Source organism: Dactylosporangium sp. NPDC051484, assembly GCF_040689395.1.
Classification (GTDB): domain Bacteria; phylum Actinomycetota; class Actinomycetes; order Mycobacteriales; family Micromonosporaceae; genus Dactylosporangium.
This window is the reverse complement of the sequence record NZ_JBFAZX010000011.1, coordinates 170,895-212,443: the sequence shown is the minus strand read 5'-3', so window position 1 is coordinate 212,443 and position 41,549 is coordinate 170,895. Positions and strand designations below refer to the sequence as shown.

General features: G+C 64.1%; 40 protein-coding genes, 4 pseudogenes and 1 riboswitch (1 of these 45 only partly in view). Of the genes and pseudogenes, 33 read left to right on the top strand and 11 right to left on the bottom strand.

Features of this window, described 5'->3' with window-relative positions; genetic code table 11:
• Positions 1 to 96: 96 nt before the first annotated feature.
• Together AB0367_RS20665 and AB0367_RS20660 are read right to left on the bottom strand one after the other, a co-directional pair.
• A complete protein-coding gene (locus AB0367_RS20665; RefSeq protein WP_366227979.1) occupies positions 97 to 723 on the bottom strand; it encodes an IclR family transcriptional regulator in 627 nt (208 codons plus the stop codon).
• Positions 724 to 846: pseudogene (locus AB0367_RS20660) on the bottom strand (helix-turn-helix domain-containing protein); the annotation flags it as partial.
• Between the two features lie 1,016 nt (positions 847 to 1,862).
• Here AB0367_RS20660 and AB0367_RS20655 point away from each other — a divergent pair.
• From AB0367_RS20655 to AB0367_RS20560, 20 genes are all read left to right on the top strand, one after another.
• Positions 1,863 to 2,849: a thiamine pyrophosphate-dependent dehydrogenase E1 component subunit alpha gene (locus tag AB0367_RS20655; protein WP_366227970.1), complete on the top strand. Its 987-nt coding sequence runs from the start codon at positions 1,863 to 1,865 to the stop codon at positions 2,847 to 2,849.
• Positions 2,828 to 3,847, top strand: a complete 1,020-nt coding sequence (locus AB0367_RS20650; protein ID WP_366227969.1) for an alpha-ketoacid dehydrogenase subunit beta — start codon at positions 2,828 to 2,830, stop codon at positions 3,845 to 3,847. Before AB0367_RS20655 ends, AB0367_RS20650 begins: the two co-directional genes overlap by 22 nt.
• Positions 3,848 to 4,166: 319 nt before the next feature.
• A complete protein-coding gene (locus tag AB0367_RS20645; RefSeq protein WP_366227968.1) occupies positions 4,167 to 5,267 on the top strand; it encodes an acyclic terpene utilization AtuA family protein in 1,101 nt (366 codons plus the stop codon).
• On the top strand, positions 5,264 to 5,581 hold the full coding sequence (locus AB0367_RS20640) for a DUF4387 family protein (RefSeq protein WP_366227967.1): 318 nt from the start codon (positions 5,264 to 5,266) through the stop codon (positions 5,579 to 5,581). The genes AB0367_RS20645 and AB0367_RS20640 overlap by 4 nt, the downstream gene beginning before the upstream one ends.
• A 105-nt stretch (positions 5,582 to 5,686) precedes the next feature.
• Positions 5,687 to 6,898, top strand: a complete 1,212-nt coding sequence (locus AB0367_RS20635) for an amidohydrolase family protein (RefSeq protein ID WP_366227966.1) — start codon at positions 5,687 to 5,689, stop codon at positions 6,896 to 6,898.
• Between the two features lie 130 nt (positions 6,899 to 7,028).
• On the top strand, positions 7,029 to 7,787 hold the full coding sequence (locus AB0367_RS20630) for an ABC transporter ATP-binding protein (protein WP_366227965.1): 759 nt from the start codon (positions 7,029 to 7,031) through the stop codon (positions 7,785 to 7,787).
• A 46-nt stretch (positions 7,788 to 7,833) separates the two neighbouring features.
• The gene (locus AB0367_RS20625) at positions 7,834 to 9,750 is read left to right on the top strand and encodes an ABC transporter permease (protein ID WP_366227964.1); all 1,917 of its coding nucleotides are present in this window, start codon (positions 7,834 to 7,836) and stop codon (positions 9,748 to 9,750) included.
• On the top strand, positions 9,747 to 10,457 hold the full coding sequence (locus tag AB0367_RS20620; protein WP_366227963.1) for an ABC transporter ATP-binding protein: 711 nt from the start codon (positions 9,747 to 9,749) through the stop codon (positions 10,455 to 10,457). The genes AB0367_RS20625 and AB0367_RS20620 overlap by 4 nt, the downstream gene beginning before the upstream one ends.
• Positions 10,458 to 10,573: 116 nt before the next feature.
• The gene (locus AB0367_RS20615) at positions 10,574 to 11,809 is read left to right on the top strand and encodes an ABC transporter substrate-binding protein (RefSeq protein ID WP_366227962.1); all 1,236 of its coding nucleotides are present in this window, start codon (positions 10,574 to 10,576) and stop codon (positions 11,807 to 11,809) included.
• A 339-nt stretch (positions 11,810 to 12,148) separates the two neighbouring features.
• Positions 12,149 to 12,673, top strand: coding sequence for a flavin reductase family protein (locus AB0367_RS20610; RefSeq protein WP_366227961.1), 525 nt, complete (start codon positions 12,149 to 12,151; stop codon positions 12,671 to 12,673).
• Positions 12,674 to 12,847: 174 nt separating this feature from the next.
• Positions 12,848 to 13,342, top strand: coding sequence for a nuclear transport factor 2 family protein (locus AB0367_RS20605; RefSeq protein WP_366227960.1), 495 nt, complete (start codon positions 12,848 to 12,850; stop codon positions 13,340 to 13,342).
• The gene (locus AB0367_RS20600; RefSeq protein ID WP_366227959.1) at positions 13,335 to 14,105 is read left to right on the top strand and encodes an aldolase/citrate lyase family protein; all 771 of its coding nucleotides are present in this window, start codon (positions 13,335 to 13,337) and stop codon (positions 14,103 to 14,105) included. Before AB0367_RS20605 ends, AB0367_RS20600 begins: the two co-directional genes overlap by 8 nt.
• A gap of 75 nt (positions 14,106 to 14,180) precedes the next feature.
• Positions 14,181 to 15,155: a peptidyl-alpha-hydroxyglycine alpha-amidating lyase family protein gene (locus tag AB0367_RS20595; RefSeq protein WP_366227958.1), complete on the top strand. Its 975-nt coding sequence runs from the start codon at positions 14,181 to 14,183 to the stop codon at positions 15,153 to 15,155.
• A 144-nt stretch (positions 15,156 to 15,299) separates the two neighbouring features.
• Entirely contained in the window at positions 15,300 to 15,758 is a 459-nt protein-coding gene (locus AB0367_RS20590; protein ID WP_366227957.1) for a 2,4'-dihydroxyacetophenone dioxygenase family protein, read from the top strand.
• Positions 15,759 to 16,023: 265 nt separating this feature from the next.
• Positions 16,024 to 17,193 carry a CoA transferase gene (locus AB0367_RS20585; protein WP_366227956.1) on the top strand — a complete coding sequence of 390 codons (1,170 nt, stop codon included), beginning with the start codon at positions 16,024 to 16,026 and terminating at the stop codon, positions 17,191 to 17,193.
• Positions 17,194 to 17,481: 288 nt separating this feature from the next.
• Complete coding sequence (locus AB0367_RS20580; protein WP_366227955.1) at positions 17,482 to 17,595, top strand: acyl-CoA dehydrogenase family protein; 114 nt, start codon at positions 17,482 to 17,484, stop codon at positions 17,593 to 17,595.
• Between the two features lie 37 nt (positions 17,596 to 17,632).
• A complete protein-coding gene (locus AB0367_RS20575; RefSeq protein ID WP_366227954.1) occupies positions 17,633 to 18,139 on the top strand; it encodes a MaoC family dehydratase in 507 nt (168 codons plus the stop codon).
• Positions 18,136 to 18,990, top strand: coding sequence for a CoA ester lyase (locus AB0367_RS20570; protein WP_366227953.1), 855 nt, complete (start codon positions 18,136 to 18,138; stop codon positions 18,988 to 18,990). The genes AB0367_RS20575 and AB0367_RS20570 overlap by 4 nt, the downstream gene beginning before the upstream one ends.
• A gap of 4 nt (positions 18,991 to 18,994) precedes the next feature.
• The gene (locus AB0367_RS20565) at positions 18,995 to 20,551 is read left to right on the top strand and encodes a carboxyl transferase domain-containing protein (RefSeq protein ID WP_366227952.1); all 1,557 of its coding nucleotides are present in this window, start codon (positions 18,995 to 18,997) and stop codon (positions 20,549 to 20,551) included.
• 5 nt (positions 20,552 to 20,556) lie between these two features.
• Positions 20,557 to 22,527, top strand: a complete 1,971-nt coding sequence (locus AB0367_RS20560) for a biotin carboxylase N-terminal domain-containing protein (protein ID WP_366227951.1) — start codon at positions 20,557 to 20,559, stop codon at positions 22,525 to 22,527.
• Between the two features lie 98 nt (positions 22,528 to 22,625).
• Here the strand turns inward: AB0367_RS20560 and AB0367_RS20555 are convergent.
• Positions 22,626 to 23,009: pseudogene (locus tag AB0367_RS20555) on the bottom strand (acyl-CoA dehydrogenase family protein); the annotation flags it as partial.
• 62 nt (positions 23,010 to 23,071) lie between these two features.
• On the opposite strand from AB0367_RS20555, the gene AB0367_RS20550 reads away from it, so the two are divergent.
• Positions 23,072 to 24,217 carry a histidine kinase gene (locus tag AB0367_RS20550; protein WP_366227950.1) on the top strand — a complete coding sequence of 382 codons (1,146 nt, stop codon included), beginning with the start codon at positions 23,072 to 23,074 and terminating at the stop codon, positions 24,215 to 24,217.
• 248 nt (positions 24,218 to 24,465) lie between these two features.
• Here AB0367_RS20550 and AB0367_RS20545 read toward each other — a convergent pair whose 3' ends face one another.
• Positions 24,466 to 24,699, bottom strand: a complete 234-nt coding sequence (locus tag AB0367_RS20545; protein ID WP_366227949.1) for an integrase core domain-containing protein — start codon at positions 24,697 to 24,699, stop codon at positions 24,466 to 24,468.
• 423 nt (positions 24,700 to 25,122) lie between these two features.
• Positions 25,123 to 25,232: riboswitch (SAM riboswitch) on the top strand.
• A gap of 198 nt (positions 25,233 to 25,430) precedes the next feature.
• On the opposite strand from AB0367_RS20545, the gene AB0367_RS20540 reads away from it, so the two are divergent.
• The 5 genes from AB0367_RS20540 to AB0367_RS20520 all read left to right on the top strand — a co-directional run bounded on the left by AB0367_RS20540 (position 25,431) and on the right by AB0367_RS20520 (position 31,937).
• Positions 25,431 to 26,669: an LLM class flavin-dependent oxidoreductase gene (locus tag AB0367_RS20540; protein WP_366227948.1), complete on the top strand. Its 1,239-nt coding sequence runs from the start codon at positions 25,431 to 25,433 to the stop codon at positions 26,667 to 26,669.
• An 18-nt stretch (positions 26,670 to 26,687) separates the two neighbouring features.
• Positions 26,688 to 28,079, top strand: a complete 1,392-nt coding sequence (locus AB0367_RS20535) for an NtaA/DmoA family FMN-dependent monooxygenase (RefSeq protein ID WP_366227947.1) — start codon at positions 26,688 to 26,690, stop codon at positions 28,077 to 28,079.
• 61 nt (positions 28,080 to 28,140) lie between these two features.
• A complete protein-coding gene (locus AB0367_RS20530) occupies positions 28,141 to 29,532 on the top strand; it encodes an NtaA/DmoA family FMN-dependent monooxygenase (protein ID WP_366227946.1) in 1,392 nt (463 codons plus the stop codon).
• 76 nt (positions 29,533 to 29,608) lie between these two features.
• Entirely contained in the window at positions 29,609 to 30,745 is a 1,137-nt protein-coding gene (locus tag AB0367_RS20525) for an LLM class flavin-dependent oxidoreductase (RefSeq protein ID WP_366227945.1), read from the top strand.
• Positions 30,746 to 30,770: 25 nt separating this feature from the next.
• Positions 30,771 to 31,937: an LLM class flavin-dependent oxidoreductase gene (locus tag AB0367_RS20520; protein WP_366227944.1), complete on the top strand. Its 1,167-nt coding sequence runs from the start codon at positions 30,771 to 30,773 to the stop codon at positions 31,935 to 31,937.
• Positions 31,938 to 32,319: 382 nt separating this feature from the next.
• Here AB0367_RS20520 and AB0367_RS20515 read toward each other — a convergent pair whose 3' ends face one another.
• The gene (locus AB0367_RS20515; protein ID WP_366227943.1) at positions 32,320 to 32,580 is read right to left on the bottom strand and encodes a hypothetical protein; all 261 of its coding nucleotides are present in this window, start codon (positions 32,578 to 32,580) and stop codon (positions 32,320 to 32,322) included.
• A gap of 82 nt (positions 32,581 to 32,662) precedes the next feature.
• Between AB0367_RS20515 and AB0367_RS20510 the strand changes: the two are divergent.
• Positions 32,663 to 32,953: pseudogene (locus AB0367_RS20510) on the top strand (helix-turn-helix domain-containing protein); the annotation flags it as partial.
• 72 nt (positions 32,954 to 33,025) lie between these two features.
• Here AB0367_RS20510 and AB0367_RS20505 read toward each other — a convergent pair.
• Entirely contained in the window at positions 33,026 to 33,526 is a 501-nt protein-coding gene (locus AB0367_RS20505; RefSeq protein WP_366227942.1) for an RICIN domain-containing protein, read from the bottom strand.
• 61 nt (positions 33,527 to 33,587) lie between these two features.
• Here AB0367_RS20505 and AB0367_RS20500 point away from each other — a divergent pair, with 61 nt between their 5' ends.
• Positions 33,588 to 33,848 carry a hypothetical protein gene (locus tag AB0367_RS20500; protein WP_366227941.1) on the top strand — a complete coding sequence of 87 codons (261 nt, stop codon included), beginning with the start codon at positions 33,588 to 33,590 and terminating at the stop codon, positions 33,846 to 33,848.
• 155 nt (positions 33,849 to 34,003) lie between these two features.
• On the opposite strand, the gene AB0367_RS20495 is transcribed toward AB0367_RS20500, so the two are convergent.
• The 3 genes and pseudogenes from AB0367_RS20495 to AB0367_RS20485 all read right to left on the bottom strand — a co-directional run bounded on the left by AB0367_RS20495 (position 34,004) and on the right by AB0367_RS20485 (position 35,281).
• Entirely contained in the window at positions 34,004 to 34,429 is a 426-nt protein-coding gene (locus AB0367_RS20495; protein ID WP_366227940.1) for a transposase, read from the bottom strand.
• Between the two features lie 326 nt (positions 34,430 to 34,755).
• A pseudogene (locus AB0367_RS20490) lies at positions 34,756 to 34,849 on the bottom strand (transposase); the annotation flags it as partial.
• Positions 34,850 to 34,963: 114 nt separating this feature from the next.
• Positions 34,964 to 35,281: a Tn3 family transposase gene (locus AB0367_RS20485; protein ID WP_366227939.1), complete on the bottom strand. Its 318-nt coding sequence runs from the start codon at positions 35,279 to 35,281 to the stop codon at positions 34,964 to 34,966.
• A gap of 109 nt (positions 35,282 to 35,390) precedes the next feature.
• On the opposite strand from AB0367_RS20485, the gene AB0367_RS20480 reads away from it, so the two are divergent.
• The 4 genes from AB0367_RS20480 (at position 35,391) to AB0367_RS20465 (ending at position 39,293) form a co-directional block, all read left to right on the top strand.
• Positions 35,391 to 36,806, top strand: a complete 1,416-nt coding sequence (locus AB0367_RS20480) for a nitrilase-related carbon-nitrogen hydrolase (RefSeq protein WP_366227938.1) — start codon at positions 35,391 to 35,393, stop codon at positions 36,804 to 36,806.
• A 182-nt stretch (positions 36,807 to 36,988) separates the two neighbouring features.
• Complete coding sequence (locus AB0367_RS20475) at positions 36,989 to 37,456, top strand: MerR family transcriptional regulator (RefSeq protein WP_366227937.1); 468 nt, start codon at positions 36,989 to 36,991, stop codon at positions 37,454 to 37,456.
• A 451-nt stretch (positions 37,457 to 37,907) separates the two neighbouring features.
• Entirely contained in the window at positions 37,908 to 38,408 is a 501-nt protein-coding gene (locus tag AB0367_RS20470) for a carbonic anhydrase (RefSeq protein ID WP_366227936.1), read from the top strand.
• A 468-nt stretch (positions 38,409 to 38,876) separates the two neighbouring features.
• The gene (locus AB0367_RS20465) at positions 38,877 to 39,293 is read left to right on the top strand and encodes a hypothetical protein (RefSeq protein WP_366227935.1); all 417 of its coding nucleotides are present in this window, start codon (positions 38,877 to 38,879) and stop codon (positions 39,291 to 39,293) included.
• A 346-nt stretch (positions 39,294 to 39,639) separates the two neighbouring features.
• Here AB0367_RS20465 and AB0367_RS20460 read toward each other — a convergent pair whose 3' ends face one another.
• Together AB0367_RS20460 and AB0367_RS20455 are read right to left on the bottom strand one after the other, a co-directional pair.
• Positions 39,640 to 40,056 (bottom strand): SRPBCC family protein, encoded by a 417-nt coding sequence (locus AB0367_RS20460; protein WP_366227934.1) that lies wholly within the window; start codon positions 40,054 to 40,056, stop codon positions 39,640 to 39,642.
• Between the two features lie 229 nt (positions 40,057 to 40,285).
• Positions 40,286 to 40,480, bottom strand: a complete 195-nt coding sequence (locus AB0367_RS20455; protein WP_366227933.1) for a hypothetical protein — start codon at positions 40,478 to 40,480, stop codon at positions 40,286 to 40,288.
• 504 nt (positions 40,481 to 40,984) lie between these two features.
• On the opposite strand from AB0367_RS20455, the gene AB0367_RS20450 reads away from it, so the two are divergent.
• A protein-coding gene (locus tag AB0367_RS20450) for an extracellular solute-binding protein (protein ID WP_366227932.1) crosses the window boundary here: on the top strand, positions 40,985 to 41,549 show its beginning. Its footprint extends 803 nt past the window's final position; only the first 565 of its 1,368 coding nucleotides appear in the window; its start codon is at positions 40,985 to 40,987; the stop codon falls past the right edge of the window.

The following is a 41,549-nucleotide window of genomic DNA, read 5'->3' as shown; positions in this document are numbered from 1 at the left end:
TCTATCGATGGCTCCACGCCCATCTCCAGCATCGCCCGATTCGGGCGTTATATCCGTGTCGTCCGTGGAGACGACTCATTCCTTGCTGAGATCACGTCAATGCACGAGGCCGCTCGTCCGGCCCGCCGGAAAAATCGAAGCTTCTATATCGTCCGCAAGAGTCCGCATTAGTAGGCCGTAATGACCAATATCGGATTCCTTCAAGTCGCTCGTAGTAGCGAGAGAGCCCACCGCGGCGAGAACACTGCCCTGCGGCCCGAAGATGGGGGCAACTACAGAATTGGTGCTACTGTAGTACTCTCCCTGAGAACTCGACCACCCGCGCTCTCGAACTATGTCCAGCTCAGCGAGCCAGGTCTCTTGTGAACTTATAGACTTCGCCGTATGTGACGGAAGCGGGTTGATCCGCAACACCTCCTGCCGTTCGGACTCGTCCATGAACGCCATAAAGGCCTTCCCGAGCGCGGCAGCCGACCAGGGAAACCGTTGGCCGATTTGAACAGTCATCTTTATATCTAGCGGACTGTCGACCTTGTCTAGGATCACTATAGTTCGGTCGGGCAGCCATTGCGCAAGAAAGGCGGTGAATTGAGTCTCGCTCGCCCAGCGCGCGAGGTGATTACGTGCGCTTGCGACGATGCTGTCAGCCGAGTATTTCAGGGAGCCGACAGCGGTCAGGACCGGACCGAGAGAGTACTCCTTTGATACGCCATCGAAGGACAAGTACCCACCATAAACGAGAGTCTTCAAGATGTCGTGGCACGTACTGGCATTTAGCCCCGATCCAGCTTGAACTCGTGAGCCCCGCACGCGTCCGCGAGACGCTACAAAGTCAATGATGCGCATCGTCGCGACTGCTGCTGGTACAAGCCGAACTGGCGCCTGCCCCTTCGGCTTGGAAGTATGAGAGGACGATGCCATCATGAAGAACCTCACCTTATGAGACTGTCTAGGACTGTCCAGATACGCCTTTAGCGCACGCATACATGCAACGAGGGCAACTCGGCATAGGTGATGCACAGATCTCGACGCGACCCAAGCCTTAGTAGGTCACTGCATTGTGGTCCCTCGCCGTCGTACCGGAGAGCAAGCGGCAGGTATGCCCCGTGCACATCAGGCAGAAATGGGACCTGGCCCGCGCCTTGAAGACGTAGAGGTTGATCGCGAGCGTGTGAACCTTGGCGCGACGCACCGAGAGGCCGAATGCTCTCGCGCTGATCTGGCCGGCCGACGCGCCGCTCGCGCGCACGCACATGTTCCTGGCATGAACGGATGCCAGAGCACCGAACTTGCCTAAAAACGGGAATGTCCGGCGTCGTGCTCGCTTTGAGGTCAGCTCACTTCTACCTCCGTACGAAGGTTGGCCACCGTGATCGGCTCGGACAAGGCTAAATCGCCCAGCGGCGGTACACAAGACTTGAAGGTTCGGTTGGACGAATCTTCGGTCCAGGATGTGCTCTGCTCTGAGCAGCTCGAGCGTGCAGTACGAACTACACGCCTCGCCGCGGCGTGGCGTCTCGGTCTCGCGAACAGAGCTGACACGCCGTGCCACCGCCGTCGACAAACCGCAGCCAGCGAACGTCAGGAGCCTCGCGACCGGGCCACCAAGCCACATACCCGAATCTGTGTGTTCAGAGTTCGGTCGAGCGAGAGGTGCATCGATGGCCAACAGACCGCGACTGACAGTGTCCCAGCTAGATGCCGATTCGGTGCTCGGCCGGCATTCGGCGTACCGAATTTCTTGATCTTGTCAGACGAGCCGCGCTCTTGTAGCGTCAGCCGACACGAGGCACGGAATGACCAGCTCAGGGCCTGGTGACCTCGTAGCGGAGCGTCAGAAAATCTATCGAGAGGACGCCGTCTTGACCTTGGGTACTGCCGAGGATACTGAAGGCCGACTAGGACTGCTGCGCATGATGCACCGTATTCGGTCCTTCGAATCGCACTGTGAGCGGCTCTTTCGGGACGCGAAAATCGACGGAGCGATGCATCTCTGTGCCGGCCAAGAGGCCGTGGCGGTCGGGGTGTGTTCGGTCATGACAGATGCCGACGCGCTAAGTTTTACCTACCGTAGCCATGGCTGGGCACTTGCGCGAGGGATCAGTCCGGTATCCCTCTTCGCGGAGTGTATGGGTCGCCGAAGTGGGGTCAGCAAGGGTCGGGGCGGTTCGAAGCACATCGGTGACTGGTCACGCCGCATCCTGCCAAGCAACGCGATCGTAGCCGCAGGTGTACCGCTTGCGGCCGGAGTCGCGCTGGCCACAAAGTCCCTGGGCGAGCCTGGCATCTCCGTTGTTGCGTTCGGTGACGGCGCGGTAAATCAGGGTGTTCTGCACGAGACAATGACGATGGCCGCGCTCTGGCAGTTGCCTGTCCTGTTCGTGTGTGAAAACAATCAATATGCAGAGCTCACGCCGACGATGGTGATGCAGCCGGTAGCGCGCATCGCCGACCGGGCGGCCGCCAGTGGAATTCCAGCTGTGCGATGCGATGGTATGGATGTTGAAGCAGTGAGATCGGCGGCACGCGAAGCCTGCGCCCGGATCCGAGCGGATGGGGGCCCTGTCTTCCTGGAGGCCGAAACCTACCGTTACAGCGGTCATATGACGGGAGACCCGCAAAAATATCGAACTACTGAGGAGGTTGATCGCTGGCGCACGAGGGATGCAATCGCTCGGTTAGAGGACAGGCTTGTTGAAGCAGGTGTTCCGCACGGAGCGCTTTCCGAAGTTCGCGAGAGTGAAACCACGGCTGTCGAGGCCGCCGCCATACAGGCCGCGCTGGAAGAGACGCCCGAGCCGGCTGAGATATGGGAGAGTGCGCCATCATGGTCGCGAGCCACACGATAGTCAACGAGCAGCTCGAAACCGTCACTTCTACCTATGCGCAGGCATTGAATGCGGCGCTTAGCCAGGAAATGCGACGGGACGCGCGTGTGACACTGATAGGCGAAGACATCGGTATCGGCGGCGTATACACGGTGACTCAGGGACTGCACGACGAGTTCGGTGAACATCGAGTCATTGACACGCCAATCTCCGAAGCTGGCTTTGTCGGCATAGCCGCGGGCGCCGCTGTGGCGGGATTGCGCCCAGTCGTTGAGCTCATGTTTGCAGACTTCGCTCTTGTCGCCGCTGATCAGCTATTGAATCAGATTCCAAAGCTTCAGCTACTGTCCGCTGGGCGTTACGACCTGCCTATTACTATTCGGACCCAGCAGGGGATATCGGGTGGTGGTGGGCCCCAGCACTCTCAGTCGCTCGAAAGTCTTTTCGCGCATGTACCGGGCTTCGCGGTCGCTCTGCCTTATAGCGCAGCCGATGCAAAGGGTCTCTTGACCTCCGCCATTCGAATGAACGAGCCGACCATTGTAATTGAGCACAAGGCTCTCTATTTCAGGCGGGGTGAAGTTCCGGTCGGTGATTACGCGGTTCCATTCGGTCAAGCTGCGGTTCTCCGACACGGCACAGACGTTACCCTTGTTGCCTACTCGCAGGCAGTGGGATGGTGTCTGCAGGCAGCCGAGTTTCTCGCTGAGCGCTACGGAATTTCTGCGGAAGTAATTGATTTGCGGACGATTGTACCACTTGACATAGAGTCTGTGGTCACGTCGGTAAGATCAACGAACGCCGTCGTGGTCGTTCAAGAAGCCGGCGGAATGGCAAGCATAGCAAGCGAGATTATCGCTCAACTCCATGAAAAGTGCTGGTCGGACTTGCTGACGCCGGCACGGCGGGTCTGTGGACTGGACATCCCAGTCCCATACTCACGCCCTCTAGAGCGATACTGGCTGCCCTCCGTGCAGGACGTGGTCGACGCCGCGCGAGAAGCTGTTGAATCGAAGTAGACCACACGGCGAGCGGCGAGCTCAGGGAATAAAAGCGTAGGTATGTTGGAGCTTGAAGATGCTATCGTATCTTGCGCACGGATGCCTCGGAGCGGGCTTTTCTGAAGAGTCGCTGCGGAAAGCATTGGCAGCGCCAATCGACTTCATCGGCGCGGATGCTGGGAGTACCGACTCTGGCCCGAATTGCCTGGGAAGGAACGAAACAACATTCTCAGACGCATCGTATAGGCGAGATCTCAAGTTGCTGATGGAAGCCCGGCATATGGCCGGCGTTCCATTGATAATTGGATCATGCGCAAGCAGTGGTAGCGACTGGGGCGTGAACTATTTCGCAGGCCTCGTGCGCGAGATAGCCAAGAGCCAGAATCAAGCAGTGAAGCTGGCCCTAATCTATTCCGAAGTCACGCCAGAGGCAATCCTGGATAAGTTGAAGGCAGGTCGGCTCGAACCGCTTGCGCCGGCTCCCACATACGACGAGGCCGAGATCCTGCGGAGCTCCCGCATCGTGGCTGTAATGGGAGTTGAACCTATTCAGAGGGCAATCGAGAGCGGGGCCGACATCATCCTTGCCGGACGCGCGACTGACCCTGCGATCTTCGCGGCGCTGCCCATGATGCGAGGCGTCGATCCGGGCCTGGCTTGGCACGCGGGAAAGGTGGCGGAGTACGGGGCATCAGCCGCTGAGCCACGCGGACCAGTCGACCTACTGAGAGTTGAGCTTGAGTCCACCTCTTTCGTAGTGCGCGCACTAGCCGATAACAGACGGTGCACCCCGGCAAGTGTGTCCGCAGTCCAACTATATGAAGTCGGCAATCCGCATCTCATGATCGAGCCTGGTTGGACGATCGATCTGAGAGAAATAACGTACCAGCAAGTGACGGATGACTTGGTTCGTGTGACGAGCGGTAAGGGCGTACCACAGCCCTACACGAACAAGCTCGAAGGCGTTACAGCGGCCGGGTTTCAGAAGATGTTCACATGTGCCATCCGAGACTCAACTATATTAGAGTGCCTTGATAGCTGGCTTGCGGATCTCGAAGAGTCTGCTCGGGATCGGTGCCGGACGCTTGTAGGAGCGGACGCATTCGCGCAGTGCAAGGTTACCACACGTGTTTACGGACGGGACGGCGTACTTGGTGAACGGGAGCGTCGCCGGCCGCAGACTATTTCCGAGGTCGCGTTAATCATCGACGTGATCTCGCCGAATGCTGACGATGCTGCGGATGTCATCGAGGCAATGCATTACGTATACATGCATTCAAAAAGCCCGGCATGGTCAATAAATGGTACTCTTGCATTCCCATTTGCGCAGAGGATCTTCGACCTGGGCGAGGTCTACGAGTTCAACGTGCATCACGTCGTCCATGTCGATAGTCCGGATGAACTATTCAGGCTGCACGTTGAGGATGTCACGGTATGACGCAACTGCGAGATATCGCCTCGTGTGTAAGAAGTAAGAACGCGGGTCCATTTCGGCTGACCATCGACATCTTCTTTCGAGATGTAGCGTCGTTCGATATGGCTATGAGCTCACCGCTGTTCGCCGAGCGAGAAATCAGTCAGGCCCTCGAGGTGAGTAAAGATAGCGCCGAAATATTCGGACTGCGAAACCTACGCGCTATTAAGGTTACGATCCCACGTGATGTGCCCGCCGGCTCACCCGGAGATCGGGACTTCTTTGGAGGCCAGCAGTTCGCCTCAATTCTCGACCTGACCATCGACGTCGAAAGCTGATTTTTTTCTAGATTCGGCGCCCGATCATTTTGGGGATGCATCACAGCGGAAAGCTAAAGCCCTTCGCCCGCAATCCCCAGCACACGGCACCTTAAAGGAGAAGAGATGAGCCCTGCACCAAGGCTCGAGAGCAATTACCTTGATCGAGCCCTCGATCTCGACAGCCACGAGATGGTTCCTATCGAGTTCTGGGGTGAAATCTTCGATCAGGACATCGCATCGGAGATCCTCGCTGCGAACATGAAATGGTTCACAAGCCAGGGCGATAATAGCCTGTCATGTCCCGACTTGACTGCGGACGACAGCATCATCACGCCAGAGTCGGTTTGGTCAATGAAGGGCCCGAGAGCGCCCGGAGCAATTGATTTCAGTCGTCGGCTCGAGGTTCTCGATGCGATGAGGGTCGACCGTCAGCTGGTGTTTCCTACCTTTGGGCTGTTTGGGTACATTCTCCTGTCGGACCCGGGGGTATACAAGAAATACGGCTTTGATCCGGCCACCATCGATCAGGCGAGCGTCGGAAGCCGAATGATCGCCGCGCACAACCGCTGGGCGGCCAATGTCACGAAGTCCTTGAACGGACGCGTACGGCCCGTCGCGATCGTGCAGACAGATACCTTGGAGCTAATGCTCTCAGAGCTGGATACGGCTCTGAGCAATGGCTGCCGCGCTATTCTGGTTCCAGAGGGCACGCCCCCGGCACAGACCTCTCCCGGCGCAGAGATCTTGGATCCGTTTTGGGCACGGTTGGCTGAGGCGAACGTCCCGGTGACGACGCACATTGGGTGCGAGCACGCATTCACATCCTCACAGCGGTGGTCTGCTAATGTGCCGGCGTTCATTCCCTCGATGAAGTCCTCGATCGAACTTCCGATCGAGCCGCGTCGGCTGGCCACGATGCACTATGCCGTCGAGAACTTCCTGACAGCCATGATCCTCGGAGGTGTCTTCGAACGGCACCCGACGCTGCGATTTGGTGCCATCGAGCTCACTGCGGCCTGGGTAGGGCCCCTGGGGGAGCGGCTTGATGAGCTCTTCGAAAAGATCTTCCGGACGCGCCTGGCAAATCTTTCGATGAAGCCTTCCGAGTACATCGAGCGGAACGTACGGGTGACGCCCTTCGTGTATGAGCCAATTGACACGATGTTGGACAGGTATCCCTATCTGGAGAACGTCCTGGTTTACTCGTCAGACTATCCGCATGTTGAAGGCGGCGTGAACTCGAAGAACACGTTCAACGCTACGCTTGAACGCTTTTCGGACCGCGTCAAGGAAAAGTTCTTCGTCACTAACGGCGAGTGGATTCTTCCGGAGTAGCTTGGCTGAGGCGCGCCGGGGGCCTCACAGTTTGATGGTCAGGTCGGATGAAGCTCAGGGTTTCCTACTTGGACATCTTGACGCTGAGGGTGCCCGGCGCACCCAGTCAATGGTAGAAGGGATGCTCCGGATGGTTCTGGAAGCAATTGACGTGACTGTACGCTTCGGCGGTCACGTGGCGCTCGACGACGCATCAATCAGTGTCGTGCCAGGAGCCATTCGTGGCCTGATCGGACCGAATGGCGCAGGCAAGACGACGCTGTTCAATGTCTGTAGCGGATTCCAAGCGGTCAAATCAGGCAAAGTACTTTACGACGGAAGAGACATAACCTCCATGTCGTCTATCAAGCGCGCCCGGCTAGGTGTCAGTCGGACATTTCAGCGAATGCAGCTCTTCGCGTCTCTAACGTGTCTTGATAATGTCCTCATTGCTGCAGAGACATCACGAACTCGGGGTGCCGGCGACGAGCAGGGGCGTCGAGTACGGAAGTCCTCTGATCGGGAACGTGCCGAACGGACGCTGTTGGAGGTCGGCCTAGGGGGCTTCGCGGACAAGCCCGCGCGCGATCTCACAACAGGTCAGGGGCGCCTGCTGGAGCTCGCACGTGCGCTGGTTCGCAATCCGAGCTATCTCCTGTTGGACGAGCCCTCGTCTGGCCTGGATGTGAAGGAGACACGTCAGTTCGGCGATCTCCTGGCTGAAGTCACGGAGCGAAACGGATTCGGCGTGCTCCTTGTGGAGCACGATATGGATTTGGTCCTTCGCGTTACCGAGCATATTACCGTTCTGACCGAGGGCCGGGTGCTGGCTGTAGGTTCGCCGCGTGACATCCGATCGAGTCAGGCTGTGCGAGCCGCTTATCTCGGTGACGAAGTTGGTGCTGCGTGAGGACCATTGCCCCCCTGCCTACCCGGCGTAGATTGCTACTGAAGGCGTGCGCATCGTGAACGAATACTTGCCGTTCATCGTCGTGGGACTTGGCGCGGGCTCCGCATACGCCATTGCAGCGATGGGCCTGGTGCTGACCTACAAGACAACGGGCGTTTTCAATTTGGCCCAGGGCGCCATGGGAATGGTCGGGGCTTTTGCATACTATAGCCTCCATATTGTCCATAATGTCCCCACGGTCCTCGCGGTCGCGATTTGCTTGCTGGTAGTAGCGCCGCTGCAGGGCTACTTGCTAGACAAACTCGTCTTCTCGCAAATACGTCACCTAGGCTCGGCCGTTCAGATCGTCGCGACACTTGGGCTTGGTACGGCCCTGGGTGGGCTAGCAGTACTAATTTACGGCGGCGACACCATCATGGTGCCGGCGTTCTTGCCGACCTCGACATTCACTGTCGCAGGCGTCAATATCGCCTGGTTCGAGGCGATCACCGTGCTCTTTGCCATCGCTGCGGCGATAGGCCTTCGCGTGTTCTACAGCTCGACACGTTTCGGCCTTCGGGCCCGAGCCTTGGTCGATAACGAGGAGCTCACCCGACTGGAAGGCGTGCGGACTGCCCGCATTCGGAGTGTCACATGGATGATCGGGAGTTGCTTCGCGACGAGTTCTGGTTTACTTCTTGTCCCGCTGGTTGGTCTTGACAGCACTATTTTGAGCCTACTCGTCGTACAGGCGTTCGGTGCCGCTGCAGTCGGCCGCCTGACGAGTCTTCCACTCACTTATGTCGGGGCTATTGCGATCGGGATCGCGGCTTCGATCACCACAAAGTTTTCGGCCACCAATCCAGCAATCAGCGGCTTGGCCGTCAGCCTTCCGTTCATCGTGCTCTTCCTGGTCGCCGTGCTATCACCGCGGAGCTCGACAATTGGATCTTCGCGCTCCGCCAACGAGCGGGTGAATGTAGCGCGTGTGGGCCCTTGGACCCGGCGCAGTACAATCTCCGCGGTGGTACTCGTCAGTGTCCTTGTCTTGCTACCATTCGTAACAAGTGGTGTCTATCTCGTTGGCGCCTCAGGTACGGTCATATTCGTGCTGATCTTCGCCAGCTTGTACATGCTGGTGGGGCCGATTCGGCAGGTCTCGCTGGGTCACGCGACCTTTGTCGCGCTGGGCGCCCTATTTCTAACCCAGCTGAACCGCGCCGGCGTTCCCTATTTTCTCGCTCTTCTTCTAGCTGCCTTGATGGTTGTGCCCATTGCGGCGGCCTTGAGCTTTCCGACGGTTAGACTATCCAGGCTCTATCTAGCCCTTGCCACCTTAGGGTTTGGACTGATTGCGCAGTACGTATTTTATCCTTCGTCGCTCGGCTTCGGTTCGGACCTAGCGATTTCCGTCCCGCGGCCTCCTGGTCTATCTGGTGACCGAGAGTTCTATCTGGTAGCCGTGGCAATCGTTCTTGTGATGCTCCTAGTGATCCGACTGATCGTCGGAGGGCGCTTAGGGAGGCTGTCTCACGCACTTGCGGACTCCGACGTAGCGGTACAGAGTTTCGGTGTCAATCCCGCTACCGTACGATCGATCATGTTCTGTCTTAGTGCGTTCTTCGCAGCGATTGCGGGCGGATTACTGGGATCGCTATACCGTAGCGCGTCCACTGTGCAGTTCGGATATCCGGAGTCGCTGGTACTGGTCGCGGTGCTCGTGTCTGCGGGTACGGCGACCCTGACCGGTAGCTGGCTCGCTGCGTTCATGTTTATCGGGATCCCGGTTGTATTTGATTACCACTGGGTCATCGCATGGCAGCCCGTTCTTTTCGGCATTACTGCAATTATCAACAGCCGTGACCCCAACGGAATTGTCGGGATGACGAAACACCAAGTTCTGTGGGTGGCGCGCCAGGTGCGAAGGTTGACCGGGAAATCAAAGGAGCCACTGAAGGATCCGCAACTCGAGATGAGCCTATGATGAAGCTGGAAGCGGTAGACCTTCGATCTGGATACGACTCGATCGAGGTTTTGCATGGGGTAAGCTTCGCCGTGCAGCCAGGCGAGATTGTTGCCGTGCTTGGGGCAAACGGGGCCGGCAAGACAACGCTCCTGCGCACGCTGATGGGTCTTAATCGAGCTCAGAGTGGTCGCGTATTGCTCGATGGCAGTGACATCACGAAGGTTGACGCCGAAGGGCGAGCCAGGGTCGGGCTTTGCCTTATCCCCGAGGGAAGGGCTATTTATCCCTCCCTGACCGTCCGCGAAAATATCGAGATGCACGTGAATAGGATTGGTCGATCTGCGCGTGCGGGAGTAGAAGAAGCCTGCACATTGTTTCCACCTCTCAGGCGCCGCCTCGATCAGACGGCGGGGACTATGAGCGGTGGGGAGCAGCAGATGGTGGCTCTTTCCCGGGCGTGGCTAAGCAAGGCCTCGGTCGTGATGGCAGATGAGCTCTCGACAGGACTTGCTCCGCAGGTTGTCGATGACATGTTTGCCAGCTTAGGCAGCTTGAGTAACGCCGGTGTCTCCGTAATCATGGTTGAGCAGTTTGCGCATAAGGCGATTCGGTTGGCTGATCGGTGCATCTTCCTACGGAAGGGCGTTGTGCAGGCCGCCGGCCCCGCTGCAGACTTCAGAGACGGGGATCTGGTGGAACACTATCTTGGCGCCGAGGCCGTGTAGAGACGGTGACGGCATCGCCTGGCGCATTCCAATTGTAACAGTTCCCGTTTCGATGAGTCGTCTTGAGTTAGATGTGCCCATCCGAACAATAAATTGGTCAGGAATGGTGGCAAGCAATGCGACGTATACAGTGGAGAGCAGGAGCTCTGGTTGCAGCGGCGGCCAGCATGATGCTAGCTGTAAGCGCTTGTGGCAGCTCTGGCGGGTCCTCAGCAGGCGGTGGGACGGGCAACAGCTCAGGATCAGGGCTGACGAAGTCTGAGATCCGTCTAGGCCAAATTATTGACGCCACTGGGCCGCTTGGCGCAGCGGTCGCGAACGCCAAGTCGGGAGTGCAGGCATGGGCTGGGTGGGTCAATGCTAATGGCGGGCTGAACGGCCATCCCGTAAAGATCTTCTATGCAGATACGCAGGGCACGCCGGCTGGTGGCCTAACGGCCGTCCAGAAGCTCGTAGAGAAAGATCGTGTTGTTGCGCTCTTCGGTCTGGCGACGAATGTAGCAACGTCGACGATCATGCCATATGCAGAGCGCAAGAATATTCCGATCTTATCCGGACTTCCTGGGTTGAGTGACAACCTGGCGACAGGTGTGTACATCCTCGGCGCGCCGCCCGCACTGCAGGGGGCTATCTATGCGCAGGCTGTCCATACGCTGTACCCGGATACGAAGAAGGTCGCGGTGATGTACTGCAAGGAGTCACCCGGGTGCGCCAGCATTGGAAGTGCCTTTCAGTCAAGCGCCAAGACACTTGGGCTTGAGGTGGCTTATACGGCAGCTGTATCACTGAGCGCGCCAGACTATACGGCACAGGTTATTGCGGCGAGGGACGCCGGCGCTCAGGCAGTCCTGGTCATGCTATCTTCGCCTGGCATTGTGAGTTTCTCACAGGCGTCCGCCCGACAGGGATGGAATCCGCATATCTTTATTCCGAATAATCTGAATACCTCTACCACCGACATTTCGCAGATTCCTCACTCGGTCACGCTTACCGAGCAGACGGCCGCGGCAGTGCCCTGGAACGTCACGGATCCTAGTCCGCAGGCAAAGGAATATATCGCCGCGGTGAGCCAGTATGCCAGTGGCGGATCGCTGGGTGACGCAGGTTGGACGAACTGGGTCTTCGGTATGATGCTGAAGCAGGCCTCTGCCGAGTTCGGCGAGACGGTCACTTCCGCCGACATCGTAAATGCGCTTGTAAAGCTTGGAACGACCGACGTAGGCGGCCTGGTTGCGCCTGTGACATGGACCGCCTCTGGCGGCGACTTCGGCGGCAACAAGTGCGGATTCTTCCAAGTGCTCGAGGCTGGGAAATGGCGAGTGTCGGGTGTGCCGAAGGTATGCGCTAGCTAGCTTGTGTTGATTACTACTCAGCTGGGACTGCTCTGGCGAGCGCAATAGCGCGGCACTGCTGCTGTGTAGGCCGGAGGGGATCTCCGGAATCGCGACCGGCGCTGTGTGGGTCGATGACGCGAGGGAGTTAGAGATGGAGATGAAGTACCAGGCAGTCACCCGTTCGCGGACATGGGGGCTGAAACCGGGCGGGGTGTCGGAAGCGCTCACGGCGTTCGACTGTAGTACGGCCCCAGGTCTCATCGTTTCGCCCAGACAGAGCTCCGGTCTGAGCAATGCGATGCGGCACCACGGCGATCTGGTCACCCATGGGCCTAAGAACGGAGGCAGCATCTACGAGTGTCACCTAGGGGTCGTGGAGACGTCCGTGGGGTGTCTCCGTTGACTGAGCAAAGTGATTCAGCCCGGCTGAGGCAAGTCTTCGGCGCGTTCCCCTCGGGGGTCATCGCGATCGCCGCGTGTGTGGACGGGCTCCCGCTCGGAATCTCTGTCAGCTCATATACTTCGGTCTCCTTGGAGCCTCCGCTCGTCTCGGTGTGTATCGCGCATTCGTCCGAGACGTGGCCGCTCATACGCGAAGCACGCCGTCTCGGGGTGAGCATGCTCGCCGACGATCAACAGCAGGCGTGCCGCCAACTGTCCTCCCGCGGTCGGGACCGGTTCGCGGGTCTTACCTGGCGTGCTACGCCGGACGGGGCGGTGTTCCTGGACGGGGCTATCGCCTGGCTTGACTGCAGCATCGAAGCGACCCATGTGGCCGGCGACCACGACATCGTTGTGATGCGTGTACACGAGCTTGACGCCGACCACGCCATTCGGCCGCTTGTCTTTCATACGAGTAAGTTTTGGCGTCTGGTGCCGTGATGGTTGTCTCTGCCACGGATCGCCGCGAGGCCAAGGTAGGCCCGGCTCGCTCGCTCCAGCTGTAATAGTTTGCGCTAGGACTGGCACCAGTTGCAGGCGCGATGAGAGCCGGATGGACAGACTTCAACCCCGGATGAGCATGGCAGCCCCATCTAGTCTTTTTAGGAGAAATGTATGGTTTCCTCTCGGCTAGATATCTTCGATGTTGTCATCGAATTGGCTTTGCGTACTGACGTTCAGGATGCTCAGGGGTGCGCCGAATTGTTCACTGAAGGGGCAACCCTGACCACTTCGGTGCGAGGTACTGTTGTCGATGGCCCGGTCGTCGGTAGGTCCCGCCTGCTTGAACGCTTCGAGGCTCGAAAGACTCTGCGCGGCGAAGCAAGATTACGACATGTACTTAGCAACTTCATCCTTAGGGATCACACCCTTGATTCCGCCACTGTGCTCTCGTACATGACGCTCATCGTAACGACGGATGATGGTTCCCAGGTCCACTCGACCGCAATGAACCGCGACATGCTCGTGTTGGAAGACGGAAGATGGCTCATACAGTCAAGAAACATTGACTTTGACGCGGCAAGTTCGCCGGTTCTACCGGTTGCACAACGTCCTTCCAATTCGTCCCCACTGATCGACGAGGCGGAACGGGCGCTTAACAATGGGTAGTCGCCTCCAGATGCGTTGGGCCGCGAAGGAGTGTGCTTACGGCGCTTGGTGCGTCACGGGCTCACCGTACATCGCCGCAGTGATGGCTCTTGCGCCGTTCGATTATATATGTTTGGATGCGCAACACGGCTTCATGGGATACGAAGGAGTTCTGAGCTGCATTCAAGCTGCAGCGCGGACCGAGGTGACGATATTTGTACGGGTCCCACATAACGATCCTAGCTGGATTGGTAAATCGCTGGACGCCGGAGCGGATGGCGTAATCGTGCCCATGGTCGAGGATGCTGACGGCGCTGCTCGAGCCGTCAGCGCCTGCCGATACCCGCCTACAGGCAACCGAAGCTTCGGAGGATTGCGAGGCTACGGTGGGGGTCACAATAACTCGGATGCCCTGCCGTCCGCTATTTGCCTGGTAATGATTGAATCCGAAGCGGGTTTGAGAAATGCAGAGTCAATATGTTCAGTGGCAGGCCTTGACGGCGTGTACATTGGGCCGGCGGATCTTTCAATCGCACTCGGCGGACCTCCGACGCTCGCCTCATTGCCCGGCCCTCACGCTGATGGTATCGAGGCCATCAGGCGGCTGTGCGCGCAGCACGATGTAGTTGCCGGTATTCAGTGCAGCAGCGGAGAGCAGGCGCTCGGCCGGGCAGGCGAGGGCTTTCGCATGGTGACTGTGTGCGCGGACGCACCACTTCTTGAGGCCGGCCTACGCGGAGAATTCGCCAAACTCCCCATTGCATCGGCGACAGCTATGCCCTGAACGGGCCTACTTGGTGCGGCGCGCCCTAGCGGAACATGATAGGCAGAAACATTTCGCGGTAGATAGGAGCTTGTTATGTCAACCGTGCTCGGTGACGGAAAGTACAGCTATCGCGTCATCGATGACTGGGTGAAGCTGCCGGAGGACTATGAGTTCACCGATGTCGGTTCAGTTGCGGTCGACCGCGATGACTATGTCTATGTCTTCAATCGGGGAACGCGCCCCATGATGGTCTTCGACAGCAGAGGGAACTTCGTTACCTCTTGGGGCGAAGGTATCTTTAGCCGGCCGCACGGTCTAAGCATCGATGCCGATGGCAACCTGCTGTGCACGGATGACGGTGACCACACCGTACGAAAGTTCACCACGTCGGGGAAACTTCTTTTGACGCTCGGGGTTCCCGGGAAAGCCTCAGCGTTCATGTCCGGTGTCCCATTCCATCGGTGCACTCATACTGCTGTGGCCGAGGACGGTGCGATTTACGTCGCGGATGGATACGGAAATGCGGCCGTGCACAAGTTTGCCCCGGACGGCAAGCTACTGACATCGTGGGGTAAGCCGGGAACCGGTCCGGGAGAATTCAACCTCGTTCACAATATTGTGGTTGACGCGGATGGTTGGGTTTATGTCGCAGATAGAGAGAATCATCGAATTCAGGTGTTCTCGGCGGACGGCAAATACGAGACCCAGTGGCATGATCTCCATAGACCTTGCGCGCTCGTACACTATCTAGATGGCGACGAGTCGCTTTTCATCGTTGGCGAGCTTGGCCCCGCCTTGATGGCGAACCTTAGGTATAAAAACCTTGGCCCCAGGATCTCGATAATGGATTCGGATGGAAGGGTCATATCTCGCTTGGGTGGCGCTGACGGACCCGGGGTCGGCGATGGAGAGTTTATGGCCCCGCATGGTATAGCGGTTGACAGTAAGGGGAGCATCTACGTGGGGGAGGTTCCGTACATCAACTGGGGGCAGTCATTCCCTGACCGGCCAAGGCCAGAGAAGCTCCGATCATTGCAGAAGCTCGAGCGCATTGGCGCGAGCATCTAGGAGTTTGCGATACAGGTGTAAGGCTGACGGCAGGAAGGCATACAGAATGCTTCGATCGCCTCGGCATCGGCTCGGCCCTCAGGCCGCACGAGTCGCAGAGCAACAAGGTCCTAATGCACAAGTCATCGTTCAGGAGGTAGTGAAGTGAACCAGTCCCAGACGACTACGGCGAAAGATATTATGGTTCAGGCAAATGAGATGCCGTGGCATCCGTTCGGCCCGGGCACCTGGGTTAAGGTCGTGTATATCAGTCCGGAGACGGGTATGTGGGCCTGCCTTCTCAAGCTCGACCCAGGGTCTCAGTTCACTCGGCACTTCCACAAGGCCGCGATCGACTTTTATGTCATCAAGGGAGAGGTCGAGTACCGCGCCGGCGTTGTCCGGGAGGGTGGTTACGCGTACGAGCCACTTGGTGTGCTCCACGAGGCAACGAACACGAAGATCGAGACCGTCGTATTCGCACACTTCTTCGGGCCGGTCGAGTTTCTTGATGACGATGATAATGTGACGCTTATTCTCGACTGGAAATTTGTCCAGGAGAACCTGGTCGGCGAGCAGAGCCTGGGTGCCGAAACTGTCGACATGAGTGTAAGTCAAGGCTGAGAGTGGCACTGCGCCGTAGCTAAGCGTAAGACGCTGTCTATTCATTCTGCGCGCGCGTGCGGAAGGACGCTGTCTCTTCCGCACGCGCGTGCGGAAGCTTGGTGCTTCGTGGAGTCGCGGAGCTTTGTGCGAGTAGATAGAATCGAAGATTTAGTCGGCTTCACGTGCATTCGCACGCGCAGGTCCCGTAGGCAATAGCTGCTGCGGATCAACCATGAGCTGCCCGGATCTGTCCCGGGTAGATTGCTCCCAAGGATGGCACGGTATGTTAGGTTCGGCGGATGACAATTGTGAGGCGCTGAGTGGTCTAAGAGTCTTAGATTTGTCGAGAGTTTTGGCGGGACCTTATTGCACGCAGATGCTCGGAGACCACGGTGCGACCGTCATAAAGGTTGAAGGTCCAGCGGGCGATGAGACCCGTACTTTCGGCCCGTACCTTCGCGACGGGAGGAGCGCCTATTTTGAGGCTCTCAATCGTAACAAGCGGAATATCTGCCTTGATCTTTCGTCTGATGCCGGAAGGGCGGTCCTGTGGGACCTACTGGAGACGGCGGATGTTGTCGTTGAAAACTTCAAAGTCGGCACCATGGCTAAGTGGGGATTCAGCTACGAGGAAGTCCTGGCCGACCGGTATCCTAAGCTGATCTACTGTCAGATTACAGGGTTCGGCGTAGACGGCCCTCTGGGCGGGATGCCCGGGTATGATGCCGCTCTTCAAGCATACGGCGGACTGATGAGTGTTAACGGGGAGGCCGATGGTCAACCGCTTCGCATCGGTGTGCCGATTGTTGATATCGTGACTGGTCTACACGCATTTTCTGGCATTCTTCTAGCTTTGAATGAGCGGGCGCGTTCCGGGCTAGGGCAACTCGTCGACTGTACCCTCATTGATACTGCCATCAGTCTCTTGATGCCGCATTCCTCTGGCTGGCTTGGAACCGGTGCGCTCCCTGTTCGTACCGGAGGTGCGCATCCGGGTATAGCTCCATATGAGAGCTTCGCTACTCGTTCAGGACCCATCTTTATTGGTGCGGCGAACGATAGGCAGTTTACTGTCCTTTGCGAGGTGCTCGGCGCTCATGAACTTGCCGAGGCGGCAGATTATCGATCGAACCGTGATCGCCTAGCTAATGTTGTGGCGCTACGCAGCGCATTGCGTGCTCTTATTGCTCCGTGGCGGGCTGAGGCGCTGAGTGAGACGCTTTTGGAGCGCGGAGTTGCCGCCTCTCCTGTAAACACGGTCGCTGATGCACTGCTGTCGGCGCAAGCTCAGCACCGTTCGATGGTTGTCACTCTTCCGGAATATCAAGGAGTGGGGATTCCCATCAAGTTGAGTAGGACGCCGGGTTCAGTGAGATCTGCTCCTGCCGCCCGCGGGGCTGACAGCGATGTGATTAAAGATCAGCTCGATATTCGCTGCACGGGCTCGGTGTGATGCACAGGAGGTCGTGACTGCTTCGTTCACGGGCAGCCGCTCGACCTGCAGGATTTGAGGCTGTGAAGTCGACGTTCAGCGGCCCCTTTATGTCGGCCGACTTCATCTCCTACCGCCGGTCGCACATCATGGGAGGGTCACGGGTTGCTCACATCAACGGGATGCCGTCGGGCGGGACGGTTGGCGGCTGCTGGTACGGGCGCTAGGTGTACCGGTCCCGGACCTTGTACGCAGTTCGATGATCTTGACATAAGGGAGAGGCTCGGTTGAGTGCGACTTGTCTAGATCATGAGGACCTTCCGTCGCGTCGTTCGCGACTTCGCCGAGGAGCGGATCGCGCCCCACGTCGCGCAGTGGGACAGGGACCAGCACTTCCCCAGTCAGATGTCCAGCGGATGCTGAACGCCCGCGGCCTCGGCCTTCCGGTGGAGGGAGCACTATGAGTGACACGACAATGCAGCCGAGCGACGAGCAGCCTAAGCGGATCGTGCAGCGTGGACTGTGGTTCGAGGAGTTCGAGGTCGGCACCATCTACGAGCACCGGCCCGGCCGGACGGTCACCGAGGCAGACAACGTGTTGTTCACGACGCTGACGATGAACACCCAGCCGCTTCATCTGGACGCGCACGAGAGCGGGCAGCAGCCGCCGTTCCACGAGCGCCTGGTGAACTCGATGTTCACCCTTTCGACGTTGGTCGGGCTTTCGGTGGCGCAGCTGACCCAGGGCACGATCGTGGCCAACCTCGGCTTCACCGAGGTGAAGTTCCCGGCGCCCGTGCGCCACGGGGACACGCTGTACGCCGAGACCCACGTGCTGGACAAGCGCCCCTCCTCCAGCCGCCCGGGTGAGGGCGTGGTGACCCTTCAACACATCGCCCGCAACCAGCACGGAGGCGTCGTGGCGATGGCGACGCGCAACACCCTGGTCAGGATGGCACCCCGATGAGTGAGCAGACCGACTGGCAGCCCGGCCCGGGTTGGCTCTTCTGTCCCGCGGACCGTCCCGATCGCTACACCAAGGCGCTTGCCGCGGCCGACGTGGTCATCGTGGACCTCGAGGACGCCGTCGCGCCTGATCGCAAGTACGAGGCCCGCGACGCGCTGCGCGGACTCGTCCGTTGCGGAACGTTCGATCCTGAGCGGACGGTGGTGCGGATCAACGGCGCCGACAGTGCGGAGCACGCCGCCGACGTGCATCTCATCGCCGAGCTGTCCCTGCCGCGGGTCATGCTGGCCAAGGCCGAGCGCCCCGACGACGCTTGCGCGCTGGGGTGCGCAGTCATCGCGCTGGTCGAGACAGCTCGAGGTATCGAGTGGGTGGGCGCGCTCGCCGAGGTGCCGAACGTGATCGGTCTCATGTGGGGCGCGGACGACCTCGTGGCGAGCATGGGCGGAACCTCGAGCCGGCGGGCGGACGGCGGCTACCGTGACGTCGCCCGCTATGCCCGCTCCCGTTCCCTGGTCGCGGCCAAGGCGTGCGGCCTGCTCGCGCTCGACGCGGTCCACATGGACATCGCCGACACCGAGGGGCTGGCCACCGAGTGCGAGGACGCGGTGGCGGTCGGCTTCGACGCCACCGTGGCGATCCACCCCTCGCAGGTGGCGGTGATCCGGGCCGCTTACCGGCCCAGTGCCGAGCGACTCGCCTGGGCGCAGCGGCTGCTGGCCCACGTCGGCGCGGACCGTGGTGTGACGACGTTCGAGGGCCGGATGGTCGACGGCCCGATCTTCACGCAGGCCGAGCGCTTGATCCGCCTTGCCGCGCTGAGCGGTGCGAACGGATCGATGAAGGAGTGAGCTGATGGAGACCCTTCGTGATGCCACCGGGCAGCTGCGCGAGCGGCTGGTGCGGGCGCGCCAGGGCGGCAGCGAGTCCGCCCGTCGCAAGCACACCGGCCGCGGCAAGCTGCTGGTCCGCGACCGGATCGACCACCTGCTCGACCCGGGCAGCCCGTTCCTGGAGCTCAGCCCGCTGGCCGCCTACGGCATGTACGGCGCCGACCCGTGGACGGTGCCGAGCGCGGGTCTGGTGACCGGCATCGGCCGGGTGGCCGGGCGCGAGGTGATGGTGGTGGCCAACGACGCCACCGTCAAGGGCGGCAGCTACTACCCGATGACGGTAAAGAAGCACCTGCGGGCGCAGGCGATCGCTGCCCAGAACCGGCTCCCGTGCATCGCCCTGGTCGACTCCGGTGGCGCGAACCTGCCGATGCAGGACGAGGTCTTCCCCGACCGCGAGCACTTCGGCCGGATCTTCTTCAACCAGGCGAACCTGTCGGCGCAGGGCGTGCCGCAGATTGCGGCGGTGATGGGGTCGTGCACCGCGGGTGGTGCCTACGTGCCGGCGATGTCGGACGAGACGGTGATCGTGCGCAACCAGGGCACGATCTTCCTGGGCGGTCCGCCGCTGGTGAAGGCCGCCACCGGTGAGGTGGTGAGTGCTGAGGATCTCGGTGGCGGTGACGTGCACGCCCGCAAGTCCGGTGTGGTGGACCACCTGGCCGAAGACGACGACCACGCGCTGGAGATCCTGCGCTCGATCGTGGCCACCTTCGACCGGCCCAGCTTTGACGGGCACAGTGCCGGATGGCTGACGCCGGTGGCCAGCGAGGAGCCCGCCGAGGACCCGGCCACCATCTACGACGTGATCCCGGCCGATGCCCGCACGCCGTACGACGTGCGCGAGGTGATCCGGCGCATCGTCGACGGCTCCCGGCTGCAGGAGTTCAAGGCCCTCTACGGCGAGACCCTGGTGTGCGGGTTCGTCAGCATCCACGGCTACAAGGTCGGGGTCGTGGCCAACAACGGCATCCTGTTCAGCGAGTCCGCACTCAAGGGCGCTCACTTCATCGAGCTGTGCAACCAGCGCGGCATCCCACTGCTGTTCCTGCAGAACATCACCGGCTTCATGGTCGGACGCGAGTACGAGAACCGCGGCATCGCCAAGGACGGCGCCAAGCTCGTCACCGCCGTCGCCTGCTCGGTGGTACCGAAGTTCACCGTGGTCATCGGCGGATCGTATGGCGCGGGCAACTACGGCATGTGCGGACGCGCCTACGACCCGCGGTTCCTGTGGATGTGGCCCAACGCCCGCATCGCGGTGATGGGCGGCGAACAGGCCGCATCCGTGCTGGCCACGGTGCGCAGCGACCTCGCCACCGAGGAGGAGGTCGAGGCTTTCAAGGCCCCGATCCGGGCGCAATACGACGAGCAGTCCTCGGCCTACTACTCCACCGCGCGGATCTGGGACGACGGGATCATCGACCCGGCCGACACCAGGCGCGTGCTCGGCATGGCGCTGGCCACCGCGGCCAATGCGCCCATCCCCACCCCGAATTACGGCATCTTCAGGATGTGATGACCATGACCACGACTGTCTGCACCGGCACGCTCTCCATCCGGTCGGTCCTGGTCGCCAACCGCGGCGAGATCGCCCTGCGGGTCTTCCGCACCGCACACCGACTGGGCCTGCGCACCATCGCCATCTACACCGACCTCGACGCCTTCGCACCCCATGTGCGGGCCGCCGACGTCGCCGTACCGGTGCCGAGCTATCTCGACATCGACGCCGTCGTGGCCGCCGCGGTCGCCACCGGCGCCGATGCGGTCCATCCCGGCTACGGATTCCTCTCCGAGCGGGCCGCGTTCGCGGCCGCCCTGGAGGCCAAAGGCATCACGCTGGCCGGCCCCAGCGCCCGTGTGATGGAGCTGATGGGCCGCAAGGACGCCGCCCGCGGCGTCGCGGTCGCCGCCGGGGTGCCCGTCGTGCCCGCCTACGCCCTCGACGACGACCCGGCCTCCTTCGCCTACCCGATCCTGGTCAAGGCCGCCGCCGGCGGTGGCGGCAAGGGCATGCGCGTGGTCGACTCCGCCGCGGACTTCGCCGAGGCCGTCGCCGCGGCCGGCCGCGAGGCCGCCAGCTCCTTCGGCGACGACACCCTGCTGGTGGAGAAGTACGTCGAGTCCGGCCGCCACATCGAGGTCCAGGTCATGGGCGACGCCCACGGCACCGTGCTCCACCTGTGGGAGCGGGACTGCTCGACCCAGCGCCGCCACCAGAAGGTGCTGGAGGAGGCACCCGCCCCCACCATCGACGCCGACCTGCGTGGGCGGCTGTGCACCGCCGCGGCCGATCTCGCCCGCCAGGTCGGATACGTCGGCGCGGGCACGGTCGAGTTCCTGCTCGACACCGCGACCAACGAGTTCTACTTCCTGGAGATGAACACCCGCCTCCAGGTCGAGCACCCCGTCACCGAGGCCATCACCGGCCTGGACCTGGTGGAGCTGCAACTGCAGGTGGCCGACGGGCAGCCGCTCCCGTTCGCCCAGGAGCAGATTCGCAGCCAGGGCCACGCGATCGAGGCCCGGGTCTACGCCGAGGACGCCTTCGGCGGGTTCCTGCCCCAGGCCGGCGCCGCCACCCACGTCCGCTGGCCGCACCAGGCGGCCCGGGTCGACCACGCCCTGGAGTCCGGCCAGGTCGTCAGCACCTCGTATGACCCGATGCTGGCAAAGGTGATCGTGCACGGTCCCGACCGGGAGAGCGCCCGCCGTGGCCTGATCGCGGCGCTGGACGAGACCATGGTCCTAGGGCTGACCACCAATACCGGCTTCCTGCGAGCGCTGCTAGCGACCGACGAGTTCCGCGACGCGACCATCGACACGGCGTGGCTGGACCACCACGATGTCGAGGCCCCGGACGTGGTCCCGGCCCGCGCGGCTGCCGCGTGGCACCTGGCCACCCACCCCGCCGCCCACGGCCGGGACAGCGGCTCGCCATTCGCTGCCGATGGGTTTCGTATCGCCGGCGATGCCGCTGCGGTACGTGTCCCGCTCGACCGGCCGGTGCTCGTCGATCCGCACCGGCACATCGCCGACGGGGTGTCGCTGCGTGAGCTCGAGGACACGACAGTCGACACGACGGCTGATGCTGAGAGCGTTGCGCGCGTGGTCGTCGACATGGAGGGCACCGGCCGTACCACGGTGTTCGTGCGGCCACTGCGGCACGGTGCCGAGGTGACCTGGCGCGGTCAGCGCTGGGTCCTGGTGCCGCCCGACCGCGCAGCAGGCGGTGCGGCCGCTCGCAGCGACGGCACCGTCGCCGCACCGATGCCCGGCACCGTGCTCGACGTGCGCGTCGCCGTCGGCGACCCGGTCGCGGCCGGCGACGTACTGGGCGTGATGGAGGCGATGAAGATGGAGCTGGCGCTCAAGGCGCCTCACGAGGGCACCGTGACCACGGTGGCCGTCCACGTGGGTAGCCAGGTCAGCCTCGGCGCCCGCCTGTTCGAGGTCGCCGCGCGGGAACCTGATGAGAAGGGAACGAATCATTAAAGATCTTTCGATATTTGGTGAGTCGTTGCGGGTCGATGCCGTTGGCGGGTAACACAATCATGGTCAGTCGGCGCAGACCGCGTCGCGGTGGCATAGGCGCCGAGCACTTGGACGGCGTCGGTGGTGACGCGCATAGCTGTGTCTGTGGCGAACAGCTTGGCCTGGGCGGCCACGACGGTGACGTCGTGTCCGGCGTCGCGTTCCCGGGCCGCGTGGTGCAGCAGCTGCCGGGCGGCCTGGATCTGCGTGGACATGTCGGCCAGCAGGAACCCGACGCCCTGGAAGGCGATCACGGGCTGGCCGAACTGCTGACGCTTCTTGGCGTACGCGGTGGCGTGCCCGAGCGCGGCCTGTGCCAGCCCGACGGCGCAGGCGGCCAGGCCGAGGCGGCCTTGGGCGAACACCTCGCCGGCGACGAGCATGCCGCGGTTGGGCCGTCCGAGGACCCGGCCGGCGGGCACGCGCACGTCGTCGAACACGATCCGCTCCGGAACCTGATGATCGTGATCTACCGAGTGGTCAACAAGAAATAGAGTTCTCCGGCATGAGCACACGATGGCACTTCGTGGACCGTATGGCCCCGAGCTGGCTGGTCGTGCAGCTGCTCGGCACGGCAGTGCTGCTCTTCACGTTGTTCACCGCCCGCGAGGACACGCTCGGGGTCTGGGCGGTGTACTCCGTCGCGATGCTCGCCTGGCTGACGTTCATCGTGGCCGACCCGTGGCACCGGCGGCTCGCCAACGCCGCCCTGGCGGTGAGCGCGATGCTGCCGGTGTTCGTGGTCGGTGCCGCGGACGACGCGACCGCGCTGGTGATGATCTGTGTGGTGCTCAGCCGGTTCGCGTCGCTGACCTCGCCGAGCGGCACCGCGATCGTGGTGCTGGTTGGGCTGGTCGTCGCGGGTAGCGCCGTCGCCTTTCTGACCACCGGGCATACCTGGCCAGACGCCATCGGCTATCCCGGCCTGATCCTGCTGGTGACGCTGTTCGGCCTGCACCGCCGCCAGTACGAACTGCGCACCGACCAGGCGGAGGAGCTGCTCCGGCAGACCGAACTGGCCCAGCAGGAGAAGGCGCGAGCCGCGGCCCTGGACGAGCGCGCCCGTATCGCCCGCGAGATGCATGACGTGCTGGCGCATTCGCTCGGCGCGCTGGGCATGCAGCTGAAGGTAGCCGAGGCGCTGCTATCCGAGCGGGGTGACACGGCCGCCGCCCTGGAGCGGGTGCGCCGGTCGAACCGGTTGGCCGAGGAGGGCCTGATGGAGGCGCGCAACGCGGTGGCGGCCCTGCGCGGGGACGTGCCGTCGCTGCCGGAGGCGGTGGCGGATCTGGTCGACGCGTTCGGTCGGGACCACCAGACCGCGATCGACCTGCGGGTGGTATCGCAGCCGCGGACGGTGTCGACGGCGTCGACGGTCCCGCTGGTGCGGACATTGCGCGAGGCCCTGACGAACGCGGCCAGGCATGCCCCGGGGCAGCCGGTCGAGGTGACGCTGGACTTCTCCGGCGAGCGGATCTCTCTGGACGTTGCCACTGGCCGTCCGGTGCCGGTGCCGCCGCGGGCGGAGGGCCCGTCGGGTTACGGACTGACCGGGATGCGCGAGCGGCTGGCGTTGGTCGGTGGCACGCTCATCGCCGGTGAACGCGACGACGGCGCGGGCTGGCGGGTCACCGCCGAGGTTCCGGGGTGACCCGCCAGCCCGCGAGCGGCCTGTTCAGGCGTGCGAGCAACGCAGGTCGGTCGGACGTCATTTCTGGCTCTGTCGACGATCTTGTGACTGGGTGGCTAGTGGCTTACCAGTACTCGCTTCCGTAGGAGGCCGCGTACGCGACGCCGGACTGGCTGTGCGTGATCGGCTGTTGGCCCTCCGGGCTGTGTTCTGCGCTTCCGGCCGTACGGGTTCTTGTCGGGAATGGCCTGTCTCGTGCGGACGGGGCCTCACTCGGTATGCCAGGCCGTCATTTTGTGCGACAGGTACAGGGTGGTGAGGGCGGTCAGGTTGCCCAGGCTGTCTGGAAGGACGGTCAGCTGGTTGGGGTGGTAGAGGGCCTCGTACTCGGCGGGTGGGCGGTAGTCGCAGGCTTCGTGGAGCCGGCGGTGGTTGTACCAGTCGACCCATTCGAGTGTGGCAATTCTGGCTGGTCTGGGTGTGCCAGGGTCCTTGTCTGGCAACGAGTTCGGTCTTGTAGAGGCCGATCACGGTCTCGGCGAGGGCGTTGTCGTAGGAGTCGCCGACGGTCCCGGCGGACAGTTGGGCGCCGGCGAGTTCAACCTCACGGGTGTAGCGGAGGGACGGATATTTGTGGGTCCCGTAGACGCGGTAGTTGGCGTCGTAGGTGGCCTGGATGCGCCGGCACAGCTCGTCGTCACGAGCAGGTCGAGCAGCGGCTTGCCGTCGCCGGCGACGTAGGCGCGGACCGCACCGCCCGACGCGGCGGCCGGCGGGAGCGCGACGTGTGCCGGGTCGGGTGTGGTGTCGCGGTGGAATCCCACGTGGGGGGGCCATGGCGCCGCCAACCCGGGAATTGCCCGCGATTCCCTAGTGTTCCTATAGGCATTGGACAAGATCTCGCGTCGCATATAAGGTCATGAACAGGTTATGAGTGTCAGCGTCAAGCCCTGGCTTGCTGGCCGGCAACCCTCCGTCGCGGTGGGGTGCTCCAGGTGACGACCCGGCGGACACTCATGTACCGCAAGCGCGAGCGGCGTGCGGTGGTGCGCCAGGTGGAGGGCAGGCTCATGACGGCACATTGATCTGCATCGCGTGGCCGCCTCGTTGTGTCGCACGCCGCTGGTTGTCCGCCGCACTCGGTAGTCCACCAACTCATCCACGAGCGCGCGGCCTGCTGGCATCGACCGGTCCTTGACCGCATTTCTGGTCCGTCTCGACGAAAGCGAACCTCATGTCTGACTCGTCCGATCTCCTACGTCTGGCCGTCGCCTTGGACGGTGTCGGCTGGCACCCCGCCGCATGGCGTGAGCCCGACGCCCGCCCGCTGGACCTGTTCACGCCGAAGTACTGGGTGGAACAGGTGCAGCAGGCCGAACGCGGTCTGCTCGACTTCGTCACGATCGAGGATGCGCTGCGGTTGCAGTCCGACGATCCACTGCAGCCGGACGAGCGCGCCGACCGGGTCCGTGGCCGCCTCGACGCGACGCTCATCGCGGCCCGCGTCGCGCCGGTGACGAGCCACATCGGTCTGGTGCCGACGGCGACCGTCAATCACACCGAGCCGTTCCATCTGTCCAAGGCGATCGCCACGATCGACTACGCCAGCACCGGCCGCGCCGGCGTTCGGGTGCAGTTGGACGCCCGCGCCGACACCAACGCTCATTTCGGGCGTCGCGAGATCCCACCGCTGCGCCGCGAGGACTACGCCAACATCCAGGCCGGCATCGAGACTCCGGAATTGCAGCAGTGGCTGCGCGACGCCTTCGACGAGGCCGCCGACTATGTCGAGGTGCTGCGCCGGCTCTGGGACAGCTGGGAGGACGACGCGGAGATCCGTGACGTGGCCACCGGCAGGTTCATCGACCGGGACAAGCTGCACTACATCGAATTCCAGGGCCGCTGGTTCTCCGTGAAGGGCCCCTCGATCACCCCGCGGCCTCCGCAGGGGCAGCCGATCGTCACCGCGCTGGGCCACGCGACGGTCCCGTACCAGCTCATCGCCCGCTCCACCGACGTCGGTTTCGTCACGCCACACGACGCCGTACAGGCGGCGGCGATCGTTTCGGAGATCCGTGCGGAGCAGCGGGCGGCCGCGCGCGCGGACGAGACGGTCCACGTCTTCGGCGACATCGTCGTCTTCCTGGACGACAGCCGCGAGGCGGCCGTGGCCCGCAAGCAGCGGTTGGACGAGCGGGCCGGGGCCGAATACGGCAGCGACGCTCTGATCTTCACCGGAACCCCGGCCGAGCTGGCCGACCTGCTGCTGGACTGGCAGGCCGCCGGGCTCAGCGGCTTCCGCCTCCGCCCCGCCGCGGTGCCGCACGACCTGGCCCAGATCACTGACGGGCTCGTCCCCGAGCTGCAGCGCCGCGGCGCCTTCCGCACCGCCTACGAAGCAACGACCCTCCGTGGGCTTCTCGGCCTGCCTCACCCGGCCAACCGATACGCCACCACCGCCGCCGCGGCCTGAGCCGGCAGCGATCACTCCATGAGCACGCCACTGAAACAGGTGCACCTGGCAGCGGGATTCCCCGGTGTCAACAACACCACCGTGTGGAGCGAACCTGCCGCGGGTAGCCAGATCGCGTTCGACTCGTTCCGGCATGTCGCCCAGACGGCCGAGCGGGGCAAGTTCGACTTCTTCTTCCTGGCCGAGGGACTGCGGCTGCGTGAACAGGGCGGGAAGATCTACGACCTGGACATCGTCGGGCGGCCCGACACGTTCACCGTGCTGGCCGCCCTGGCGGCCGTGACCGAGCGCATCGGCCTGGCCGGCACGATCAACTCCACGTTCAACGAGCCCTACGAGCTCGCCCGGCAGTTCGCCAGCCTGGACTGGCTCTCAGACGGCCGAGCGGCGTGGAACGTGGTCACCAGCTGGGACGCGTTCACCGGGGAGAACTTCCGCCGCGGCGGCTATCTGCCCCAGGACCAGCGCTATGCGCGAGCGAAGGCATTCCTGCAGACCGCGGGCGAACTGTGGGACTCCTGGCGCGGCGACGAGATCCTCGCCGACAAGGCGTCCGGGCAGTTCCTCGCCACGCCGACGCCCGGGGCGTTCGCGCACGCCGACGCGCAGTTCGACATCCGCGGCCAGTTCAACGTGCCCCGCAGCCCGCAAGGTCGTCCCGTGGTCCTGCAGGCCGGCGAGTCCGACGAAGGGCGCGAGTTCGCGGCGTCGTCCGCCGACGTGATCTTCTCCCAGTACTCGCAGTACGACGAGGCACGGGCGTTCTACACCGACGTGAAGAACCGTCTCGCCAGGTACGGACGCAGCCGAGACGACCTGCTGATTCTCCCGGCGACCGGGTTCGTCCTGGGCGACACCGACGCCGAGGCGGCCGAACTTGCCCGTGAGGTGCGGCTGGCGCAGGTCTCACCTGCGACCACGATCAAGTTTCTCGAACAGCTGTGGAACACCGACCTGTCCGACCACGACCCCGACGGGCCGCTGCCGGCGTTCGACCCGGTGGTCAGCGACGTCGACGGCCTGATCGCCAGGGGCAACGCCGGAGCCCGCCGGTTCGCCAAGGACCGCATCGGCCTGGCCAACCAGTGGCGCGCCAAGGCCGCAGCCGAGAACCTGACCAGCCGCGAACTGATCATCGAGGTCACCGCCCGCAACATCTTCGTCGGCTCGCCGGCCACGGTCGCCGACCAGATCGACCGGTTCGTCCAGCAGGACGCCAGCGACGGATTCATCATCGGCGCCCACGTCGTCCCGGCAGGCCTGGACCCCTTCGTCGACAAGGTGATCCCGCTGCTGCAGGAACGCGGCGTCTACCGCACTGAGTACGCGGGAACGACGCTGCGTGACCACCTCGGCCTCACGCCACTGGCAGCGCCCGCGACCCACACGTCGACCCGGATCAGCGCATGACACCCGGCACGCCGCGCCGCGTCGCGACACGGTTCGCGGCCAGCACTCCTGAGAGGTAGACATGTCCAAGCCGATCAAGCAGGTCCACCTGGCTGCCCACTTCCCGGGTGTTAACAACATAACCGTGTGGAGTGACCCGGCCGGCGGCAGCCACATCGAGTTCGAGAGCTTCAAGCACTTCGCGCAGACCGCCGAGCGGGGCAGGTTCGACTTCCTGTTCCTGGCAGAGGGGCTGCGGCTGCGCGAACAGGGCGGGAAGATCTACGACCTGGACGTCGTCGGGCGGCCCGACACCTTCACGGTACTGGCCGCGATCGCCGCGGTCACCGAGCACATCGGGGTGACCGGAACGATCAACTCCACGTTCAACGAGCCCTATGAGGTGGCGCGGCAGTTCGCCAGCCTGGACTGGCTCTCCGATGGCCGGGCGGCGTGGAACGTGGTCACCAGCTGGGACGCGTTCACGGGGGAGAACTTCCGTCGCGGCGGCTACCTGCCCCAGGATCAGCGTTACGAGCGGGCCGAGACGTTCCTGCAGACCGCGATCGAGCTGTGGGACTCGTGGCGAGGGGACGAGATCGTCGCCGACAAGGAGACCGGCCGCTTCCTGTCCACCCCGGCACCGGGACGCTTCGTCCACCGGGATGCGCACTTCGACATCGCCGGGCAGTTCAACGTGCCGCGCAGCCCGCAGGGCCGCCCGGTGATCCTTCAGGCCGGCGACTCCGACGCGGGGCGTGAGTTCGCCGCCGCCCAGGCAGACGCGATCTTCACGAGCCGCACGCAGCTCGAGGCCGGGCAGGCGTTCTACACCGACGTGAAGAACCGACTGGCCAAGTACGGCCGCACCTGGGACCAGCTGCTGATCCTGCCCGCGGCGACCTTCGTGCTGGGCGATACGGACGCCGAGGCCGCCGAGATCGCCCAGCAGGTGCGACTCGCGCAGGTCTCGCCGCGGACCGCGATCGCGTTCCTCGAGCAGCTCTGGAACACCGACCTGTCCAGCTTCGATCCCGACGGTCCGCTGCCGAGCTTCGACCCGGTCGTCAGCGACGTCGACGGGTTGATCGCCCAGGGACGGGCCAGCGTCCGAAACTTCGCCAAGGACCCGATCGGCCTGGCCAACCAGTGGCGCGAGATCGCGGCGGCCAAGAACCTCTCCGCCCGCGAGCTGATCGTCGAGGTGACCGGCCGGCAGTCCTTCATCGGTTCGGCCGACACGATCGCGACGGCGATCAATCATCACGTGCAGGAGGACGCCAGCGACGGTTTCATCCTGGTCCCGCACATCACCCCGGCCGGACTGGATCCCTTCGTCGACAAGGTGGTGCCGCTGCTGCAGGAACGTGGCGTCTTCCGCACCGAGTACGAGGGCAGCACCCTGCGCGAGAACCTGGGCCTTGCCCCTGCCAGCGTGCAGAGCGGTGGCAGCGCCACCCGGGGGATCGCATGAGCGCGCCTCGGCGAGCGAATCACCGGCAGGGCAGGCGTGACGCTTCGTTCGCGCCCGTAGCGAAGCGAGGATGGCAATGAAGTTCATCACTATTACCCTGATCGTCCACGCCCCCGACCCGGCGACGGGCGCGCAGAAGTCGACCCATGACCGGTTCGCTGAGGTACTGAAGAACGCGCTGCTGGCCGAGGAACTCGGCTTCGACGGGTTCGGCGTCGGTGAGCGGCACGAGCGCCCCTTCATCTCGTCCTCACCGACCGTCGTGCTCAGCCACATCGCCGCGCTGACCGCGCGGATTCGGCTGTTCACGGCGGTCACCACCCTGAGCCTGCTCGACCCCGTCCGCGCCTTCGAGGACTACGCCACCCTCGACCACCTCTCCCAGGGCCGGCTGGACCTGATCATCGGCAAGGGCAATGGCGAGGCGCAGCGCAACCTGTTCAACGTCACGCCCGAGGACCAGTGGGACCGCAACGCCGAGTCCTACGAGGTGTTCCGCAGCCTCTGGCACGAGAACAAGATCACCTACGCCACCAAGTTCCGGCCGCAGCTGAACGACGCCGAGGTTTGGCCGCGGCCCTACCAGCGCCCGATCCGGATCTGGCACGGTAGCGCCACCAGTAGGGAATCGGTGGACCTGGCCGCCCGCTACGGCGATCCGCTGTTCTCCGCGAACGTCACCAACCCGATCGACCCGTACGCGGAGCTGATCGACTACTACCGCGAGCGCTGGGTGCACTACGGCCACGACCCGAAGCTGATCACCATCGGTGCCGGCAGCGCGGGTTACTACGCCGCCAGGAACAGCCAGGACGCGATCGAGACATACCGGCCGGTCTTCGCGGGTTACCTCAAGTTCGCCAAACGGCTCGGCGTCCCGCCGGTGTTCCCGACGCTGGAGGACTTCGTCGAGCGTTCGTCGGCGCTGATCGGCAGCCCCGCGCAGATCATCGACAAGGTACACCGCTACCACGAGCGGTTCGGCCACCAGGTGCTGCACCTGCAGGCGGACGCAGGCGGCCTGACCGACGCCCAGCACCGGGACAGCCTGGAACTGTTTCAGGCCGAGATCGCCCCTGTGCTCCGCCGGGAGATTCCCGACCCACCTCTGGGCTGGGAGTCCGGCCCGATCGTCTCCGACGAGGTGGCGGCCGGCACGCCGAGTACCGAGTCTGTCAGCGGCGTCGCCGCACCCATCACGGTCACCGGCTGAAGGACACGACATGACCCGTACGCCATTGGCCATCCTCGACCTCGTCCCGATCTCCACCGGCTCGAATGCGACCGAGGCACTGCGCAACAGCATCGACCTCGCCCAGCACGCCGAACGCGTCGGCTACGCGCGCTATTGGTTCGCCGAACATCACCTGAACCCCGGCGTGGCCGGCACCTCACCCGCGCTCGTGCTGGCTCTGACCGCGGCCGCCACATCGCGCATCCGCCTCGGCTCCGCCGCGGTGCAGATGGGCCACCGCACAGCCCTGTCGACAGTCGAGGAATTCGGTCTGCTCGACGCGTTGCACCCCGGCCGTTTCGACCTGGGGTTGGGCCGATCCGGCGGTAAGCCGAAGCTGCTCGACGGCGAACTGTCCGCCGGCGCCGGTGACGCGAAGCCGGTGCAGCCCAAGGTACCGGCGGGGGAGCAGGCGAAGGTCGTCGATGGCCGCCACCCGACCGGGCTGCGGATTCCGAAGCAGTTCTCGTTCCTCAAGCTGCTCGATTCACCCCGATTCGCCCTGCAGAAGCGGCTGGTCACCCTGCCGGAGGCGAAGCCGCAGGACTACGCCGAGCAGATCGACGACGTCCTGGCGCTGATCGCCGGGACCTACAAGTCGAGCGAAGGCGAAGAAGCGCACGTCGTGCCGGGGGAGGGAGCCGATCTGGAGATCTGGATCCTCGGCAGCAGCGGCGGCGAAAGCGCCGAGGTCGCTGGACGTCGCGGGGTGCGGTTCGCTGCGAACTACCACGTCAGCCCGGCCACTGTGCTGGAAGCGGTCGACGCCTACCGTGCGGCGTTCGTGCCGTCTCAGGTGCTGACGCAGCCCTACGTGTCCGTCAGCGCCGACGTCGTCGTCGCCGAGGACGAGGCCCACGCCCGGGAACTGTCCACCGGATACGGGCTGTGGGTGCGCAGCATCCGCACCGCCGAGGGCGCCATCCAGTTCCCGACACCCGAGCAGGCACGCCAACATCAGTGGACGGACGAGGAACGCGAACTGGTGCAGGACCGGACAGACACGCAGTTCGTCGGCTCACCCGCCCAGGTTGCGGACAAGCTTGAACAGCTCCGTGACGCCACCGGCGCGGACGAGCTCATCGTCACGACCATTACTCATGACCACGCTGACCGCGTCCGGTCACATGAGTTGCTGGCGCAGGAATGGGGACGGCGGGGATACCTGTGAGCACCGGGATCAGCCGGTAGAGCCGCGTATTGCTGTGTTACTGCGGCTTTCCCTATCATCCCGTGCTCCAGCGGTGGAGTGATCTCGGCGAACGCGAGGCAGCGTGCCGGATTGACCCGGGCGATGTCTTCCTGGTTGATCCCGATCATCGGGTCGACGCTCGGCTGACGTTGTACCCGGCGAGCAGTCTCGGCAGAAGCTCGGGCCAGAATCCGGCGAGGCGGCAGGTTCGCGCGCTTCGCGGTTACGGGCGTAGGCGCCCTGCGCCGCCGCATCATGTCTGCCTGTCCAGGCAGGCCGGTGTGCACCGGGGCTGCGGCACGCACCTCTCGTGCGTCTGGTTGGGGTGTGCAGGGTCTCGTCCGCTGGGCGGGTGTGGTGTTCAGGCGGGCTGCCATTCGGGTGCGTCGTTGGCGGCGATGATCCGGCCGGTGACTGTGATCGGCACGGTGTCTGCGACGTCCGTCCAGGTCCGTGGTTCGACGATGTTGAGGGTCCACCGGAATTGGATGTTGGCCTGGCCGGGGTTTGTGGTGGTGACGATGATGGCGCCGTCGTCGGTCGGTTCGAGGTGCAGTTGTGGGTACCGGTCGATGGTCCATGCAGGGTCGGTGGTGATGGTGTATCGGTCGTTGTAGGACATGGGGCAGCTGTTCCACGTCGTCGACAGTCGTCCGACAGTCGGGGTGAAGCAGGCGGCCGTGGATGTGGGCGTGTCGCAGCCGATGGGAACGCGGTGGTTCCGTGAGGCTGGCGGGATGCGAGACGTCAGTACCACGCTGTTGTCGGGCCGATCTCTGTCCTTCGAGGAGCGTGAACACATCGCGCTGCTGAGGGCGCAGAACGCCGGGGTGCGGCAGATCGCCCGCGCGTTGGGCAGGTCACCGTCGACGATCTCGCGTGAACTGCGACGCAACGCAGCCACCCGTGGTGGGCAACTGGAATATCGGGCCACGAACGCGCAATGGCATGCGGACCGGCGGGCCAAGCGCACCAAGACCGCCAAGCTCGTAACCATCCATGTGCCCGTCAGATGTGCGGAGGAGCCCTGACTGTTGTCAGGGCTCCTCCGGTTAATGCGGTGCTGCTTAGGCTGGGATCGGGGTGAAGTACCAGAGCTGACCGGTCACGTTCTTGCACTTGTCCATGAACGACGCGCCCTTCAGGACGGACGCCGGCGCGAACCGGTTACCTTCCAGGCATTCGCCTTCCTTCTCCCGGAACTTCGTCTGCAGTCGGAAGAGGTTGTCTCCGGCTTTGACCAGTTTCCACTGCTGTCCGGTGACCTCGCGGCAGGTGTCGAGGAAGGCGGCGCCTCCGAGGACCGACCCGGCGATCTGGTTGCCTTCCAGGCACTTCTCCTGGCCGAGGAACTTCGTCCGCAGCGTGTAGTAGCCGTCGGAGCGCTTGGTGAAACTCCAAGCCTGCCCGTCCACATCTCGGCAGGTGTCCTGGAACGCGGCGCCGGCGAGCGTTGAGTTGCCGTCGATGCGGTTGCCTTCCAGGCACTCATCCTGACCGCGGAACACCGTCTTGAGCTTGTAGTACCCCGTCGCCGCGGCTGGGGCCTGCGCCGCCGGCTGCGCCACGATATCGACCGTCTTCACTGCGGCGGCGTCTGAACCGTCCACCGGCTTCTCGTTGGTGGACGTGTCGATCGCTACCGCGGACGAGGGAGCAGTTGCGGATGACGGGGAAGCGGTTGCGGATGCTGAGCTCGTCGGTGTGGTCGGCTCGGACGCCGGTAAGCTGGACTTCTCGTCTTTCCCACATCCCGCTGCGGCCACTGCCAAGACTGCCAAGACTGCTACAAACTTTCTCATGTTGCTCACTTTCATTTCTATCAAGGACGAGTTCCGGTTCCGTCAGCACTGCTGCGATTGCCGTGATTTTGTCTGGCTGGTCGCATGAGAGGCTGGCGTCTTGTTCAGCTGTGCGGACATTGCTTTCGGTCCGTCAATCGCCACATGGACAGCTCGTCACCCAGATATGGCGACGGCTGCTGTAAGGGCCTGGTAAATAAGGGTTTCAGGCGTATTGGTGACGGGCGAGGCGGTGGATCATGATCATGGCCAACCGTACCATGCACTATTGCGACATGGCGTTCGTGTAGCCGTTTCGTAATCAGGAACGGTACGTCGGCACCGGTTGATCCAGGAGAAGGTGCGCTTGACGCACCAGCGTCGGTGCAGCACCACGGAGGCGTCCGCCCGGCGAGTTTGGCGACGATCCGCACGGCCAGCGCGAGGGTGGGTGGTGGCCCAGTCGACGACCTTGCCTGCATAACCGCTGTCGGCCCAGACGAGGCGGATTCCGGGAAAGCAGACGTGTAACGCCCAGAGCAGCGGCCGGGCGCGGTCCTGGACGTTGCCGCCGGTGATCAAGATCGCGAGGAGCCCGGCGCGACCGACCTGGCCGCGGAAGGGCGTGACCGGGCGCCGCGCGGTGACGCCGACGCGGCCGCGGACGCGTTCGCCGTCCACGGTCCGCATCGCCAAACGGGACCTGGTCCCGACGCTGGTCAACCCGCCTGTTTCGGTGAGACCCGGCAGGTCGGACGGGACTCCACCGTGTCGGTCGGGTCGGTGCGGTACTGACTCTCACGGCCTGGGCCACCGCTCGAACCCCGCCGTGGCCCAGCACCCGGGCCTCGGTGGCCAAGACGAGGCGCCGCTGCCGCTCGTTGAGGTGGGCTGCCAGCACCTCGAACTGCAGGGCGATCTGCCGCCGAGTCTCGTCGCCAACCCGCATAGCAGATCATCAACGCCTGATATCGAATCCGACAGCTTGTTTCTTGCCAGCTCCAGTGGATGCGTCAGCGCTGCCAGGACGCGCCGGGTAGCGCGGCGCCGATCGCCGAGACCAGACCGCGGTGGGTGTCGGAGACCACGAGTTCACCCCGACAGCCCGCGGGCGGTCAGCGAGCGCGGAAAGGCCAGCCAGCCGGCGCCGTCCTCGTCGGAGGCGACGTCCAGGCCGTCAGGGCCCTCGTTGATCTCGTGTGGCAGGTTCCATTGCGCAGGTAGTCAGGCGACGAAGATGGTGCGCTGGGCGCGGCCAACCTCGATCATCGCCTGGTAGGTGGGGTGGATCGCCTCGGTGGAGGCAATGCCGGCTCGGATCGCGGTCGCGTACTGAATCATCTGTTCCTCTTGCTCGGCGATGATGTCCCATCGGATCGGCCGCGACAGCGTCGGCGCGAGCCTCGGGTTTACCGGTGGCCGGCCAGTGAGCCTTTCCGTGTAACGGCTGGTGTCGTTGGGTGCCCACTGCGGGGTTCGGCGTGTCAGCACACCATGATCGTCTTCGTGGACTCGCAGCGTCCCGTTGGCGCCGAACCTCATAGTGGTTGACGGCCCGACGTTCGGCCGACGCTGGATCGCATCGGTTCGCGCCGATATTATCGGTGGGCTGCCTACTGAACGGAACGTCCATGTCCATTTGGGTCGCCCCGTGAGCGGTGCGGTGGTCGGGCAGGTCGCCGCGTGTGTGGCGGTTACCGCGATATCTGGCTGGCTGTTTCGGCTGGGTTCAGGGCTTCGGCCGGTTGCGGTTGCCGCCTGGGCGCCGCTGCTGCCGTTGCTCGTGCTCGCACCGAGAGTGCCGTGGTTTGCAGCGGTCAGCGTGGCTGCCGGTGCCTGGTTCATTGGCCAGCTCGGGTTCTGGTCGTTCTACACCCGCGATGTGCACATGCCCCGTCTCCTGGTGGCGGTGCGGTTCGTCGGTGGTTGTGCGGGGGTGGCGTCCGTCGTGGCGCTGGCGAGGGCGCACCTCGTCGCCGGTCACCTGGGGTTGGCCGCGTTGGCCGTGCCCGTGGCGTGGGTGGCGCTGGAGTTCCTCGTGGCGCTTCGATCCCCGCATGGTGTGTCGTGGAGTGTGGCATATTCGCAGGCGGACGTTCCGGCCGTCACGCAGGTGGCCTCGTTGACCGGGTTGTGGGGCATAACAGCGTTGCTCGCGCTGCCGTCCAGCGTTGCCGCCGCGGTGACGGCGCCAGCGGGTACGGGCGGCGAACGGGTGGCGGTGCTCCTCGCCGCCGTGGCAATCGTTGCCGCACTCACGGGGTACGCCGTCCGGCGCGGCCGACGTGCCGCGCTCGGAGAGCAGGTGCACGTCGGCTTGGCCGCGGTTGAGCAGCCTGATGGGCCGGTGCGGATCGACTCGCCGGAGGGTGCGGCTCTGGTGTCACGGTACGTCGAGAAGGTGCGTCTGCTCGCCGGTCGTGGGGCAGGTGTCATCGTGTTGCCCGAGGTGATATTCGCCGTCGCCGAAGTCCGGATGGTTGAGCAGCTGCAGCCTCTGGCACGGGCGGCGGTCGACCTTGGAGTAGACGTCGTGGCGGGAGTGGCCCGCCTGGGCGAGAGCGCGTCGGCGAATGTCGCGGCGGTCTTCAGCGCTGGCGGAGACCCGCCAAGCGTGTACCAGAAGCATCACTTGATACCGGGGTTGGAGGCCGCCTACCGCCCGGGTCGCGACCTGCGGTACCTGCCCGGTGACCGGCGCTTGGGTGTGCTCATCTGTAAGGATCTCGACTTTCCCTCGCTGGTTCGTGCCTATCGGCGTGGCGGGGCGCAGATGCTGCTTGCTCCGGCGTGGGACTTTGGCCGTGACGGTTGCTTGCACAGCCGTATGGCGATAGTGCGAGGTGTGGAGTCGGGGGTCGCGGTGGCGCGGGTTGCCCGCAGTGGCCGAGCCACGGTAAGCGACGCGTTTGGCCGGATCGTCATCGAGGCCGACACCACGGAGGGCGTGGCAGTCGATGCCAGGGTTTCACTCGCCGCAGCCACGACCGTCTACGGCCGACTCGGAGACTGGTTCGGTTGGTGCTGCGTGGCACTCACCGCCCTGATCGCGGTGGCGCCGATCTGACGCTTTCGCGATCCATTGCTAGGAAGTGCCAGCTGCCGCCGAGCGTCACAGCTACCCAGCGTCGCTCCATCATGACGTGGAATGGGCTCAATAGAGAGCCGGACCTCGTTGATCCGCTTGATCCTGGTCGCCGATCGTTAGGGAAACTTCTGGTGATTCGTCACGATGCTAGGTTTTAGAGCGTGCTCGAGGTCAAGCCGGTCATCAGACCCAGACCGGGTCCCGCCGCCGGGGAAGGTGGCATCACCATCGCCGAGGCGGCGCACCGCACCGGCGTGAGCGTCCACACGCTTCGCTACTACGAGCGGGCCGGCCTGGTCATCACCGACGTCAACCGCACGCAGGGCGGCCGGCGCCGCTACCACCAGGTGGACCTGGACTGGATTCTGGTCTGCACCAGGCTGCGGGCTGCCGGCATGCCGATCAAGGCGATCCGGAGCTACGCGGAGCTCGTCGCCGAGGGGCACGGCAACGAGGAGGAGCGGCTCGCCCTCATGGAGGAGCACCGGACGGACGTGCTGGGGAAGATGGCCGAGCTGGAGGAGAACCTCAAGCTCATCGACCACAAGATCGGCGTCTACCGCGGCCGGCTCGCTGCCGGTGACGCCGACCGGCTTTGGGCGCCCCCCATCCGGCCGGGCGCCGGCTGAGCGGATTGCTGTCACGCGGTGCGCGCCGCGCGCCCCGGCCCGACAGCCGGACCGGTGCGGCCACCCGCACCGCACCGGTCGGCGTGCGCGCTGGTCACCGCGCGTTGCATCGCTCGTCGACGATGGCGACAACCCGGGTCCACCCCGTGTCGAGCCCGGCGAGCCTGACCGTAAGCCCGGCGTCGCCGTGTGCCGCAGCCGAATCGCGGTTTCCCGGCACCGCGGGTGCGCGCCGTGGGCGGGCAACCTGCCGGCCCTGACCGCGCTTGGCAGCTGCTCCATGCCCGCTGCTGAACTGCACTGCGCGGTCACCGCCGGTGTGCGGACGGTCCTGCGCGCGTTCGCCGCCACCGAGCCTGACAGCCCGGCAACTCCGTATGCTCAGTGCGTTGCCGGGGGATTGAGTAAGTACAACACTATTCCCATCTGAGTAATGGGTTAAGGTTCGAGCATGACCGTCACCGATGAGCTTCTCAGCAACGCCGAGCGGTACGCCGCCGGCTTCACCAAGGGCGACCTGCCGCTGCCACCGGCGAAGCGGATCGCAATCGTCGCGTGCATGGACGCCCGGCTCAACCCGTACGGGCTGCTCGGCCTGGCCGAGGGCGACGCCCACGTCATCCGCAACGCCGGCGGCGTCATCACCGCCGACGAACTGCGCAGCCTCGCGATCAGCCAGCGGCTGCTCGGCACTGTTGAGATCGTCCTCATCCACCACACCGACTGCGGCATGCTCACCTTCACCGACGACGAGTTCAAGGCCGGCATCCAGGCCGAGGTCGGCATCAAACCGTCGTGGTCCGCGGAGGCGTTCAGCGACCTCGACGACGACGTGCGCCAGTCGGTCCGGCGAATCCTCGATGACCCGTTCATCCCGCGCAAGGAGTCCGTCCGCGGCTTCGTCTACGACGTCACCACCGGCAGGCTGCGCGAGGTGGCAGCCGAGGGCTGATCGCGGCCATCGGCCCCAGGTCCGCGCCCGGCTCAGGCGCGCGGCACCGTACCCGCCCGGGTGGGTACGGTGCCGCGCCGCCCCCGGTGGGCCGAATGGCCGGACGAGGCCCGGACTTGCACGTTCGCGCATGCTGGAGGCGCGCGCCTGGTGGTACAGGAGCAGTGGCAGGACCGGGGCCGGGCGCTGGCCGGCGAGGTGGCCCGGTCGGGCGGCCCCGGGTTCGCGCAGCTGCTCTACGGATACGGCGTGGCCCTGCCGTCCGGGCCCTGGGACGGGATCGACCCGCCGGTGTGGGCGGCTGACCACGGGGCCAGTGATCTGTTGATACACCTGCTGGAACGCTACCCAGGGTGGAGCCCACGTTGGCCGAGCGGGGGTGGCGCGGTTTGGGGATACGTGGGCCGGAGCCGGGCGCCTATTGTTCAGCACGAAACACCCACCGCAACACTGCGAGGGACGGACAGGATGAGCGACTACGACGACGGCGGCCAGCTCGACCCCGGCTACACCGGCAACGACCAGCCGGAGACGCTTGACCCGGGTTTCACCGGCAACGACCAGCCCGACGTCTTCGGCGGCCACGACGTCGACTTCGGCCATTACGAGGCGGGCCAGGAGCACAGCGCGCTAGATCAGGTGCACGCGGACCACGGCTCGGAGAGGGACTTCGGCCAGCAGTTCGGCGTGTTCGAGCACGGCCACGCGCAGGCTGAGACGAGCGTTCTTGAGCACGGGCAGCATGTCGAGTACAGCGCCGGCTACGCCGAGGGCGAGCAGCCGTCGTTCACGGGCGGCAACATCGATGACCTGCACGATCGCCTGAGCGGCCTCGGCCGTCAGGAGAGCGGCGGCGGGGCCCAGCTGGGCTTCGCCTCCAGCTGACGCATGCCCCCGAACCCAGCCGTGGTCACCGACCCCGGCTGGGTTCGAAGCGGGGCGCGTGCCTGCTCCAGGACCTCAAGGAGCACCTCAGCGGCCTGCTCAAGGTGGCGCCGGAGCGGATCGACGCGGACCGCCACCTCGCCGACTAGGGCATCGACTCGATCCCGCAGCTGGCGACCCGCCTTACCGAGCACCTCGGGATCGCGCTGACCCCGGTGACGCTGTTGTGCTCGCCGGCGTCTGCATCGAGCGCTCCGCCGACCTGGTCGTGGCGATCCTCAAGAGCGGGGCCGCGCCGACCGTCGTCGCAAGCCGTCCGGGGGAGGTTCCCTGGACGGCTTGTTTGTTACTCCGCGGCCTCGATGACCCGCTTCATCTCGGCGGCGCCGCGGAAGGACCGCTCTCGGACGAGGTCGGCGAGGGTGTCGGGCAGTATGTCGGTGACCCACACCAGCCGGCTCCGCTCGTCGCCCTCGGGGAATACCTGAAACGTCGCATGGTGGTGCTGCAACGGCGGCCGAGCCCCCTCGACCACGGCATATGCCAGGCGCCGCGCGTCGTCATCCACATCGATGATCAGTTCCCGCACGACGTGACCGTCCGGCATCGTCAGTGTCCGAACGTTGCCGTCGACGCTGACCTCCTGCACTCGCCCCGGCAACAGCCGCCGGTGCACCGCCCCCACGTCCCTCAATACGTCCCAGACCCGGTCCGGGCTCCGGTCGACCACGACTTCCTGCCGGATGGAAGCTATCTCTCTCACCTCGCTGAATGGCGCTGATCAATGCATTTGCGCGCTTTGTAGCCTATCAGCCGACCGTTCTCGCCCAAGGATTTCGTCAGAGCGACGAGGAATCACCGCACGTCATCCGTCATCCGTCCATGGTCGCGCCTTTCGTCCCGGCCCGGCTGCCCGTACCTCCGCTATGGCGTTGAACGGGTTCGATCTGGACGAGCCGGCGGTCAGAGCCCTCGCGGCGTAGGCGGTGCGGTCACAGGCCCCGCATCCGCTCCGGCTGTACGACCGCATCCCCATCGCCGAGCGAGAGCGCCTGCGCCTCGTCAACGGTCGCGGCTCGCCGGACCGGCCCGACCACCGTCGCCGACGCCGTCAGTCCGCGCTCGGCGGCAGCCTCCATGAAGCCGCGCAGCCGGTCCGGCTCGTGGATGAACTTCCGTTCGGTCACGAACCAGCCCGTTGCGACCGGGGACTCCGCCCGGTGTCCGCCAGTGCCTTGCATGCCAGCCGCAGGGTCGCGTGACTGACCCCCGAACTGGGCGTCGAGCGCGCGTGCGCCGGAAGTCTAGAGCCGGGCAGAAAGTCAGCGGAACCGAGGGCCTTCACGGCGAGTCGTCTCCGTCGCGTCGCGCGTGACGGCCCCTATGACCTGCATCACGGGTGGGTAACGAAGGCCGCGATGACCACCGGCGAGTCTTGACAGCCCGATCTTGGAACCCCAATCTGGTCGCCTGGACAGACCAGTTACAGCTTCGAAGTGAAGACCTGAGACGGCGGATGATCGATGCACGTCTCTACTTTGCCGTTGATGTCCACCGCCCGAAGGTTCCGCCCGCGCTCCGACGTCCCGTCCCAGACCACCTAGTACCTGCGATTCCGACCCCGCTCCACCGGGGTGCGGCACCAGCGAGCACGGCCAGCCGGCCGCGCCGAGTAGAGAAGGAACCCGCAAATGCCCAATAGACACGCCAAAGGGCGCCTCGCCCGGTTCACTACCGCCTTACTGGCCACCACTGTCGCATTCGCTGCCACCGCCTGCTCGTCCTCGCCGAAGGACGAGAAAGCATCCGAGGGCGGCACGCTGGTCGTGCAGAGCGGCCTGGCCAATTCGCCGGGCATCCTGGCCGTCTACCAGAAGCTGAACAAGCAGTTCGAGGACGAGAATCCGGGCGTAAAGATCGAATTTACCGCGAAGAGCTTCGACGACCTGGCCTCCATCGCCAAGCTTCAGCTCTCCGGCAGCAACCCGCCGGATGTTACGCAGGTGAACCGGGGTTACCAGGCCTTGGGCGCCTTCGTCAAGGGCGGCCTGCTGACCAACATGGACGACTACGCCAAGAAGCACGGATGGGACACCCGCCAGACGGCCTCCCAGCTTCAGCTCAACCGGTTCAGCACGGACGGGAAGCTGATGGGCGAAGGCCCGCTGTGGGGTATGTCAGCCACCACGGCATGGATCGGCCTGCTCATGAACACGGAGATCGCCGAGAAACTGGGCATCACCGAGGCGCCGAAGA

Bases quoted from the DNA above. Each gene is read 5' to 3' on its own strand.
- AB0367_RS20650 (WP_366227969.1), top strand. From the start codon at position 2,828: ATGGTCGCGAGCCACACGATAGTCAACGAGCAGCTCGAAACCGTCACT.
- AB0367_RS20640 (WP_366227967.1), top strand. From the start codon at position 5,264: ATGACGCAACTGCGAGATATCGCCTCGTGTGTAAGAAGTAAGAACGCG.
- AB0367_RS20635 (WP_366227966.1), top strand. From the start codon at position 5,687: ATGAGCCCTGCACCAAGGCTCGAGAGCAATTACCTTGATCGAGCCCTC.
- AB0367_RS20630 (WP_366227965.1), top strand. From the start codon at position 7,029: ATGGTTCTGGAAGCAATTGACGTGACTGTACGCTTCGGCGGTCACGTG.
- AB0367_RS20620 (WP_366227963.1), top strand. From the start codon at position 9,747: ATGATGAAGCTGGAAGCGGTAGACCTTCGATCTGGATACGACTCGATC.
- AB0367_RS20615 (WP_366227962.1), top strand. From the start codon at position 10,574: ATGCGACGTATACAGTGGAGAGCAGGAGCTCTGGTTGCAGCGGCGGCC.
- AB0367_RS20605 (WP_366227960.1), top strand. From the start codon at position 12,848: ATGGTTTCCTCTCGGCTAGATATCTTCGATGTTGTCATCGAATTGGCT.
- AB0367_RS20600 (WP_366227959.1), top strand. From the start codon at position 13,335: ATGGGTAGTCGCCTCCAGATGCGTTGGGCCGCGAAGGAGTGTGCTTAC.
- AB0367_RS20595 (WP_366227958.1), top strand. From the start codon at position 14,181: ATGTCAACCGTGCTCGGTGACGGAAAGTACAGCTATCGCGTCATCGAT.
- AB0367_RS20585 (WP_366227956.1), top strand. From the start codon at position 16,024: ATGTTAGGTTCGGCGGATGACAATTGTGAGGCGCTGAGTGGTCTAAGA.
- AB0367_RS20580 (WP_366227955.1), top strand. From the start codon at position 17,482: ATGAGGACCTTCCGTCGCGTCGTTCGCGACTTCGCCGAGGAGCGGATC.
- AB0367_RS20575 (WP_366227954.1), top strand. From the start codon at position 17,633: ATGAGTGACACGACAATGCAGCCGAGCGACGAGCAGCCTAAGCGGATC.
- AB0367_RS20570 (WP_366227953.1), top strand. From the start codon at position 18,136: ATGAGTGAGCAGACCGACTGGCAGCCCGGCCCGGGTTGGCTCTTCTGT.
- AB0367_RS20565 (WP_366227952.1), top strand. From the start codon at position 18,995: ATGGAGACCCTTCGTGATGCCACCGGGCAGCTGCGCGAGCGGCTGGTG.
- AB0367_RS20560 (WP_366227951.1), top strand. From the start codon at position 20,557: ATGACCACGACTGTCTGCACCGGCACGCTCTCCATCCGGTCGGTCCTG.
- AB0367_RS20550 (WP_366227950.1), top strand. From the start codon at position 23,072: ATGAGCACACGATGGCACTTCGTGGACCGTATGGCCCCGAGCTGGCTG.
- AB0367_RS20540 (WP_366227948.1), top strand. From the start codon at position 25,431: ATGTCTGACTCGTCCGATCTCCTACGTCTGGCCGTCGCCTTGGACGGT.
- AB0367_RS20535 (WP_366227947.1), top strand. From the start codon at position 26,688: ATGAGCACGCCACTGAAACAGGTGCACCTGGCAGCGGGATTCCCCGGT.
- AB0367_RS20530 (WP_366227946.1), top strand. From the start codon at position 28,141: ATGTCCAAGCCGATCAAGCAGGTCCACCTGGCTGCCCACTTCCCGGGT.
- AB0367_RS20525 (WP_366227945.1), top strand. From the start codon at position 29,609: ATGAAGTTCATCACTATTACCCTGATCGTCCACGCCCCCGACCCGGCG.
- AB0367_RS20515 (WP_366227943.1), bottom strand. From the start codon at position 32,580: ATGTCCTACAACGACCGATACACCATCACCACCGACCCTGCATGGACC.
- AB0367_RS20495 (WP_366227940.1), bottom strand. From the start codon at position 34,429: ATGCGGACCGTGGACGGCGAACGCGTCCGCGGCCGCGTCGGCGTCACC.
- AB0367_RS20485 (WP_366227939.1), bottom strand. From the start codon at position 35,281: ATGAGGTTCGGCGCCAACGGGACGCTGCGAGTCCACGAAGACGATCAT.
- AB0367_RS20470 (WP_366227936.1), top strand. From the start codon at position 37,908: ATGACCGTCACCGATGAGCTTCTCAGCAACGCCGAGCGGTACGCCGCC.
- AB0367_RS20465 (WP_366227935.1), top strand. From the start codon at position 38,877: ATGAGCGACTACGACGACGGCGGCCAGCTCGACCCCGGCTACACCGGC.